45 protein-coding genes and 1 pseudogene (2 of these 46 cut by a window edge) are annotated in these 57671 nt (G+C 55.8%); 15 read left to right on the top strand and 31 right to left on the bottom strand.

Annotation, left to right across the window (positions count from 1 at the left end):
• The 3 genes from ACK6BI_RS07645 to ACK6BI_RS07635 form a co-directional block, all read right to left on the bottom strand.
• On the bottom strand, positions 1-1592 hold the 5' portion of the coding sequence (locus ACK6BI_RS07645; RefSeq protein WP_409316574.1) for a polysaccharide biosynthesis protein. The gene continues 403 nt to the left of window position 1, outside the view; only the first 1592 of its 1995 coding nucleotides appear in the window; its start codon is at positions 1590-1592; its stop codon lies off the left edge, out of view.
• A gap of 87 nt (positions 1593-1679) precedes the next feature.
• A complete protein-coding gene (locus ACK6BI_RS07640) occupies positions 1680-2708 on the bottom strand; it encodes an MraY family glycosyltransferase (RefSeq protein ID WP_409316685.1) in 1029 nt (342 codons plus the stop codon).
• 308 nt (positions 2709-3016) lie between these two features.
• Positions 3017-3970: an acyltransferase family protein gene (locus tag ACK6BI_RS07635; RefSeq protein WP_409316573.1), complete on the bottom strand. Its 954-nt coding sequence runs from the start codon at positions 3968-3970 to the stop codon at positions 3017-3019.
• 532 nt (positions 3971-4502) lie between these two features.
• Between ACK6BI_RS07635 and ACK6BI_RS07630 the strand changes: the two genes are divergently transcribed.
• The 9 genes from ACK6BI_RS07630 to rffA all read left to right on the top strand — a co-directional run bounded on the left by ACK6BI_RS07630 (position 4503) and on the right by rffA (position 12515).
• Positions 4503-6071 carry a hypothetical protein gene (locus tag ACK6BI_RS07630; protein WP_409316572.1) on the top strand — a complete coding sequence of 523 codons (1569 nt, stop codon included), beginning with the start codon at positions 4503-4505 and terminating at the stop codon, positions 6069-6071.
• Positions 6068-6763 (top strand): WbqC family protein, encoded by a 696-nt coding sequence (locus tag ACK6BI_RS07625; RefSeq protein ID WP_409316571.1) that lies wholly within the window; start codon positions 6068-6070, stop codon positions 6761-6763. Before ACK6BI_RS07630 ends, ACK6BI_RS07625 begins: the two co-directional genes overlap by 4 nt.
• Complete coding sequence (locus ACK6BI_RS07620) at positions 6760-7704, top strand: glycosyltransferase family 2 protein (RefSeq protein ID WP_409316570.1); 945 nt, start codon at positions 6760-6762, stop codon at positions 7702-7704. Before ACK6BI_RS07625 ends, ACK6BI_RS07620 begins: the two co-directional genes overlap by 4 nt.
• Positions 7697-8425 carry a class I SAM-dependent methyltransferase gene (locus ACK6BI_RS07615; RefSeq protein WP_409316569.1) on the top strand — a complete coding sequence of 243 codons (729 nt, stop codon included), beginning with the start codon at positions 7697-7699 and terminating at the stop codon, positions 8423-8425. Before ACK6BI_RS07620 ends, ACK6BI_RS07615 begins: the two co-directional genes overlap by 8 nt.
• Positions 8422-9279, top strand: a complete 858-nt coding sequence (locus tag ACK6BI_RS07610; RefSeq protein ID WP_409316568.1) for an NAD-dependent epimerase/dehydratase family protein — start codon at positions 8422-8424, stop codon at positions 9277-9279. The genes ACK6BI_RS07615 and ACK6BI_RS07610 overlap by 4 nt, the downstream gene beginning before the upstream one ends.
• A complete protein-coding gene (locus tag ACK6BI_RS07605; protein WP_409316567.1) occupies positions 9276-10250 on the top strand; it encodes an ATP-grasp domain-containing protein in 975 nt (324 codons plus the stop codon). The genes ACK6BI_RS07610 and ACK6BI_RS07605 overlap by 4 nt, the downstream gene beginning before the upstream one ends.
• Positions 10231-10920 carry a metallophosphoesterase family protein gene (locus ACK6BI_RS07600; protein WP_409316566.1) on the top strand — a complete coding sequence of 230 codons (690 nt, stop codon included), beginning with the start codon at positions 10231-10233 and terminating at the stop codon, positions 10918-10920. The genes ACK6BI_RS07605 and ACK6BI_RS07600 overlap by 20 nt, the downstream gene beginning before the upstream one ends.
• Positions 10920-11294: an EamA family transporter gene (locus tag ACK6BI_RS07595; RefSeq protein ID WP_409316565.1), complete on the top strand. Its 375-nt coding sequence runs from the start codon at positions 10920-10922 to the stop codon at positions 11292-11294. Before ACK6BI_RS07600 ends, ACK6BI_RS07595 begins: the two co-directional genes overlap by 1 nt.
• An 81-nt stretch (positions 11295-11375) precedes the next feature.
• Positions 11376-12515, top strand: coding sequence for a dTDP-4-amino-4,6-dideoxygalactose transaminase (gene rffA / locus ACK6BI_RS07590; RefSeq protein ID WP_409316564.1), 1140 nt, complete (start codon positions 11376-11378; stop codon positions 12513-12515).
• Between the two features lie 15 nt (positions 12516-12530).
• On the opposite strand, the pseudogene ACK6BI_RS07585 reads toward rffA, so the two are convergent.
• The 23 genes and pseudogenes from ACK6BI_RS07585 to mtnA form a co-directional block, all read right to left on the bottom strand.
• Positions 12531-12937 (bottom strand): annotated as a pseudogene (locus ACK6BI_RS07585) (IS3 family transposase); the annotation flags it as partial.
• A gap of 178 nt (positions 12938-13115) precedes the next feature.
• Positions 13116-14492, bottom strand: coding sequence for an FAD/NAD(P)-binding protein (locus ACK6BI_RS07580; protein ID WP_409316563.1), 1377 nt, complete (start codon positions 14490-14492; stop codon positions 13116-13118).
• On the bottom strand, positions 14489-15082 hold the full coding sequence (cysC, locus tag ACK6BI_RS07575; RefSeq protein ID WP_409316562.1) for an adenylyl-sulfate kinase: 594 nt from the start codon (positions 15080-15082) through the stop codon (positions 14489-14491). Before cysC ends, ACK6BI_RS07580 begins: the two co-directional genes overlap by 4 nt.
• Before the next feature lie 61 nt (positions 15083-15143).
• Entirely contained in the window at positions 15144-20084 is a 4941-nt protein-coding gene (locus ACK6BI_RS07570) for a glycoside hydrolase family 99-like domain-containing protein (RefSeq protein WP_409316561.1), read from the bottom strand.
• 4 nt (positions 20085-20088) lie between these two features.
• Entirely contained in the window at positions 20089-21456 is a 1368-nt protein-coding gene (locus ACK6BI_RS07565; protein ID WP_065257148.1) for an ABC transporter ATP-binding protein, read from the bottom strand.
• On the bottom strand, positions 21446-22264 hold the full coding sequence (locus tag ACK6BI_RS07560; RefSeq protein ID WP_065257149.1) for an ABC transporter permease: 819 nt from the start codon (positions 22262-22264) through the stop codon (positions 21446-21448). Before ACK6BI_RS07560 ends, ACK6BI_RS07565 begins: the two co-directional genes overlap by 11 nt.
• A gap of 117 nt (positions 22265-22381) precedes the next feature.
• Complete coding sequence (locus ACK6BI_RS07555) at positions 22382-23389, bottom strand: glycosyltransferase family 2 protein (protein ID WP_409316560.1); 1008 nt, start codon at positions 23387-23389, stop codon at positions 22382-22384.
• A 356-nt stretch (positions 23390-23745) separates the two neighbouring features.
• The gene (locus ACK6BI_RS07550; RefSeq protein ID WP_409316559.1) at positions 23746-24708 is read right to left on the bottom strand and encodes a UDP-glucose 4-epimerase family protein; all 963 of its coding nucleotides are present in this window, start codon (positions 24706-24708) and stop codon (positions 23746-23748) included.
• Positions 24705-25628: a glycosyltransferase gene (locus ACK6BI_RS07545; protein WP_409316558.1), complete on the bottom strand. Its 924-nt coding sequence runs from the start codon at positions 25626-25628 to the stop codon at positions 24705-24707. The genes ACK6BI_RS07550 and ACK6BI_RS07545 overlap by 4 nt, the downstream gene beginning before the upstream one ends.
• Positions 25629-25686: 58 nt before the next feature.
• On the bottom strand, positions 25687-26577 hold the full coding sequence (rfbA, locus tag ACK6BI_RS07540; protein WP_065257152.1) for a glucose-1-phosphate thymidylyltransferase RfbA: 891 nt from the start codon (positions 26575-26577) through the stop codon (positions 25687-25689).
• The gene (gene rfbD / locus ACK6BI_RS07535) at positions 26574-27467 is read right to left on the bottom strand and encodes a dTDP-4-dehydrorhamnose reductase (protein WP_409316557.1); all 894 of its coding nucleotides are present in this window, start codon (positions 27465-27467) and stop codon (positions 26574-26576) included. The genes rfbA and rfbD overlap by 4 nt, the downstream gene beginning before the upstream one ends.
• Positions 27464-28540 (bottom strand): dTDP-glucose 4,6-dehydratase, encoded by a 1077-nt coding sequence (gene rfbB, locus ACK6BI_RS07530; protein ID WP_409316556.1) that lies wholly within the window; start codon positions 28538-28540, stop codon positions 27464-27466. The genes rfbD and rfbB overlap by 4 nt, the downstream gene beginning before the upstream one ends.
• 228 nt (positions 28541-28768) lie before the next feature.
• Positions 28769-29008 (bottom strand): LapA family protein, encoded by a 240-nt coding sequence (locus tag ACK6BI_RS07525; RefSeq protein WP_409316555.1) that lies wholly within the window; start codon positions 29006-29008, stop codon positions 28769-28771.
• Between the two features lie 27 nt (positions 29009-29035).
• Positions 29036-29332 (bottom strand): integration host factor subunit beta, encoded by a 297-nt coding sequence (ihfB, locus tag ACK6BI_RS07520; RefSeq protein WP_007950920.1) that lies wholly within the window; start codon positions 29330-29332, stop codon positions 29036-29038.
• 140 nt (positions 29333-29472) lie between these two features.
• On the bottom strand, positions 29473-29751 hold the full coding sequence (locus ACK6BI_RS07515) for a hypothetical protein (RefSeq protein ID WP_409316554.1): 279 nt from the start codon (positions 29749-29751) through the stop codon (positions 29473-29475).
• A gap of 210 nt (positions 29752-29961) precedes the next feature.
• Positions 29962-31644 carry a 30S ribosomal protein S1 gene (gene rpsA, locus ACK6BI_RS07510; protein ID WP_409316553.1) on the bottom strand — a complete coding sequence of 561 codons (1683 nt, stop codon included), beginning with the start codon at positions 31642-31644 and terminating at the stop codon, positions 29962-29964.
• Positions 31645-31764: 120 nt separating this feature from the next.
• Positions 31765-32454 (bottom strand): (d)CMP kinase, encoded by a 690-nt coding sequence (gene cmk, locus ACK6BI_RS07505; RefSeq protein ID WP_065257158.1) that lies wholly within the window; start codon positions 32452-32454, stop codon positions 31765-31767.
• Positions 32451-34658 carry a bifunctional prephenate dehydrogenase/3-phosphoshikimate 1-carboxyvinyltransferase gene (locus ACK6BI_RS07500; protein ID WP_409316684.1) on the bottom strand — a complete coding sequence of 736 codons (2208 nt, stop codon included), beginning with the start codon at positions 34656-34658 and terminating at the stop codon, positions 32451-32453. Before ACK6BI_RS07500 ends, cmk begins: the two co-directional genes overlap by 4 nt.
• Positions 34659-34686: 28 nt before the next feature.
• The gene (gene hisC, locus ACK6BI_RS07495; RefSeq protein WP_409316552.1) at positions 34687-35799 is read right to left on the bottom strand and encodes a histidinol-phosphate transaminase; all 1113 of its coding nucleotides are present in this window, start codon (positions 35797-35799) and stop codon (positions 34687-34689) included.
• 12 nt (positions 35800-35811) lie between these two features.
• Positions 35812-36906, bottom strand: coding sequence for a prephenate dehydratase (pheA, locus tag ACK6BI_RS07490; RefSeq protein WP_065257160.1), 1095 nt, complete (start codon positions 36904-36906; stop codon positions 35812-35814).
• On the bottom strand, positions 36906-37991 hold the full coding sequence (gene serC, locus ACK6BI_RS07485) for a 3-phosphoserine/phosphohydroxythreonine transaminase (protein ID WP_409316551.1): 1086 nt from the start codon (positions 37989-37991) through the stop codon (positions 36906-36908). Before serC ends, pheA begins: the two co-directional genes overlap by 1 nt.
• 64 nt (positions 37992-38055) lie before the next feature.
• Positions 38056-40719 (bottom strand): DNA gyrase subunit A, encoded by a 2664-nt coding sequence (gene gyrA / locus ACK6BI_RS07480; RefSeq protein ID WP_409316550.1) that lies wholly within the window; start codon positions 40717-40719, stop codon positions 38056-38058.
• A 373-nt stretch (positions 40720-41092) separates the two neighbouring features.
• Positions 41093-42169, bottom strand: a complete 1077-nt coding sequence (gene mtnA, locus ACK6BI_RS07475; RefSeq protein ID WP_409316549.1) for an S-methyl-5-thioribose-1-phosphate isomerase — start codon at positions 42167-42169, stop codon at positions 41093-41095.
• A 108-nt stretch (positions 42170-42277) separates the two neighbouring features.
• On the opposite strand from mtnA, the gene ACK6BI_RS07470 reads away from it, so the two are divergent.
• The 5 genes from ACK6BI_RS07470 (at position 42278) to ACK6BI_RS07450 (ending at position 47156) form a co-directional block, all read left to right on the top strand.
• Positions 42278-43612 (top strand): TRZ/ATZ family hydrolase, encoded by a 1335-nt coding sequence (locus ACK6BI_RS07470; RefSeq protein ID WP_409316548.1) that lies wholly within the window; start codon positions 42278-42280, stop codon positions 43610-43612.
• Positions 43613-43670: 58 nt separating this feature from the next.
• Positions 43671-44369 (top strand): bifunctional 2-polyprenyl-6-hydroxyphenol methylase/3-demethylubiquinol 3-O-methyltransferase UbiG, encoded by a 699-nt coding sequence (gene ubiG, locus ACK6BI_RS07465; protein WP_409316547.1) that lies wholly within the window; start codon positions 43671-43673, stop codon positions 44367-44369.
• 4 nt (positions 44370-44373) lie between these two features.
• Entirely contained in the window at positions 44374-45045 is a 672-nt protein-coding gene (gene mupP / locus ACK6BI_RS07460; protein WP_409316546.1) for an N-acetylmuramic acid 6-phosphate phosphatase MupP, read from the top strand.
• A gap of 80 nt (positions 45046-45125) precedes the next feature.
• On the top strand, positions 45126-45866 hold the full coding sequence (locus tag ACK6BI_RS07455) for a YciK family oxidoreductase (protein ID WP_065257167.1): 741 nt from the start codon (positions 45126-45128) through the stop codon (positions 45864-45866).
• Positions 45867-46229: 363 nt separating this feature from the next.
• The gene (locus ACK6BI_RS07450; protein ID WP_409316545.1) at positions 46230-47156 is read left to right on the top strand and encodes a GGDEF domain-containing protein; all 927 of its coding nucleotides are present in this window, start codon (positions 46230-46232) and stop codon (positions 47154-47156) included.
• Positions 47157-47224: 68 nt separating this feature from the next.
• Here ACK6BI_RS07450 and ACK6BI_RS07445 read toward each other — a convergent pair whose 3' ends face one another.
• Both ACK6BI_RS07445 and ACK6BI_RS07440 read right to left on the bottom strand, forming a co-directional pair.
• Positions 47225-47986 carry a TenA family transcriptional regulator gene (locus ACK6BI_RS07445; RefSeq protein ID WP_409316544.1) on the bottom strand — a complete coding sequence of 254 codons (762 nt, stop codon included), beginning with the start codon at positions 47984-47986 and terminating at the stop codon, positions 47225-47227.
• A gap of 79 nt (positions 47987-48065) precedes the next feature.
• Positions 48066-50528: an EAL domain-containing protein gene (locus ACK6BI_RS07440; protein ID WP_409316683.1), complete on the bottom strand. Its 2463-nt coding sequence runs from the start codon at positions 50526-50528 to the stop codon at positions 48066-48068.
• Between the two features lie 208 nt (positions 50529-50736).
• Here ACK6BI_RS07440 and ACK6BI_RS07435 point away from each other — a divergent pair, with 208 nt between their 5' ends.
• Positions 50737-54882: a hypothetical protein gene (locus ACK6BI_RS07435; RefSeq protein WP_409316543.1), complete on the top strand. Its 4146-nt coding sequence runs from the start codon at positions 50737-50739 to the stop codon at positions 54880-54882.
• Here ACK6BI_RS07435 and ACK6BI_RS07430 read toward each other — a convergent pair whose 3' ends face one another.
• The 3 genes in view from ACK6BI_RS07430 to ACK6BI_RS07420 are tightly spaced (at most 35 nt apart) and all read right to left on the bottom strand, a layout consistent with a single transcriptional unit that may run on beyond the window.
• The gene (locus ACK6BI_RS07430; RefSeq protein ID WP_409316542.1) at positions 54883-56700 is read right to left on the bottom strand and encodes an ABC transporter ATP-binding protein; all 1818 of its coding nucleotides are present in this window, start codon (positions 56698-56700) and stop codon (positions 54883-54885) included.
• Complete coding sequence (locus ACK6BI_RS07425) at positions 56693-57295, bottom strand: DsbA family protein (RefSeq protein WP_409316682.1); 603 nt, start codon at positions 57293-57295, stop codon at positions 56693-56695. The genes ACK6BI_RS07430 and ACK6BI_RS07425 overlap by 8 nt, the downstream gene beginning before the upstream one ends.
• Before the next feature lie 35 nt (positions 57296-57330).
• A protein-coding gene (locus tag ACK6BI_RS07420; protein ID WP_409316541.1) for a rhodanese-related sulfurtransferase crosses the window boundary here: on the bottom strand, positions 57331-57671 show its 3' portion. Its footprint extends 601 nt past the window's final position; the window shows 341 of its 942 coding nt (coding positions 602-942); its start codon lies off the right edge, out of view; its stop codon occupies positions 57331-57333.

Here is a 57671-nt window from a genome sequence, read left to right as displayed (position 1 = left end):
CCCATAGAGCCCGCCTGAATCACCAGTTGGGCGGCTTCCGGGATTGTCATGAAGTAGCGGGTGATTTTCGGGTGTGTGACCGTCAGCGGACCGCCGGATTTGATCTGGCTGTGAAACAGCGGGATCACCGAGCCGGACGAGCCCAAGACATTGCCGAAACGGACCATGGTGAAGCGGGTTTTGTTGACGCGGGAGACGTTGGCCTTGTCGCCGAACAATACCGGTGCGACTTCACGACTCAAGGCCTGGAGCGTCAGCTCTGCCAACCGCTTGGTACTACCCATGACATTGGTCGGACGAACAGCCTTGTCAGTCGAGATCAACACGAAATTGGAAACGCCTGACTGCAACGCGGCTTGCGCGGTGTTGAGTGTACCGATCACGTTGTTCAGTACACCTTCAGCAATATTGTGCTCGACCATCGGCACATGCTTGTAGGCCGCTGCGTGATAAACGGTATCGACCTTCCAGGTTTTCATCACATCCAGCAGTTTGTCCTGATGGCGAATCGAGCCGAGAATCGGCAGCAATCGAACAGGGGTCGACTCACGACTGCCACGTTGTTCGAGCTCAGACAGAATGCTGTAGAGATTGAACTCGCTATGATCGAACAGCAGAAGGGTGGTCGGCCTCAACGAAAATATCTGCCTGCACAGTTCTGAACCGATGGATCCTCCTGCGCCGGTTACCATCACCGTTTTGCCCTTGATGCAGCGCTCAAGCAAATCCGGCTGAGCCGGCACTGCATCACGCCCCAACAGGTCGGCAATATCGACTTCTTGAATGTCTTCGACTTTTACCCGGCCACTGGCCAGGTCAGTAAAATTAGGAACGCTGCGAACGTGGAGCGGGAAACCTTCCAGCAGGTTAAGAATTTCCCGACGGCGGGCACGTGTCGAGGAAGGCAGCGCCAGAAGAATTTCCTGGGCCCCGGTCACGTCGATCATCTGTTGGATATGTTTGGGCTTATAGACCTGCAGGCCGGAAATGGAACGGTCAGAGATACCCGGATCATCGTCGATGAATGCCACGGGGCGCAGTACACGGCCCATGCGAAGTGCCGCGACCAACTGATTGCCCGCCACGCCGGCACCGTATACCGCCACCTTGGTCAGCCCGTCGTCACGACTGGTGAACGGCACGTGCTGGGCTGCGGTAAACCAGTCGCCCATGAAATACTGGCGCATGCACAGGCGCAGACCGCCGATAATGACAAGGCTGAGCCACCAATAGTTGAAAATGATGGAGCGGGGAACCACGGCCTCGTGGTTGCTGTACCAATAAACCACCAGCGCCAGGATCAGCGATGAAAGACTGACGGCCTTGACGATCGCGATCAGCGCATCGTTACCGAAGTAACGCATGACTGCACGGTACATTCCGAAACGGATGAAAAGCGGGATTGCAACGATCGGGGCACTGACGAACAACCAGAAATGTACTTTAAGCGGGTTGTACATATCGTCGATGCCGAGCCGGACGATGAACGCAAGCCAAAGAGAACCCCAGACCAGAAACACATCTGTGGCAACTTGAATCAGTCGTTTTTGCCTGCGTGGCAAACCTAACAAAAAGGCGCGTAATTTATCCATAAACCTCAACCGACCGGACTTGATCGCCCGTGAAACCCGACCTCATTGTACGGAATAATCCGAAACCGTACTGAATTTGTCCATCAATCACCGCACAACGTCTTTGCCCTCCAGCTCCCCGGCGTGAAACTTCACTGCCACCAGCAACAGCGGGATATAAGCGATCAAAACGCCCAACATCCCATCAAGCCCCAGATATACCACGCAGGATGCGATGGGAAGTAACCAAAGCAGGTTGATCAGCGCTGTGGCAACCGTTACCGGCAGATGTTGACCAAACTGACGCGATGCATACTGATAGGCATGACTTCTATGGGCTTCATAGACTCTGTCACCGCGGAGCAGACGTCTTAACAAGGTGAATGTGGCATCGACGATGAACACCCCGAGCAAGATCAGCCATACCCAAAGATAACGAGGATCGGCTGAAGCCGCCTGAAGCGACAGTATCCCCAGAATGATTCCCAAAAAGCCACTGCCCGCATCCCCCATGAAAATTTTCGCGGGTGGAAAGTTCCAGAACAAAAAACCCAGCACCGACATCGCTAGCAGCAACGGGCCCCAGATCAGTGCGTGATGACCGTCGAGCCAGTAAAACAGGCAGGCACTCAGACAGACGCTAATTGCCTCCACACTGGCGATTCCATCGATACCGTCCATGAAGTTGTACAGATTCAACAACCACACCAGATAAAACAGGGCTAGCACATTGCCCGCCCAGCTCAGGTCGAAGGTGAAACCCAATATTACGATCGGAGCAAGACCGCCGATCCAGACCAATATCCACACAGCCGCGGCAAAATGTCCGAGTAAACGCCAACGCGCAGCAATGTGACCGTGGTCGTCCATGAAACCGATCACCGCGACCAGCAAGCCGGCGCCAGTGGCGCCGAGAAAAAAGCTGAAGTCAATGAATCCGCCTGTTTTCACAGTCACTAGAGACAGCAGAAAGGTTACGACAATTGATACCCCTCCGCCTCTCGGTGTCGGCACCGTGTGGGAACTGCGGTGATTTGGCACATCGAGCATGCTGCTGGCCAATGCGTATCGGCGTAATATCGCTGTCAAAGCAAACGAAAGAGCGCAGATTGCTGGCACCAATAACCAGAAACTCATTTTCACATCACTCCCGAACACAATTTGATACGAGCAGCACACTCCATCATGAACCAGCGTCATCGACCTCCGTCATGAGTTTTTGTGCCCTGAGAGTCTCAATCTTGAAACCGCCACCGAAAATAGCAAGAACTACCGCAGGGCATGCAGGGTAACAGTCAGGTGAAAAACTATCTGTCCATAACCCTTGAAAAAAACTTGCTATAAAGAAGCTTGCAGCACTCAATAAAAAAACATGCGCCAAGACTATTTCGTCAGGTTGGCGCAACTGGCGAATCGCCTCAAGTTGATGTCTGCAGCATCTTTTTTCAAACTGCTGCTTGCGGTGAGTCGGCCCTAGCGAGCCCCTTGTTGCGAAGCGGTTTTAACTTGAGCGCAGGCTTCTCGACCAAGTACCAACTTGCGAGACATACCGCCAACAATGGTAAAGGAAGCCAAAGAGCCATTTCGGATGTAGTCGTTGCAATACCGTTCCTTATTAGATAGATAATTATGGGCATGTGGTAAATGTAGGCGCCATAACTGATATCAGGGAACCGAAACGGAGTTGCATTCAACCCAGCCATGCCGACCCATACGACGGCAAATGCCTGAAAGCCCACCGGACTCAATCGGACAAGCTGATCAAAATACGGGATCCGATAAGAAAAGATCACCGCAACGAGGAAAACCCATGGAATGAACGGATTTACCTTAAGCAATAACCTGCGATGCAAATAAGCCAGGTTTCCGATGAAAAAAGACGGCAGCAGAAACAGAATCATTTGTGTGTGTCCATCAAGGGTACGTCCCCAGTAGATAACTGCGAAAGAGCCGGCCAACAAAAGCCAGATGACTACACGATTCTTATAGGCACCCGCCATCCAAAGCAGCGCGAGACAAAGATAGGCGATTTCCTCCCACATCAGTGACCATAGAGGACCGTTAGCAACTCCGGGTAGCGTGTACAACCCACCGGTAATCCAGTTGAGAAATGAGTTGTAGACTGCAAAACCGTCAAACAGCACCCAGCATAGAATCAGCGAAACCGCGAGCGCAGGAAATAGACGAAGTGCGCGTTTGCGAATGAACACTCCCCAGGAACCGGACTCTTCATAACTTTTGAGTACCAAAAAACCACTAATGGCAAGAAATGCAGGGACGGCCATAATATATCCAGCCCAATTGAACGCGACATCCGTCATCGCCCAACCATGAACAAAGGCAACTTCTACAGCAAGCAATAAGCGAAGCAAGTCAAAATTCGGATATCTTATATTCATTGGCAAATATTTTTCCTGGAATCACTTTCTATATACGGCGCAGATTAAATCCAGATAATGGCTCAACCACTGTATTTGAACACATCAATGCATCCGACGGACTTCGATCTGCCGCATTCTTGCAAGCGGCCACAGCCACCAAACGATCAGACATCTTACCTGCGATCTCCCCGAACGTCGACTGAATCACCGTCATCCCGGGAGCATCACACGCCGAAGAGCCTTCGACCAGGACAAGCCATAAGACCCATCCGCGCCCTTCCACCCTTGGAATTCCACTATATGCATTCTATTCGTCGAAACTTTACGGCGATAAGGAAAAAGACTGCCTTGCAAGGTACAGCGCGAGCGCCTCCGGCGAGCTCCAGGCCTCCCCCTCCCTTACCAGCGAAACGGCCAATGACAGGCCATAGACCTGGCCTACTTTGGAATACGTTTTGTTTCTTAGAACAAGGCTACAAAGACCATAGGAAAAAGCTACAGTCGAAGACTCATACAGATTAAAATACGCATTTTTTGCGCAGAAACCTCAATGACGCTTGCATTGCCAATAAAAAATCGACCCGATCTGATCACTGAATTAGCATTATCCGCCCTGATCGTGCTCATTTTTTCTGTTTTTCAAGGAAATATCGGCTTCAATCTCTGGGATGAAGGATTCCTCTGGTACGGGGCTCAGCGCACCATGCTCGGGGAGGTTCCGCTACGGGACTTTATGGCATACGACCCTGGTCGGTATTACTGGTCCGCAGCAGTGATGAGCGCGGCAGGCAACAGCGGCATCATGGCCTTGCGCATTTCAATCGACTTTTTTCAGGTTCTTGGCACTTTCGCTGGCCTGGCCCTTATTTCACGTACTGCCACATCTTGCGACAAGCGCTCTTTAAGTTTTCTATTATTGTGCGGACTTGTTTTCACCGCCTGGATGTTTCCTCGACACAAGATTTTTGACCTGTCACTGTCAATTTTCTTGACCGGTGCGCTCTCGCTTCTCATTGAAAACCCCACAGGCCGACGCTACCTTCTAGCAGGATTCGTTACCGGCCTGGCAGCCTTCTTTGGAAGAAACCACGGCGTATATGGCGCCTTCGCCAGCCTGGGCGTCATGCTCTGGCTAAGAATAAGACCTGCAGGATCCAGCGGTTTTTTGCGTGGTGGCTTGTTGTGGTTGGCTGGCGTGACAGGCGGTTTTGCTCCTACGCTCTTGATGATGGCATTCACGCCAGGATTCAGCTCTGCGTTCTGGGAAAGCATTCGTTTATTGTTTGAAGTCAAAACAACGAATATCCCCCTTCCCGTCCCTTGGCCCTGGAACACAGATTACTCTTCACTTTCCTTCATCGAAGCAGGTCGCCAGTTTCTGATTGGCCTGCTTTTCGTTTGTATCCCGATCGCTGGATCGGCCTCGATTGTCTGGGCCTTTGTCCAGAAACTGCGGGGTAAGACGCTTCCTGCCCCCTACATCGCCGCTTCTTTCCTGGCGCTGCCTTATGCCCACTATGCCTACTCACGCGCCGATGTCAGCCACCTCGCGCAAGGACTCTTTCCCTTCCTGATAGGTTATCTGACAATCGCCTCGGCGCAATCGAAAAGACTCAAATGGGGCATGGGGCTTACTCTGGCAACGGCAAGCCTCTGGGTCATGTCCGGCTTCCAGCCAATGGGACAGTGCACAAAGGCAGGACAATGTGCGGAAGTCGAAATATCCGGAAGCACGCTTGCGGTCGATATCAATACCGCAAACGACATCCGTTTGCTCAGAGATGTGACCAAAAAATATGCTCCCGATGGACAGAACGTTCTCGTTGTCCCTTTCTGGCCTGGCGCTTACCCCTTGCTGGATCGAAAGTCCCCAATGTGGACGATATACGCACTATGGCCACGTACCATCGATTTCCAACAGCAGGAAATCGAAAAAATCAAAGAAAGCGCTCCTAAAGTTGCATTTATATTCAACCTCGCGCTGGATGGCAAAGAGGAGTTGCGCTTCAAGAATACGTACCCGCTTATTGAACAATACATCAGGAAAAATTTTGACCCCGTAGGAGACTCCCCGATCTCCGCCTACGAAATATACAAGGCAAAAGAGCCGAAGCCATGAAAAAAGTTGCTATTCTGCAATCAAATTATATCCCATGGAAGGGATACTTCGACATGATAGCAGCCGTTGATGAATTCATTATTTATGACGACATGCAGTACACCAAGCGCGACTGGAGAAATAGAAACCAGATCAAGACACCGCAAGGAGTTAAATGGCTAACGGTCCCTGTCCTGGTAAAAGGCAAGTATCACCAAAAAATTCGGGACACCGAAATTGATGGTAAAGAATGGGCCAAGACACATTGGGCTATGCTTTATCAAAACTATCGAAAGTCTCCACACTTCACTGAAATCGCAAACTTTCTGGAACCGCTTTATCTGGAAAGTGAATACAGCCACATATCACACTTAAACAGAAACTTTATCGAAGCCATATGCAAATACCTGCGGATCAAAACCAAAATAAGCAACTCTTGGGATTACCCGCTCACCGATGGAAAAACCGAACGACTGGCAAGCCTATGTGCGAGCGCTGGTGGTACAGAATACATTTCGGGGCCTTCGGCAAAAAATTATATAGATATAGATGTCTTTACCAGCATGGCAATACAACTCACTTGGTTTGACTACAACGGCTATCAAGATTACCCACAACTGTGGGGAGAGTTCACCCATGGCGTTACGATCCTTGATCTTCTGTTCAACTGTGGCAAGAACGCACACCGCTACATGAGGCATGTTGACGCATGAAACTTTCCATAGTATCTACCCTTTATCGCTCTGCGCCATTTTTGGAGGACTTCTATCAGCGCGTCAGCTCTGCTGCCCGCAAAACCGTGGGTGACGATTACGAAATAATCTTGGTTAACGATGGTTCTCCAGATCATTCGCTGCAAATCGCGCTGCAACTCCAAAATGTTGATAGCCATCTGCAGATAGTAGACCTTTCAAGGAATTTCGGACACCATGCTGCAATTGTTGCAGGGCTGGAAAACACCCGAGGCGAACACGTCTTTCTGATTGACTGCGATCTCGAAGAACAACCCGAATGGCTATCGCTATTTGTAGAAAAAATGCATGAAAGCAAGGCGGACGTTGTTTACGGAGTCCAGCTCAAAAGAGTTTCTTCACCTTTATCAAACTTTCTCGGTAAAGCGTTCTGGTCGTCATTGAATGTGATGTCAAATGTTCGCATCCCTCACAATCCGATGACCTGCCGGTTGATGACTCGACAATACGTCGATTCTCTTCTGAGCATAGGCGATCGTGTTCTCTATCTTGCCGGAGTCTTCGCCTGGGCGGGTTTTACCCAAGCGCCACTTCCGCTGACCAAGACACCGCGCCCGAAAGCGCATAAGTCGACGTACAACCTCTCCCGAAAGCTTCTGCAGGTTGCTGACTCTTTCTCATCTTTCAGTGTTGCGCCTCTTTCATTGATTTTCACTACGGGCCTGTTTATCTGGCTTGGCTCTGTCCTCTACGGAATCTACTTGCTGGTGCAGAAGCTGATAAACCCGGAAATGGTACTTTCTGGCTTTACCTCCGTGATGCTGTCTCTGTGGTTTCTGGGTGGCACGATCATTCTATTTATCGGAATACTGGGCCTTTACGTTGCAAAAATTTTCCACGAAGTAAAGCAGCGCCCGCTCTACATCGTTCGTGATATTCACAAAGGAATTCGTCATGACTAATCGCCTAGACAGTTATCTATCCGCCTACGGAAAAGGCTTCGGCTTTGAGTTCGACAACAATATAATGTTGAACTGGTACCCCGAACGAATCATGCGACTCTGCAACGGTTCCGAAAGCTTGCTGGAGCTTGGCATTGGTCACGGCTACACCACACACCGCTTTTCGCAATTCTTTTCGCAACATGTAGTGGTCGATGGTTCAGCCTCCGTTATCGAACAGTTTCACGAGCAGTTTCCCGACTGCACCGCTAAGGTCGTAGAGTCCTATTTCGAAAACTTTGAGCCCGGCCAGCAGTTCGACGTCATCGTTCTGGGCTTCATACTCGAACACGTCAGTGATCCCAAGGCGATACTCCAGCGCTTCAAACAATTTCTTAAACCGGACGGACGCTGCTTTGTCTCAGTCCCTAACGGCCAATCACTGCACCGCCGATTCGGGCATGCTGCCGGGTTGCTGGAAGACATGATGGCGCTAGGCAGTGGGGACCTCGAATTGGGTCACGAACGACTTTACTCCGTTGATAGCCTGACCCGTGAACTCGACGCCTGTGGCTACAGCATAGTGCGCAAAGAAGGTATATTTCTGAAACCAATGACAACAAAACAGCTTCTTTCACTACAGCTTGAGCCCAAGATTGTCCAAGCCATGTGCGAAGTTGGTGTCGAGTACCCCGAGCTCAGTTGCGGATTGCTGTTCGAAGTACGGGTGACCGCACCTTGAGAGTATTGATTGTCGGAAGCACATCGGTTATCGGTAGATCGCTCGCCGAGCTTCTCGTGTCGCAGGCAACGGCAGTCAAGTCCGCTGGTAGGCGCGAAGCGAACATTCCGCTGGATCTGAGTGCGTGGAATTTCCAAGTGAAAACTGACGAAGTGTTCGATGTCGTCATTCATATTGCCGCCGATTTCGGTGGCAATAATGACGCGGACTACGCTCGTGCCGAGATGGTAAATTCTGTGGGCACACTATCGGCATGCTCGCTGGCAAGCCAAGTACAGGCAAAACACTTCGTATTGATATCCTCAATATTCGCAACTTACTCACCCCAAGATCCTTATTACGGTATTTATTCCCTATCCAAGCGTCACAGTGAGGAGGTTGCGCAATTCTATTGCTCTGAACGTAAACTGGACCTGACGATACTTCGTCCATCTCAAGTCTACGACGATGCGGAACTCTGTCGCCCACATCAAGAATTCTTGTATCGAATCGCCGACAAGGCAGAAGCTGGAAAGCCGGTAGAGCTCTTCGGGTCACACGATGCTCGGCGAAACTATATTCACTTGTCGGATTTGATCGAATGCATAAATCGCGTCATTCATCAGCGACTCACTGGCGTTTTCACTTGTGCCAACCCTCAATCTGTCACACTGAGTGAAATGGCTCATGCCGCCTATCGTGCATTTGGCACCGCTCACTTGGGGCAAGTCGTTTTTTTAAAAGACCGACAAGATCTTCTGGATCTGCCCCCGCTCAATGAGTTCGAACTGTACTCCAAGATTCAGTTCCGGCCCGGAATTGGAATAGAAGAGGGTTATAAACGAATTCAACTACATAGGGAGATTCACTCGTGACGACTGTATTGGTTACCGGAGTCGGGGCAATCATAGGCTATGGATTACTTCGCTCGTTGAAGACCTCAGATCCAAAAGTACGCCTAGTGGGCACCGACATATTTGCCAACGCAGTTGGACAAGCATGGTGCGACGTATTCGAACAGGCCCCCCTCACGAAATCCGCCGGCTACCTCCAATGGCTGGGCGAAACCATCGAGAAACATAAGGTCGATCTAGTCATTCCCGGCATCGAACAGGATGTCTATCGACTGTCGGACGAGCGAGACTCCATCTCGACATTTGATTGCAAATTCGTTCTCAACAACCCGGAATTGATCAGTCTCTCACGCGATAAATGGGCAATGCATCAAGCATTACTGAATCTGGATGACCCCTCCAGAATTCCTAGCTACCTGACAGGAGAATTTGCGAGCCTCTCATCCCTGCTAGGAACCCCCTTCATTCTGAAACCCCGCAGTGGTTACGCTTCGAAAGGGCTGGTCAAAGTCAAAAGTGCAGAAGATTTCATATCAAATGCTGACACGCTGGGCGATCACTTGCTGGCGCAGCCCTTGATCGGCACCGATGATGACGAATATACCGTTGGCGTCTTTGGCAATGGTACGGGGAGCGTATGCGCTTCGATCAGCATGCAGCGATACCTTTCCAAAGATGGCTCAACAGCCAACGCCCGAATCGTTCATGATGACAGCTTGCTGAACACAGTTATTCGCTTGTGCACGCATTTCAATCCTGTTGGTCCGACAAACCTGCAGTTCCGACGGGACGGTCTCGAATGGAAACTGCTGGAAATAAATCCCAGAGTGTCCTCGACCAGCTCCATTCGTACTGCATTCGGGTTCAACGAAGCCGCCATGTGCGTCGACTTTTATCTGAATCGAAACGAACCTTCACAACCGACTATCAAGAGCGGTTTTGCAACTCGCTTCATAGAGGACTTAGTAATTTATGATCGGGATCATTTCTGATATTCACGGCAACCATGTTGCTCTGGAAGCGGTTCTCGCACGCTTGGATGCAATGGGTATATCGGAGATCATCTGCCTCGGTGATGTTGGCGGCTATTACTGTGAAATCAACGAATGTTGCGAAACACTTCAAAATCGAAAAATATGGACGTTGATGGGCAATCACGACTGGTACCTTGCCAAGAATGAAAGCTGCCCACGCTCCAATAGCGTCAACGTATGCCTGGACTATCAAAGAGGCATCATCAGCGATGCCAACCTGCAATGGCTTTCATCTCTAAAACCGCAGGCACTATATGGAAAACTGAGCATTGTCCATGGAGGATGGCTTGACCCGCTGGATGAGTACATGATCCCCGGAACAGAATACTTCTCTGGCATCGACGGGCATTTTTTCGCCTCTGGTCATACACATGTCCCTTGCATCTGGACAGGAGACAGCAAGAGCTATTGCAACCCTGGCTCTGTCGGCCAACCGCGTGACGGAGATCCCAAAGCTTCTTTTGCCGTGTTTGATGGAAACATGTTCACTCTTCATCGTACAGACTACGATATCGCAAGAATACAAGACAAAATGAAAAACGCCGGATTTACGCCTTACTTCTACGAAAACCTTGCAACTGGTTCCAGAATCGGCGGCAAAATAGACTCATTGAAGGGGCTGAGTTAATGACTCGCCTATTTGACTATTTTTATATTTTGGCCACTATCGGATTCACGGTTTATGGGCAATTGATCCTTAAATGGCGTATCAGCAAGTTTGGTCCTCTACCGGTCGAGTCATTCGAAAAACTAAAGTTCGTGATCTCGCTTCTTTTCGATCCTGCCATCTTTACTGGCTTTTCTGCAGCATTTCTGGCCTCGCTGACATGGATGGCCGCCATGACCAAATTTGACTTAAGTCATGCATATCCGTTCATGAGTCTCAACTTCGTAGTAGTGATTTTGCTGAGCGGCTGGTTATTGAGTGAACCTATCACGCTACAGAAAATACTCGGTGTCACCCTGATTGTACTCGGTACGGTTGTCGCCGCTAAAGGCTGATTCGATGCCGGACTTTATTGCAATCGATATGAAATTTCGCTCGGCTCTTCTTGATGACCAAGCGCATAAGGAGAAAAAACAATGAGTGATCGCATCCCGTTCAACCGACCTCATATGACGGGCAAAGAGCTTTATTACATTGCCGAAGCTCACTTCAATGGTCGGCTCGCGGGCGATGGCCCATTTACCAAACACTGTCATGGATGGCTGGAAGAGCGGACGGGCTGCCGTACGGCGCTACTGACGCACTCATGCACTGCCGCCTTGGAAATGTCGGCGCTACTGCTGGATATCAAACCCGGCGACGAAGTCATCATGCCATCGTACACCTTTGTTTCAACCGCCAACGCCTTCGTATTACGTGGTGGAGTCCCAGTATTCATCGACATCCGTGAAGACACACTCAATATGGATGAACGCTTGATCGAAGCCGCAATTACTCCTCGCACCCGCGCTATTGTTCCAGTGCACTACGCAGGCGTCGCCTGCGAGATGGACGCGATTATGGCAATTGCACGGCGACACGGCTTGACGGTCGTGGAGGACGCGGCTCAAGGTGTGATGGCGAGTTACAAGGGAAGATCCTTGGGTAGCATCGGAGACTTGGGGGCTTACAGCTTTCACGAAACAAAAAATGTAATTTCAGGCGAAGGTGGAGCACTGCTGGTCAATGATCCCCAGCTCTCGTTGCATGCGGAAATCATTCGTGAAAAGGGAACTGATCGCAGCCGCTTTTTTCGCGGCCAAGTGGATAAATATACCTGGCAAGAAATAGGCTCCTCCTTCCTTCCAGGTGAACTTATCGCTGCATTTTTATGGGCGCAGCTGGAAGAGGCTGATCGAATTACTCGAACGCGTCTGGACAGTTGGCAACGCTACCATGAACTCCTGGCCCCTCTGGAGGCGAAGGGTGCACTTCGCCGACCGATAATTCCGGCAGAATGCGACCACAATGCTCATATGTATTACGTTCTACTCGCACCTGAAATCGATCGCCAGACAGTGCTGGACGAATTGAAAAACAAAGATATCTGGTCGGTCTTCCATTATGTGCCACTGCACTCTTCCCCTGCAGGTCAACGCTTTGGCAGAGCGTGCGGAGAACTGGATGTAACCGACCGACAGTCAGAGAGACTGATACGACTACCCCTCTGGGTCGGACTTTCCGAATACCAACAGGATCTGGTGATAAACACCCTTTACCGAGCGATCAACCGCTGACCGACAGGACACGACAACGTGATAACCCACGATCTTTCGTGAAAAGGCATCCGTCACCAGGCTCAGATAAGCCACACCTTCCTGAGTGGATATATCGGTGATGTCAGCCACCCACACTTGCTCAGGGCTGCTTGGAACAATTTGCTCAGGGCTTACCTTGCGTAGGCCTGGATGGCGTCGAAAGCGATGATGGCTGTCATGTGGTAAGCGCATTTGCAGACCACCAGCAAATTCCTTTCGCAAGCAATCTCGACCTAATTGCGGCTCACGTCGAGGCTGACAATGCAGCTTTTGCTAAAACGAAATCAGCAACTTGCTGATCCAGAACAAACCGAGCAGCATCAGCGCGATTGCGCTTGTAGTAAGCCTGTCGGCTTATCCCCACGAACTGGCAAGCCCTGCTGATGCTCAGGTTTTGGATTCGTTTATGCCACAATTTAAAAGTCAGCATGTAGTCTCGCTGGCTACGCCTTTTTGCTGATTCCATTACTTCCTCCTGAAAACAGATCAGAAGGTGTAAACCTTATTCAGGACGGGACAACAGACGAAAAAAGGGGGGACTTATTTAGTCCCCCTTTTTTACATTGATTGACGAGCCCTTCAGCAGAATTGATCTACCAATCTCAGTGCCAACTGCTTGGCATGCTGTCGCAACTCAGGTACTGCCGTGGCCTCCCAGAAGTTGGCCTTAAGCATCGGTCCGACGTAATGCAGCCATGGCACGGCGTTGCCATCCTTTCCCTTTACCGTGAGCCACTGATCAACGTTCAAACCCAACCCCAACGAGTCCAGTTGAATCAATCCATCCTCTCTCAGCTGTGAAATCAGTTTGTCATCTACTCGACTCAGGTTCGTGTTCGACCCGGTGCAGTTAATGACTCGCGCCACCCTTATCTGCTTCAGTTGACCGTTGCCGCGTAGCTGAATATCGACGGCCACATCTTCGGAGCTCGTTACCACTTTCCGCACGCGACCGGCTAATGAATGGATCTGCCCCTTCAAAACAGCTTCTTCGAAGTGTTGATAAGCTGCGGGGGCCACACGATGTCGGTGAGTATCCCAATAAGGCTGAACATGGCGAAGGAATCGCCGGCGTTCAATATCCGTTAGCCTCCCCCACAGATCCGGTGTAATCGAGCGCATGGTCGCCAGCAAGTCTCTCCAATCCCCCCCCCTTGGTTGAACTTGAGAAATTTCCTGGCGAATCAATCTCATGTACCCGCGAACGGAGGGCGGTTCCTGCAACAGTTTTTCAGCGATGTCCCCGATCCCCGAGTAAGCAGAACGCTGCGTGCGATGAGGCAGAGGACGCAGCCCTCGTCGTGAAACCATATAGATGGGCCCGCTATGCCCTTTCTGTAACAAACTCAACGAAACATCCAACGCGGTAAGGCCCGAGCCTATCAGCAAGACCGGACCGTTTGCATCAGCCGACTCTGCCGAGGCAGAGTCCCATGGATCAGATTGATAGCGATTAAGTCCCAAGGATGCACTGAACCCCGGAGGATCCAACGGGGAAAAGTTCCCGAACGCCAGAACCACCTGATCGGCCCTTATGCATTGCCCGTCGAACATTTCGAGAACTGCGCCATCACCCTCAGGCCGCACGCTGCGAACCTCCGCAATAAGACGCTCGAGCACAACTCCGTCAGCACAGTGTTTTTCGGCATCATCCAGAACGGACGCCAGATATTCACCGTAGGTTGTACGGGGCACAAAGGAAGAGGCGGTATAGAGTGAATCCCGTCTATTGCAGAAACGCAGAAAATGATCGGGATCATCTACGTCCGCACTCATATTGCCGGCAGGAACATTCAACAAATGCAGTGAGCTGTTGGTGCCATAAGCCACCCCCCGCGCCATGGTCCCAGAGCGGTTGATGAGTACGACTCGGACATCGGAGGGGCTGCGACGCAAGAATTGTGCTGCCGTTACTGCACCGCTGAAACCCGCACCAATGATGACGAGGGTTTTCATTGATCAAACCTTTTATCCAGGTATTCCAGCACTCTTGCGATGGATTCGGACAGCTCTTCGGCAACGGTGTTGATGCGAATATCCGGATTGACCGGTGCCTCATAGGCAGAGTCGATCCCGGTGAAGTTCTTGATCTGACCCGCTCTTGCCTTGCTGTAGAGTCCTTTCGGATCGCGTCGCTCACACTCTTCCAGCGAGGTGTCGATAAACACTTCGACAAATGCTTCATTGCCGATGACGTCACGCGCCATGGCGCGATCACGATGAAACGGGGAAATGAACGCGGTGATCACGATCAACCCGGCGTCGATGAATAACTTCGACACTTCTGCAACACGTCGAATATTCTCGACCCGATCGGCATCGGTAAAACCTAGATCCTTGCACAAACCCATGCGCAAGTTGTCGCCATCTAGCAAAAATGTGTGCCGGGCCTTGGCCACGAGCGCTTGCTCCAGAGCATTGGCGATTGTCGACTTGCCTGAGCCACTCAAACCGGTCAGCCAGATAACGGCCGGTTTTTGCCCCTTTACCTGAGCTCTTGCCGACGCACTGATGGCGGTAGCGTGAAAAACCAGATCCTTGCTCATACGATTAACCTTATTTGAATCAGACTATAAGGCCCGCCAACAAGCTGGCGGGCCTTCAGCTCTAAGCGTGGGGCAACAGGCGATCCCGCAGGGCCTTGATGCGAGCCTCGCAGATCCGGTAAGACTCGCTAGCCAGCAAGTCCGCACGCTGTTGCTCATCAGTCAGCGCAAGCGTATGGGTATCGCAACCGATCCGGTGAATGTAATCACCGATAAAATCACAGGAACGCAGTGACGCCCAATCCGTCCCGTCGCGCGTGAACAACTGCATCGTCAGATAGTAGTCTTCCATGTACTTCATATCATCGAAGTAGGTCACGGCTTCCAGGTCGCACTTGTTCAGATCGAGCAGAAAACTGTGCAGCGGCGCGTGGTTATGCTCGATGAAATCACGGTAGTTATTACCGTAATCGTAAATCTTGTCACGCTTGACGATGCAACCAGTCGCCGAATCCACCATGGTGGAGTAGACACGTGCAAAGGTTGCATTCTTGCCACTGGACTTGATCTGTTCCAGTTGTGAACTGTAAGCCCACGGAAACAGCATGTCGTCATAATCAAGAAATGCTGCGTAACCATTGCCGACAGCCTTGAGCGCATCGTTCAACATCAACGAACGCAAATCCGGCGCTTGCTCCGTCGAGAAGTAACGGCGAATCACCGGAGCACAATGCTCATTCCACGGCAGTTGAGCGAGCTGCGCTTCAAGTACTGCGATTTCCTGGTCATCCATATCTTGAATAGCCAGAACAGGCAAAACCTGACTACTTGACTGAGCGATCAACGAAAGAAGTGCATTGATCAGCGATGCACGGTCACCACGACGGTGGTAACGCACGATGGTCGATACCGTGTCGAGCGATGATCCGTGGACGCCATTGTCCGGCAGCAGTCGGAAACATGAGGCCTCACAGCAGATCTTGTAGCCGATCGTCGGTGCACTCGGACGCAACTCCATGCAGGCAACCTGATCAGGCTCGATACTGAAGTTGACAGTATTTTCGCCCTGCACAAACGACGGATCGTTTCGCAGACTGGCCGACACGGAATACCCCTTGTGCCGCTTGGCCATTTTCAACAACGACTTGACGGCCGTTGCAGGAAACAGGCAAATATCGCTGAACTGCAACGTGAAGTCGCATTCGGCAGGCGCAAGCTCGGAGATCCTGACACCTTGCGCCTGCAATGCCTGGTGAAGCTCTGGATTTTCGAAAGAAACCGAGCAAGCTTTGAACGCATCTGAAACGGCTAGGCATTTCAGGAATTTGCGGCACGACTCAGGCTCAGCCTCCAGGCGTGCCACTGCTTCAGGTGTCAGCACCACATTCAGCTTCAAATCTGCTGGCAGGACACAGTCGACGGTCGCCGAAAACGACTGGCCGGACAACGCACGTCCGATGGAGTTGAGGTAGCCGTAACCAAAGCGGGTATCGGGCTCAAGGTGCGCCCCCTCAGCCCATTCGTTCCAGGCGTTTACCACTACGTAGCGGCGATCTTCCGGCAGGTTCCGCTCGGAGTAATCCACCAGAAACTCCATCCAGCTCTGGAATTTTTCCGTAGTGAAGTGGTTAAGCACGTACGCTCTGTTACCGTAACGAGCAGTGTTATCCCAAGTTGGAACCAGCGACCGGAACAGCGTGAAATCCTTGCCCAGATCCTGCCCCATGTAGTGGTCGGCAACTTCAGGGTAGTTAATAATGTTGCCTTCCAGAGGCCAGTACGGACGCAACTGGCTGCGAGTGTCCTGTACCGCATCGGCAGTCCAGTCATGCAGTACCCGCTCGACGGCAGAGTCCATGCCATGGTCTTGCGGATTTGTCGCACCGCGCGTCAGCGTCGCCACCACGTATGGCGCCTTGAGGCCCTCGCGCTCACACTCTTCGCGCCAGACAGCCAGGTACTCATCGATATGCTCGATCGAGGACGGTCGATACACGTGTAGCATCGGACGGCCATCTACTTTGATATAGCGTTCGTCTTTGAAGAATGGGATGAGATAGCGAATAAAGCCACGAGCGTCTTCTTTCGAATAGACCTGCCCCAGCAAAATTTCCGCCTCGTTGCCATCCCATCGGCGAGTCCAATTCTCGTTCGCCCAGCAGAAACAGAACGGCATATCAATCTGCGGATTATCCAGCAGCATTTGTGCCGGTTTCTCGAGGATCATTCTGCCGGTGAACCAGTAATGATAGAAAATCAGGCCATGAACACCTGACTTCTGCATCATTTCGGCTTGCTGCTGCAACTTGGCCGGGCCGTCCAGATGGTAGTAACCAATGTCCTCGTGCGGAACATGTTGCTGGTAGTGCTCGTGGAACAATGGATTGGCAGAGCGAACCTTATACCACTCGGTAAATCCGGTGCCGTGCCATTCATCATTCTCGGGTGTAGGGTGAAATTGCGGCAGGTAATACGCCAGCACCTTGATGGTGTCGTGCTTGATGCTCGCAGAGTAATCAACCTGTGGCTCGTAATACTCACGAGGCTCATGGGAAATCTGTGGCGCCTCCAGCTGATAGTTACGCCCGTCGCTGTTCGTCGTGCTCACCAGCAACAGACGCTCCAGCGAACGGCTCAGCAGATCACCTGCGACAACGTCGCCCTGACTCGTGAAACTCTCGAATTTCAATGGAAGGTGCAAGAAGTCCTGGATCGTGCCGACGCGTGCCCAGAACAATCCGGCGCGCGGGAATTGCACGCCCGGAAATGCCTTCGCATCGACCGCGCTGAATTTTTCCAGAGCCGCGGCAATCACGTTTCCGGCATCACTCCAGCCAGCCTGACGGTAGATGGCAGCTTCAACTCGGTTATCGGCGGGATACACCACTTTGGCATCGCCACCGAGCAACTGAAGAATTTGTCCGACGTAGGCAGGCGAACCACACAGCAGATCCACACGCTCCTTGTAGCCCGAACCGTCCATGTTATCGACACCATCGGCCTCATCATGGAAGTGCGCTACAACGTCGTATTCACTCAGAAGAGCGCCGAACTGGACGATCAGCGCAGCAAATGCTCCAACTTGCGCGGGCACGGTTTCAACCACCAACCTGCGTAACAGAGGTACAGCACTGCGCAGCGCCTTGTCGTCGAACTTCGAGCCATTACCCATGATGCGGGAAATGAACAAATCGAACTCGACAGGAATATTTTTCAGGTCGTTCAGCCAATTTCCTGATAGCTGCTCGCTGCTTAAGTGAAGATGAACGGCAACCATACCAGGCGTCACTTGCGGGACGTCTGACAGATAAGGATCCAGATAGTAAGGCACGACCTTCAGTACTTCGTATTCGGTCAAAACTGCATCGCCAAGCGGACTGGAGACTTGTTTCAACGCCAGCCGCTTCTGACTGAGCTTGAGCTTGCGAACTGCAATAGCCAATGCATGACGCAGACCGCCACGGCGAGCTTCGCGGACAAAGCGGCTGAGCAGCTGCGGCTGTTGCGCAACCAGATTCAACAGTTGTATGGCAAGGCGATGGCGACCGACCTTGCGGGACAGATGATAATTACGACCTTTGGTGTCGTAAATCGACCGCCCTTCATAGTACCCGTACCGCAAGTAGTGGATCAGCGGATTGATACGACGCAACCGCACGTCCGGATAGCTGTCGAGATAGGCCTTGGTGGAGAATCCTGCCGACGGGTCACGCCCCTCACGCCAGCCCTGCTCCAGATAGTGCTGCAATGGATCGACGCCTGCCGCCCGAACATCTTCATAAGTAGTGAGGTAATAGTCGGCGTTGAATAACTCACTATGGACTGGTTCATCACCTCGGAAGCGAATCCCGAATCGATCGGCAACATACGAGACAAGAGACTTGAGCAAAAAACGCCCGGAACCATAACGACGCAGATCAGCCTCAAGCATTTGAACCAACTCTTCCGTGTCGGAAAGGCTCGCCTGGGAAACGCCATATTCGGCTTCAAGCCAGCGTCGGTGACCGTCGATCAACGAATAATTCGACTCCAGTTCGTCAAACCGGGCCTCAAGCTTGCTGTAATCGGAAGCCAGTGCGCCGTGATCGATAACAAGCGTAGCGTGATCGGCAGCAAGCGAAGTGTGTTCAGCTTCGAGGCTTTTGAAGGCGTGTTCCTTCTGAGTCAGTTTCCCACTCAGTTCAGCGTTGTCCAGATCAAAACGACGCATGAGTCGATAGGCAGGCAAACGCTCGTTCATCGCCTCGCAGAGACTGTTGACAGTGCTGAGAACCGTTTGGTCATCTGCACGCTCATCACGCGAGAGCTCCAGAAGCAGGAGACTGAGTTTCAAGACATCGGCCGGTACAGCGGAATCTTTTTTTAGCTCGTCCAGCGAAAAGCTGTTGTGCTGCAGCGACTGCTGGAGAAAGTTGCTCTGATAGTCCCGGAACTCGGGGCCCTGCGGGTCAAACGGCAACCCCAGCGACTCAGACATGCGTCGCAGCTGCTTCTCGGGTTCCTGAAGCATCAACTCGTAATTCACAAAAACGCGCGATGCGCCCTGGCTGTATTTCAAACTGAACAGCATATGCTCAAGCCAGAGAAAGTAGCCTTTCTCAACTTCAAACTCGTTCCGCTTGACCAACGAATGCGCAACATTTATCGGATTACGGAAAGCAATGACATAGCTGACCTGCAGACCCAACTCGGCAAAGATCTCCTGCCAGAATGGCAGCAGTCGGGACATTCGCGGGTCTTTTACGCCGAAACACTTTATCTCACTTAGCTTTTCGCGCAGATGCTCTATTGCACGTGCTTTGTGGCTCTGCGCGACCGGCGAGTCCAGCTCTTCCCGGCGGATAGGAAGCAGACTGTCCCAGCTGTGTCCCAGATCAGCCAGCAACTCTTCGTTGTAAGCAGTGATGGTTGCGTCTTCAAAAAAGCCTTTTTCGTTATTGCCCGACTCGGCAGGCAACAGGTTATCGCCCAGATCGACACCAAGGACTTTCAAACCACGCGTAATGGCACTCGTACCGCTCCGGTGCATGCCCAAAACTACGACTATTTGTTTATGATCCATAAGATTAATTATGCTCAACACTTGAAATGGTAAAAGCTGGGATACATTTGAAATCGACTGTTCCGGTTGCTGTGATCGCAGTCTCCGGCAGAACGCGAAACAGGCAGGCATCGATCAAACGATGCAGATAGGTTTCCCCCTCCCCTACGGCACCGACTACCCCTGAATTGAGGAAATACGTTCCGGGGTTCAAGTTGCACTCGAACTTGAATTCAACATCGACTTCAGCGTCGGCCGCCACGTAGTCGATGGCGTCCTGAGTGCTGGCCGCGCTGGCTGCCCCACCGATCTCGATACCGGCAAGCGTTTTGATCATCATGCCAAAGCGAACCGCCACAGCCCCCGTCGAAAAAGCTACGCGATAGGTATAACGGTAGCTGTCACCGCGCTTGAGGCAGTTAACCTGTTTACCGGCCGCATTGAGGATGCGCGGTTCGCTGATCAGAACACCGTGAGATTCGTAGGACATCACACTTTTGGAAACGATATGAGGATCGAAGTACTCCTCAAGTCCGTTGTCCTTCGCCTGTGACGCCTCGACTGCCACCTCGGTGCGCTTGGCCTCCCGCTGGAGTTCAAGGCGCTCGAGTACACCGGTCTTGATCGATTCGCGGATTTCCGCAACTTTGTCCGCAGGCGCATACAGCAGCTTCTGGTACTGGCCGACAATGACCTTGGGCACACCTTCGGCGAGCTTCTCTCCCTTATCCAGCAGAATCGCCCGCGTACACAGTTCGATGACGGCGCTCCCGGAATGCGACACAAACAGAATGGTCGCGCCACTGGCCTTGATCGCCTCGATCCGCGCGAAGCATTTACGCTGGAACAATTCATCGCCGACTGACAGCGCTTCATCGACAATCAGAATTTGTGGGTCAACATTGATCGCCACGGCAAAAGCCAGGCGTACCATCATGCCACTGGAGTAGGTCTTGACCGGCTGATCGATGAATTCGCCGATTTCCGCAAAGGCTTCGATCTCGGCAAAACGGGCTTCAGTCTCGTCTCGTGTAAGGCCAAGTACGGCAGCATTCATGTACACGTTTTCGCGACCACTGAATTCAGGGTTGAATCCGGAACCCAGCTCCAGCAAGGCTGCGACACGACCGTGAGTCATGATGTCGCCGTGTGTCTGATTGAGCGTGCCGCAAATCATCTGCAAAAGTGTCGATTTACCACTACCGTTTCGTCCGAGGATACCAACGGTCTCGCCTCGGTCGATGGTGAACGAAACACCCTGCAGGGCCCAGAACTCACGAAAGTATTGCTTGCGTCCGCGTGCGAACATCTGCATCAGCCGATCTCTCGGCTTGTCGTAAATATGGAAACACTTACTCAGGTTGTTGACGGCAATGGCGGTATTAGAGGACATCGGCGAACCCTTTACGCGTTTTTTGGAACCACGCAAATCCTAGCCAAAAGACAAGAGCTGCAGCGATATAGTAGAAACCCAGGTGAATCAGACTCGGCAGTTCGCCCCTGAAGAGCAGAGCCCGGGTATCTTCAATCGCCGGGGTCAGGGGGTTCAAAAAGAGCAGATGCCGGTATTCTTCAGGCAGCGCCGTAATCGGATAAAAAATCGGTGAAAGAAACATCAGGACGGAAGTGCAGACACCGATGATTTGACTGACATCTCGCAGGTACACGCCCATTGAGGCGAGAAACCAAACTAGGCCGACAACAAAAATGATCAGAGGAGCCAGAAATACCGGGAGCAACAGAATGGTGTACTGAAGCTTTCCGAAAAAAATCAGATAAGCAATCAGCCAGACACTGAGGCTGACGAGAAAGTGAAACATAGCCGCGCCCAGCGTAACCCATGGAAGTATTTCCAGCGGGAACACCACTTTCTTCACGTAGTTGACGTTGCCAATAATCAGCCCTGGGGCTCTGTTTATACACTCGGAAAACAGATTGAAAACGATCAGCCCCGCAAACAACATGAGCGCAAACTCGGTTTTCGAGCTGCTATCGACGCTCCATCGGGCTTTGAATACGACGCTGAATACGAATGTGTAAATCACCAGCATCACAATCGGATTGAACAGTGACCACAGCATGCCCATGATCGACCCGCGATAACGCCCAACGATCTCCCGCTGCACCAGCGCCCGGATGAGACCTTTGTTGCGCCAGATGCTATTGAGCATCTCCTTTGGTGAAGCAGAAAAGTTCAGCATTGTCTCAAAACCTCAATAAATCCGAGGGGGTTTAAATTCCTCAGCAAACTCTCTCGTCTTGCAATCACTTGAATTACCACAACACTCTTCCTGAAAGGGGCCAAGTCCGACTGCGTATCAGATTCCATTGAATACCGCCGCCAAAAGCAGCCCAAGGTTGCCCCATAAGGATTGCCGGTAGACACCAGATTGCCGTAACCAGATGATCCGGGCCAATCCGCGAGAACTTCGTGCCCGCTGAAAAAGATCCAGCCTCATCCGGCTTTCTTCATTCAACTGGAATCTGGTCGACTCCAGCGCCGCAATATTCTTTTGATTCCACCCACGGAAACGACCGCGGAACTGCATCCGTACTCTATTCAATTGCGCCATCAGGCCCGATGTAGAGCCGATGAGGTTTGCTTCGTGCTGCCTGTAGAGGATGGTTGGACAAACGTCGTAAGTGACTCGCCCTCCAGCACCTGAAACGAGGAGATACGCCCACCAGTCATGCGAAACGATGTCCAGACTGGGGCCTGCCTGCAAGAACAGCTTACGGGCAGCCTGATTGAAGACCATTGTGTTGCCCCCCCCCACGCTTTGCACTAGCGCATTGGCAAATCCGACGGGACGCTCAAACAGAGGAGACAAACCCATGGGTGCCCCCTCCTCATCGATCAATTCGGTCCTGCCACAATAAAGAGCCGGCTCCTGTGGAGGGGTGCCCTGAAGCTCGCACAAGGCGCGCTCCAGCTTGTTTTCTTGCCAGATATCATCCTGATCGGCCCAGGCATAGAAATCGGACTCGATGGATTGGTCACAGGTCAGCGAAAGGAAGTTGGCGGCGTATCCACGTCCCGGTCCCTGGCGAATCGACAGTTTGCCTTCTCCCCAGCGCTCGGCGTATTCGCGTAATAATTCCAGGGTAGAGTCGTCAGAACCATCATCTGACACCACGACAAACCAGTGGGGATAGCTTTGGCGCACAATGGAGTCCAATTGCTGTGCCAAAAAACGTTCGCCATTGAAGGTGCACAACAGAACGGCAACACGTCCGGAAGGACCACCGGGCTCCTGCTGAAGCCGGTCGACAATGCGGTGATCCGGACTGCTGTTTTGAACATCCGGGAAAAGAGGAGCTACCACCGAGCACTCCGTTGCTTAAAGGAGAAAATTTCACCTGTGCCGATTCGTTCAACACGAGCGAGCATTCGACGGGCAACGAGAACGCCATCGGAACGGCTCATGCGCCATTTCCAGCTGCGCAAAATTTGCAATTATAACGACGAAACATTGTCATTTGATAGCCCAGTGACATTATCGCCTTGCAAACGCTGGAAGCAGGACCGTCAGCCCCGACGAGACATGGATAATGTGAATATTACAGATGAGCGCCGCCGTGGCGGCGCGTAGGGTATCAAGCCGCCATGGTTAGAAAAAGGGTGGCAGTTTGCCAATGTCGAAGTAGCAGGCAAAGGTCATCAACGGTCAAACACCTCCACTCAAGTACGCTGCCGCGAGTGATACTGGAACGCGGTTCGCTTGAACGCATCATCGACGCCAATGACAGGCGACCATCCCAACCTATCGATGGTTTTACTGATATCGACCTGCAATGACCCACACAATCGCTGCGCGAGATCAGCACGACCGATCAGCGATGCGCCCGTCTTCAATACCCAGGAAGGAATCGACAGCAAGCGAGGCTTTACACCCAGGGCACTCGCCATGCGCCTGAGCAATTGAGTGGTGGACAAGTCTTCTCCATCACTGACCAGAAAGGTGTTTCCCGCCGCCTCTGGATGACTGATACAGACATTGAGCAAATCCACCAGATTCTCAAGCGCAACAAGGCTGCGATGGTTATGTATCGCCCCAAGCGGTAGCGGAGTACCACGCTCAAGCCAGCGCATCATGCTCAGGAAATTGGCCCCGACACCGGGGCCGTAGACCAATGGCGGCCGGATGACGACAACCTCCATATCCGTTTCGACGCTGATTGCTCGCAAGGCGTCCTCTGCTTCGCATTTTGATAGGCCGTAAGGATCGAGCGGCGCCGGCACATCGTCCGCCTTGAAGGCAACTCCCGGGAGCGTCATTTCACCATTGACCTTGATCGAACTGACGAAAATGAATCTTTTAACGCCCGCTTCAGCTGCACTGCGAGCCAAACGAACAGTCCCTTCGACATTGATTTTGCGAAACCGCTCAAGAGCCCCCTCTGCCGACTCATACATCACATGCACTCGCGCAGCGCAATGAACAACCACATCAATGCCAGCCAGAGGAGGCAGCAGGGCCCTGTCCCCCATGTCAAATGCCACAACCCGGCATAGACCACTCAACCTCGTTTCACCGCGCACAGCAGCAACAGGACTGAATACCTTGTCGCGCAGCAGTCGAAACACGAGCGCCTCTCCGACAAACCCGGTCGCGCCAGTCACCAAAACTTGAGTACCGATCATTTAGCCTTGCTTCCAACCAGCGCCGTAGCCCAACAGATGCAAAAGAAAAACAGCTTGTCTCGTGTTCTGCGCCGACAGTCTCTTGCACTGAACGAGAGCTTTATCAACTGCGAGCGCCCCAAAGGCAGCCAAGGCTCGACAAATGAATGGTGCTCAAGCCCCACCAGCCGAACGATCTGCCTGACCTGAGAAAACCACCACCCGTCATGAATGGTCTTGTAGCGCATGATCAGAGAACCGATGCCGGCGTTCGCCCCTACCTGATTACTTGCATGCTGGCGATAATCCATGGAAGGACGCGCGTCGATGAACCAGCGAAATCCACGACTACGTGCGAAAGAGTAAAAATACCAATCGTGGAGACTGACATTTTGCAAGTCGCTCCAACTGCCCAGCATGGCGGTCTTGAGTGGATGCATCAGCTCACGAGTGAAGACGTATGTACATCCCGGCCCAGCGGCCTCGAACAGGAAATCCCAGGAGGTCTGGGGCTGAGCCTTGTCCAGCAGTTGCGTGCGACCATCCGGCCAGAACGCGACAACATTGCTGGAGTAGGCATCCACGCCTCGCGCCTGAATTTTGCCGATCGCCCTTTCGAGCTTGTCCTGATACCAGACGTCATCCTGATCGGAGAACGCGATGTAGTCGTATTCTTCGAGGGATACATCACGGATCAATCTGAAAAAGTTGCGCGCGGCACCACCGAACGCACCGGCACCAGGGAGCACATGAACACCCTGGTGCCTGGCCGCAAAGGCCAAGCACCAGGCTTCTGTACCATCAGTCGAGGGATCCACACTGATATAAACGCTCAGGTGTACACCGGATTGCCGAAGAATCGAATCGAGTTGCTCTTCGATCCACTGCATTCCATTGAAGGCCGCCAGCAAAACCGCAACCTTGGGATGTTTTACTGGCATAGCTTTCCTGCTTGCACCGATTTTGACTTTCTCACTCGAAAACGTTTTGTTATTCGAATCAGTGAGAAGGCGAGTCCAGCAACTTCTGCAGGTATTGACCGTAGCCGGTCTTCTTCAAGGCATCAGCTTGCTCAGCCAGCTGATCGGCGGTGATCCAGTCATTGTGGTACGCAATTTCTTCCAGGCAGGCCACTTTCAAACCCTGACGTTGCTCAATGGTATGAACGAAGTGACTGGCTTCAAGCAAAGAGTCGTGAGTACCTGTATCCAGCCAGGCAAAGCCGCGACCGAGCATCTCGACATTCAGCGATTTTTGCTCCAGGTAGGCGCGGTTCACATCAGTGATTTCCAGCTCTCCGCGCTCGGAAGGCTTGATGTTCTTTGCGATCTCCACGACTTGATTGTCATAGAAATAAAGACCTGTAACCGCATAGCTGGATTTTGGTTTCAGTGGCTTCTCTTCAATACTCAACGCGCGACCGGACGCATCAAATTCCACAACACCAAAACGCTCGGGATCAGAGACGTGATAACCGAATACAGTCGCGCCGTGCTGTTGAGAGTTGGCCGAACGCAAATTGTCAGAGAAGTGCTGACCATAAAAGATGTTATCGCCCAGGATCAGACAGCAAGGATCCTCTCCGATGAACTCCTCACCAATGATGAAGGCCTGCGCCAGACCATCCGGGCTCGGCTGCTCGGCGTAAGTCAGCTTGATTCCGTAAAGGCTGCCATCGCCCAACAGTTTGCGGAAGCAAGGCAAATCTTCCGGGGTTGAAATAATCAAAATTTCACGCATGCCGGCAAGCATCAGCACTGACAGCGGATAAAAGATCATCGGCTTGTCGTAGATCGGCAGCATCTGCTTGGAAACTCCAAGGGTCAACGGGTGCAGGCGCGTACCCGAGCCACCGGCGAGAATGATGCCTTTACGATTTGTCGTGGTCATTTATTAAGAACTTCCCTAAGCATTCGGGTGACACCACTTTGCCAATCCGGCAAGTGTAGAGAAAAATTGTCGCGCAGCTTCCGAGTATTCAAACGTGAATTCAGAGGCCGACGCGCGGGTGTCGGATATGCAGCCGTATCGATCGGACTGATCGCAGTCACAGCAAGCTGCTCGCCATTGTCCCGGGCAAACGCGATGACGTGGCTTGCATAGCCGTGCCACGATACTTCACCACTCGCCGCGAGGTGATACACACCCGCCAGCTCCGGCCGCCGTAGTACCTCGCGAATCGCGATTGCCGTAACGTCGGCGATCAGGTCAGCACCTGTCGGCGCCCCGATCTGATCGGCAATCACACTAAGCGTTTCTCGATCTTTTGCCAGTCGAAGCATGGTCTTGGCGAAGTTATTGCCGCGAGCACCATAGACCCAACTGGTTCGGAAGATCAGATGCTTGCAGCCCGACGCAGCGATTGCCTGCTCACCGGCTAGCTTGCTTACACCGTAATGATTGACCGGTGCGACCGCATCGGTCTCCTGCCATGACGCCGAACCCTCACCACTGAACACGTAATCGGTTGAGTAATGAATCAGCCAGGCATCCAGCAAAGCCGCCTCTTCAGCCATGACTAGACTGGCATGGCCGTTGACGCGATCAGCCAGTTCGACTTCGGATTCGGCCTTGTCGACTGCAGTGTAGGCAGCTGCATTGACAATGACATCAGGCTTGAGCGTGCGGATTGTCGCACGCAAGGCGTCCAGATCCGACAAGTCACCACACAAGCCATCGACTGCATGACGATCCAGCGCGACCAACTCACCAAGTGGCGAGAGGGAGCGTTGCAGCTCCCACCCTACCTGACCATTTTTTCCCAGTAAGAGAATTTTCATGCTTGGTTCGAGCGATCTGCGTAGTTCTGGTCGATCCACTGCTGGTAGCTTCCGCTTTTGACGTGAGCGACCCATTCAGTGTTACTCAGGTACCACTCGACAGTCTTGCGAATGCCGGTTTCAAAGGTTTCTTCCGGAGTCCAGCCCAGCTCGCGCTGGATCTTGCTGGCGTCGATGGCATAACGCTGATCATGACCTGGGCGATCCTGAACGTAAGTGATCAGGCTAGCATGCGGGCGATGCGCAGAGTCGGGACGCAATTCGTCGAGAAGAGCACACAGGGTGTTCACGACTTCAATATTCTGTTTTTCGTTGTGACCGCCAATGTTATAAGTCTCGCCAATGACGCCTTCGGTCACGACCTTGTAAAGCGCACGCGCGTGATCTTCGACATAAAGCCAGTCACGGACCTGATTTCCTTTGCCATAGACCGGCAACGGCTTGCCTTCCAGCGCATTGAGAATGATCAGCGGGATCAACTTTTCAGGGAAGTGGCAAGGACCATAGTTATTCGAACAGTTGGTGACAAGCGTCGGCAAACCATAAGTACGAGCCCAGGCACGGACCAGATGGTCGGAGCTGGCCTTGCTTGCCGAATAAGGCGAACTTGGCTGATAGGGAGTCGTTTCAGTGAAGAGATCTTCCGGACCTTCGAGGTCGCCGTAAACTTCGTCCGTCGAGATATGGTGAAAGCGGAAAGCGGCCTTGCGCGCATCATCCAGCGCAGTCCAATAATGGCGTGCCGCTTCCAACAGCGTGTAAGTACCAATGATATTGGTCTGAATGAACTCGGAAGGACCCGAGATGGAGCGATCGACGTGAGACTCTGCGGCCAGATGCATGATCGCATCCGGTTGGTGCTCACGCAGGACACGGTCGATCTGCTCACGATCGCAGATATCGACGCGCTCGAACGTGTAACGCGAGTTTCCGCTGACTTCGGCCAACGACTCAAGATTACCGGCATACGTCAGCTTGTCGACGTTTACCACTGCGTCGGTAGTGTTGGAGATGATATGACGGATAACAGCTGAGCCGATAAACCCGGCGCCGCCGGTTACTAGAATTTTCACGCGAAACCATACCCTTGAGTTGCTGACAGGGCTACCAACCGAGCACTGTCTAATCCATAAACGCAAAAGCCACCAATTCAGCCATGGGCTTCTGACAGAGCCAGTCTGCGCCGATGTGGGAATATGCCACTATCGGACAAGCGCAGCATTTTACAGCTTAATGAACGTTTTACTAATGGATATAGACAAGCTGTGCCTGTTTAGGTCGCCTTTCCTTCCATGCCGCAATCAGACAAGAGGCTTGCGTGAAGCTCTGGACGAGCGTCCCAGAAACCAGCCAAAAAACGGCCCGATCAGCATCCCCACCAGCAATGCACCAACCGTAATCACTGATACCGGAAGCTGTGGCCCCGCCCAGCCAAGAAACAACAGGGAGACCGATTGCTGATTTTCGAGAACGAACGCGAGGATCGCCAACACAAGCAATAGAATTAAAATGGAAAGAAAAATGCGCTTGAGATTACTCATAAGCAACTCCTTGCGTAGCGGTGACCGTCAAGCCCCCTCCTCCTCTTCTTCATTCACGCGATCACGCAGTTCCTTGCCCGGCTTGAAATGCGGCACAAACTTGCCGTCAAGACTGACCGACTGTCCGGTCTTCGGATTGCGACCAACCCGCGGCGCACGATAGTGCAAGGAAAAGCTGCCAAAACCACGGATCTCGATGCGATCACCCGTAGCGAGACATTGGGACATTTGCTCAAGCATGGTCTTGATGGCCAACTCTACATCCTTGGATGAAAGCAGCCCTTGATGGGTGACAATTCGTTCGATCAACTCCGACTTCGTCATATTTTTCCCTTCTTTTTCAAGCAGCTAGATCAGCGCTTGAAAGGTTTTAGCACGCCCGGAAGATTTTGAACAGCCCAGGGCTTGACATATCTTTCCTTGCATCGAAATGCCCATTTTCAGGGCATCATGCCCCCCCCCACTCACCGACAGATCACCAGCATGGTACGAGTGACGTAACCCGCAGGATTGAAGCCGAAGGGAAACAAATCCTCATCCTTGGCATCATCCGAACGCGTGACCACCTTGTAACCTGCCCCCTTGCATTCTTTCGCCGCACGCTTTTGACACTTCTCCCAGCCCGACCCCAAACCCGAGCAATCAACCTCGATGCCGCTGACGCCGCGCACCGCATGTGTCTTGGCGCTGGTAGTACAGCCCGCCAGCATCAGTATGCCCAACAAGACTATAAACTTGTTCATTCACTTCCTTATGCCGGGCCATACGCCCGACTACTGCGATCTTCAGACTAAGCCTAGACGCGAATAGACGATTGATCCGATTAAAGAAACAGACCGCCTGACAAAGGGAATGGTTTCACCAAGAGCGCGCACAGCATGACGCCTCGTCAAATCGCAGGCACAAAAAAGGGCGACCGAAGTCGCCCTTTTTCTTGCATGGTCAGACAGAACTTAGTTCTGCTTGGCCATTGCTTGCTTCAGCAGAGCTGCCATGGTGGTGTCAGCTGGAGCTTCCTGAGCCGCGTTCAGGCTCTGGATAGCTTCTTTCTCTTCAGCATCGTCTTTCGACTTGATGGAGAGGCTGATCTGACGGCTCTTACGATCAACGCTGATGATCTTGGCTTCTACTTCCTGGCCTTCTTTCAGAGCGTTGCGCGCGTCTTCAACGCGGTCACGGCTGATTTCGGAGGCTTTCAGAGTCGCTTCGATATCGTCGGCCAGAACGATGATGGCGCCTTTGGCGTCAACTTCTTTCACAGTACCTTTGACGATTGCGCCTTTGTCGTTAACCGAGACGTACTCGGAGAACGGATCGCTTTCCAGTTGCTTGATACCCAGGGAGATACGCTCGCGCTCCGGGTCAACCGACAGGATAACGGTGTCCAGCTCGTCGCCCTTCTTGTAACGACGCACGGCTTCTTCGCCGGTTTCGTTCCAGGAGATGTCGGACAGGTGAACCAGACCGTCGATGCCGCCGTCCAGACCAATGAAGATACCGAAATCGGTGATCGACTTGATGGTGCCGGAGATCTTGTCGCCCTTGTTGAACTGGCCAGAGAAGTCTTCCCATGGGTTCGACTTGCACTGCTTGATGCCCAGGGAGATACGACGACGCTCTTCGTCGATGTCCAGAACCATGACTTCCACTTCGTCGCCGACTTGTACGACTTTCGAAGGGTGGATGTTCTTGTTGGTCCAGTCCATTTCCGAAACGTGTACCAGACCTTCAACGCCTTCTTCCAGCTCAGCGAAGCAGCCGTAGTCGGTCAGGTTGGTTACACGAGCGGTAACGCGAGTGCTCTCTGGGTAACGGGCTTTGATAGCAACCCATGGATCTTCGCCCAGTTGCTTCAGGCCCAGGGAAACACGATTGCGCTCGCGATCGTATTTCAGAACCTTGACGTCGATCTCGTCGCCAACATTGACGATTTCGGAAGGATGCTTGATGCGCTTCCACGCCATGTCGGTGATGTGCAGCAGGCCGTCCACGCCACCCAGGTCGACGAATGCGCCGTAGTCGGTGAGGTTTTTGACGATACCTTTGACTTGCTGGCCTTCCTGCAGGGATTCCAGCAGAGCTTCACGCTCGGCGGAGTTCTCGGCTTCCAGGACGCTGCGACGGGAAACGACAACGTTGTTGCGCTTCTGGTCCAGCTTGATGACCTTGAATTCCAGCTCTTTGCCTTCCAGGTGCGTGGTGTCGCGCACTGGACGGACGTCAACCAGGGAACCTGGCAGGAACGCACGGATGCCGTTAACGTCGACAGTGAAGCCGCCCTTAACCTTACCGTTGATAACGCCCTTGACCACTTCCTCGGCTGCGAAGGCTGCTTCCAGAACAATCCAGCATTCAGCGCGCTTGGCTTTTTCACGGGACAGCTTGGTTTCACCAAAACCGTCTTCAACCGAGTCCAGAGCAACGTGAACTTCGTCACCGACATTTACAGTCAGCTCGCCAGCATCGTTGTAGAACTGCTCAAGCGGGATGAGCGCTTCAGACTTCAGGCCTGCGTGAACGGTGACCCAACCATTTTTGTGGTCGATATCAACGATAACGCCGGTGATGATGGAGCCTGTCTGAAGGTTCAGAGTCTTCAGGCTTTCTTCAAAGAGTTCCGCAAAGCTTTCGCTCATTTTAATTCCTGTTGATTAGGGCGAAAAATACGCCCATCTCCACATCCCAGACGATGCGGGTCAGTTTCAATTAAAGGAAGCCACCGCAGGACTATGACTGGTCCCCTGCGACCTTCCTGGTCACCCGGCGATATCGCGAATGGCGATCTCGCTCATGATGCGTTCAAGCACCTGATCGATGGACAACTCCGTGGAATCCAGCTGTATCGCGTCGGCCGCCGGCTTGAGCGGGGCCACTGCTCGCTGGGTATCGCGCTCATCGCGCGCACGGATCTCATCTAGCAGACTCGACAGACTAACACCCTCGACCTTGCCCTTCAACTGCAAATATCGACGGCGCGCACGCTCCTCGGCACTCGCAGTCAGAAATATCTTCAAGGGTGCATTCGGAAAAACCACCGTCCCCATGTCACGCCCGTCAGCCACCAGACCCGGCGCTTCCTGGAATTCGCGCTGACGCTGCAGCAGGGCTTCGCGCACCGCCGGCAATGCGGCGACTTGAGAAGCACCCGAACCGACACTTTCGGTGCGAATGACATCACTGACTTCGTCACCTTCAAGAATGATGCGCTGCAACTGACCTTCCGTCGCCGCAATGAATTGCACATCCAGATTGGCAGCGAGCTTTTTCAGCAATTCCTCATTGGTCAGGTCAACACCATGGTTGTGCGCAGCAAACGCCAACAGGCGATACAGCGCACCGGAATCCAGCAGGTTCCAGCCCAGACGCCTGGCCAGAATGCCGGCTACGGTGCCTTTGCCCGAGCCGCTTGGCCCATCGATGGTAATGACCGGAGCAATGTTGTTCACGACTGAGCCTCTTGCGCCACACGAATGCCGACCTGCGCGCACAGCGCCAGGAAGTTCGGGAACGATGTCGCGACGTTGGCGCAATCATGAATACGGATCGGCGCAGCGGCGCGCAACGAGGCCACGCTGAAAGCCATCGCGATACGGTGATCGCCATGACCATGCACTTCGCCGCCGCCGATCTGGCCGCCGTCGATGATGATGCCGTCCGGGGTCGGCTCGCACTTGACACCCAGCGCCAGCAAACCGTCCGCCATGACCTGAATACGATCCGACTCCTTGACCCGCAGCTCTTCGGCACCGGTCAGCACAGTGCGCCCTTCGGCACATGCGGCCGCCACGAACAGCACCGGGAACTCGTCGATGGCCAGAGGAACCAGCGCCTCCGGAATCTCGATACCCTTGAGTTTAGCTGCTCGTACGCGCAAGTCGGCAACCGGCTCACCACCCACTTCACGCTGGTTTTCCAGGGTGATGTCAGCGCCCATCAGACGCAGAATGTCGATCACACCAGTACGGGTCGGGTTGATGCCGACGTGTTCGAGCACCAGTTCGGACCCTTCGGCGATCGACGCCGCCACCAGGAAGAACGCCGACGACGAGATATCGCCCGGTACTTCGATGTGGGTTGCGGTCAGCTTGCCGCCGGACTCGACCGATGCCGTTGCACCGTTGACGCTGACCGGATAGCCAAAGCCGCGCAGCATGCGCTCGGTATGGTCACGAGTCGGAGCCGGCTCGGTGACAGTGGTTTTGCCTTCGGCATACAGACCCGCCAGCAGCAGGCAGGATTTCACCTGGGCACTGGCCATCGGCATGGTGTAGGTCAGGCCTTTGAGTTTGTGACCGCCACGAATGGTCATCGGTGGACGGCCGTCGGCAGCAGTCTCGATCACGGCGCCCATCTCTCGCAGAGGGTTGGCCACACGATTCATCGGCCGCTTGGACAGCGAAGCATCACCGGTCAGTGTACTGTCGAAGTCCTGCGCGGCCAGCAGGCCGGACAGCAGGCGCATCGAAGTGCCGGAGTTGCCCAGATAGATCGGTCCCGGAGCAGGCTTGAGGCCATGCAGGCCGACACCGTAAATGGTCACGCGGCCATGATGCGGCCCCTCGATGACCACGCCCATGTCACGGAACGCCTGCAAGGTCGCCAGAGCGTCTTCGCCCTCAAGGAAGCCTTCGACTTCGGTGACACCTTCAGCCAGGGAGCCGAGCATGATCGAACGGTGGGAAATCGATTTGTCACCCGGTACGCGAATCCGACCGGACAGGCGGCCACCAGGTTGAGCCAGGAAGATCAGATCGTTGGAATTCATAGCGTCCACATAGGCCCTGCGGGCCAGGATTTTACTGAAATGCTCGCGGGCAACCCGGGCGCGCGTGAAGACGCCCAACAATTGATGCCCATCCCCTGCATCGACCGCGTCGCGCAAGGCGTCGAGGTCGCTGCGAAATGTATCGAGTGTGCGCAGGACAGCCTCACGGTTGGCGAGAAAGATGTCATGCCACATGACCGGGTCGCTTCCGGCGATTCTTGTGAAATCGCGAAAACCGCCCGCAGCGTAACGGAAGATCTCCAGATTTTCATTGCGCTTGGCCAATGAATCGACCAGACCGAAGGCCAGCAAGTGCGGCAGATGACTGGTCGCGGCCAGCACCTCGTCGTGACGCCCGACCTGCATGTGCTCGACATCGGCACCCAGCTCTCGCCACAGACGATCAACCACCGCCAGGGCAGCCGGATCGGTCTGCTCCAGCGGGGTGAGAATCACCTTGTGACGACGGAACAGCTCGGCATTGGAGGCTTCCACCCCGCTCTGCTCGGAACCGGCAATCGGATGCCCCGGCACGAATCGCGCCGGCATGCCGCCAAACGCCTCGGTCGCTGCGCGCACCACATTGCCCTTGGCACTGCCGACATCCGTCAGAATTGCCTGCCCCAGTTCCATGCCAGCCAGACGGGCCAGCACTTTTTCCATGGCCAGGATCGGCACCGCCAACTGGATCACGTCCGCGCCCTGGCAAGCCGTCACCAGATCGTCTTCACAGCGATCCACCACACCCAACTCAACCGCCAGCTTGCGCGATTGCGGGTCGAGATCGACCCCGACCACTTCGCGGCATAAACCGCTTTCACGCAAGCCTTTGGCAAACGAACCACCGATCAACCCCAGACCGACCACCACCAGGCGCCCGATCATAGGTGCAGCAGATTGCAGCGCAGTGACATCACCCACGAGCCAGAACCTTGCGCAGCGCTTCAAGGAAGCGGCTGTTTTCCGCCGGCAGACCAATGGTCACTCGCAGATGGTTCGGCATGCCGTAGTTGGCCACCGGACGCACGATCACGCCTTCGCGCAGCAGGCCCTGAAAGACCGGCGCCGCCACCTGGCCGAGATCGACGCAGATAAAGTTGCCTTTGGACGGAATCCAGCTCAGACCCAGCTCGCGAAAACCCGCTTCCAGCTGTTGCATGCCGGACTCGTTGAGCTGACGGCTCTGCGCCAAATATTCCTCATCCTTCAACGCCGCACAGGCAGCAGCCAGCGCGAGACTGTTGACGTTGAACGGCTGACGTACGCGGTTCAGCACATCCGCCACCACGGGTGTGGACAAACCGTAGCCAACGCGCAGCGCCGCCAGACCGTAGGCCTTGGAGAAGGTGCGCGAGACCAGCAGGTTCGGGTAAGCCGCGAGGAAATCCAGGCCATCCGGCAGATCGCTGCCTTCGGCGTATTCGATGTAGGCCTCATCCAGCACCACCAGCACGTGCGCCGGCACGTCCTGCAGGAACTCGTCCAGCGCCTCGGCGCCGAACCAGGTGCCCGTCGGGTTGTTCGGGTTGGCGATGAACACGACGCGCGTGCTGGCGTCGATGGCCGCCAGCATCGCCGGCAGGTCATGCCCCCACTCCCTGGCCGGAACAACCTTGGCCTGAGCGCCGACCGCCTGAGTGGCGATCGGATAGACCGCGAACGCGTGCTCGCTGAATACCGCATTCAGGCCCGGTGCCAGGTAGGCCCGCGCCACCAGCTCGAGAATGTCGTTGGAGCCGTTGCCCAGGGTCACCTGGTTCAGCTCCACGCGGCACTGCTCGGCCAGCAGGGATTTCAGTGCAAAGCCATTGCCGTCGGGATAGCGAGTCAGTTCGTCCAGCGCCTCGCGGATCGCGGCCAGCGCTTTCGGGCTGGCGCCCAACGGGTTTTCGTTGCTCGCCAGTTTGACAATGCTCGCCGGATCCAGATCCAGCTCGCGCGCCAGCTCGTCCACGGGCTTGCCCGGAACGTATGGCGAAAGTTGTTGCACGCCCGGCTGCGCCAGAGCGAGGAAGTTGCCACTCATTGCTACCACCCCTTAAAGAACCGCTTTCGGGTAGGAACCCAGCACCTTGAGTGCTACTGCTTCCTGACTGATCTTTTCCAGTACACCTTTGATCAGCGGATCACGGTGATGACCGACGAAGTCGATGAAGAACACGTAGGTCCATTTACCACTGCGCGACGGACGGGTTTCGATCCGGGTCAGGTCGATTCCGTTGTCATGGAACGGCACCAGCAGTTCGTGGAGCGCGCCAGGCTTGTTGCTCATGGACACGATGATCGAGGTCTTGTCGTCACCGGTCGGCGGCACTTCCTGGTTACCGATCATCAGGAAGCGCGTGGAGTTGTCCGGACGGTCCTCGATCTTCTCGGCCAGGCGCGTCAGGCCATACAGACCGGCCGCCATGTCACCGGCGATCGCCGCCGAGTTCCACTCGCCCTTGACCCGCTTGGCCGCTTCGGCGTTGCTGGACACCGCCACACGCTCGACGTTCGGGTAATGGGCGTCCAGCCATTTGCGGCACTGGGCCAGCGACTGGGCGTGAGAATAGATGCGGCTGATGCTGTCGGTCTTGGTGTTTTCGCCCACCAGCAGGTGATGGTGAATCCGCAGCTCGACTTCGCCGCAGATCACCATGTCGTGCTCGAGGAAGCTGTCGAGAGTGTGGTTGACCGCGCCCTCGGTGGAGTTCTCCACCGGCACCACGCCGAAATTCACCGCGCCTGCCGCCACTTCGCGGAACACTTCGTCGATCGCCGCCATCGGCTTGCTGATCACGGCGTGACCGAAGTGCTTCATGGCCGCCGCCTGGGTGAAGGTACCTTCCGGGCCGAGATAAGCCACTTTCAGCGGATTTTCGAGGGCCAGGCACGAAGACATGATTTCGCGGAACAAGCGCGCCATCTCTTCGTTGCCGAGCGGCCCCTTGTTGCGTTCCATCACGCGCTTGAGAACCTGCGCCTCGCGCTCCGGACGATAGAACACCGGCTGCTCACCTTCGGCCAGGCTGGCCATCTTGACCCGGGCGACTTCTTCGGCGCAGCGCGCGCGATCACTGATCAGCTCGAGGATCTTTTCATCGAGGTTGTCGATGCGCACACGCAGCGCCTTGAGCTCCTGTTCGGACATCAGGCGTGCTCCTTCTCGAATTCAGCCATGTAGGCTACCAGGGCTTCGACAGCGTCCAGACCCAGTGCGTTGTAGATCGAGGCGCGCATGCCGCCCACCGAACGATGACCCTTGAGGTTGAGCAGGCCTCGAGCATCGGCGCCGGCCAGGAAGGCCTTGTCCAGACGTTCGTCAGCCAGTCTGAACGGCACGTTCATCCAGGAACGGGCGTTGACGCTGATCGGGTTGGTGTAGAAATCGCTGCTGTCGATGAAGCCGTACAGGCGATCTTTCTTCGCCTGGTTGCGCAGCTCCATCGCAGCGACGCCGCCCTGCTCCTTCAGCCATTCGAAAACCAGGCCGGAGAGGTACCAGGAATAGGTCGCCGGGGTGTTGTACATCGAACCGTTGTCGGCCGAGATCTTGTAGTCGAGCATGGTCGGGCAACTGCTGCGGGCACGACCCAGCAGATCTTCACGGACGATCACGACCACCAGACCGCTCGGACCGATGTTCTTTTGCGCGCCGGCGTAGATCAGGCCGTACTGCGACACATCGATCGGGCGCGAGAGAATATCGGAGGACATGTCGACCACCAGCGGAACGTCACCGGTCTCGGGAACCCAGTCGAACTGCAGGCCGCCGATGGTTTCGTTGGACGCATAGTGCAGATAGGCCGCACCCGGGGTCAGCTGCCACTCGTTCTGACCAGGAATGGCCAAGTAATCGTAAGGCTTGGCGCTGGCGGCAACGTTGATGGTGCCGAAGCGACGCGCTTCCTCGATGGCCTTCTTCGACCAGATGCCGGTTTCGACATAGTCGGCAGTGCCGTTCTCGGGCAGCAGGTTCAGCGGAATCTCGGCGAACTGCTGGCTCGCGCCGCCCTGCAGGAACAGCACTTTGTAGTTGGAGGGGATGGACAGCAAGTCACGCAGGTCCTGTTCGGCCTTCTCGGCGATGGCCACGTAGTCGTCGCTACGATGGCTCATTTCCATGACCGACAGACCCTTGCCGTGCCAGTCGAGCATCTCGGACTGGGCACGCAACAGGACAGCTTCAGGCAGCGCAGCGGGACCTGCGCAGAAGTTAAAGGCTCGTTTGCTCACATCCACTCTCGCTTTGCAATCACGGTAGCGGACAGAGCAAACACTCTGCCCTGCTACGATTGGGTTAGTCTTGCGACTCTTCTTCGTCTGCGGCGTCCGCCTGCAGGTTGTCGACCGCATCGTCCGGTTCGGCGCCGGTCACGCCTTCTTCCAGCTCGACACCCTCTTCACCTTCAAGCTCGTCACCTTCGACTTCCGACGGCTCCTGGACTCGCTCCAGGCCGACCAGGGTTTCATCCTTGGCCAGTTTGATCAGGGTCACGCCCTGGGTGTTGCGCCCCAGGCTCGAGACTTCGTCGACACGGGTACGCACCAGCGTACCCTGGTCGGAAATCAGCATGATTTCCTCGCCATCGAGCACCTGAACCGCGCCGACCAGACGACCGTTACGCTCGTTGCTGACCATGGCGATCACGCCCTGGCCGCCACGCTTGTACTCGGGGAACTCGGTGATCGCGGTGCGCTTGCCGTAACCACGCTCGGAAGCAGTGAGAATCTGGCTGCCTTCTTCCGGGATCAGCATCGAAATCAGCTTCTGACCTTCCGGCAGACGCATGCCGCGCACACCGCGGGCGGTACGGCCCATGGCGCGAACGTCGGATTCCTTGAAACGGGTCACCTTGCCGCCGTCGGAGAACAGCATCACTTCGCGCTCGCCATCGGTGATGGCAGCAGAAATCAGCACGTCGCCTTCATCCAGCTCCAGCGCGATCAGACCGACGCTGCGCTGACGACTGAAGGATTCCAGCGGCGTCTTCTTCACGGTGCCGTTGGCAGTCGCCATGAAGATGTAGTGGCCTTCGGTGTATTCCTCGACCGGCAGCATGGTGGTGATGTACTCGCCATCATCCAGCGGCAGCAGGTTGACCAGCGGACGACCACGGGCGGCGCGGGACGCTTCCGGAATTTCGTAGGTCTTGAGCCAGTACACCTTGCCCTTGCTGGAAAACAGCAGCAGCGTGGTGTGACTGTTGGCAACCAGCAGGTGAGCGATGTAGTCCTCATCCTTCACGCCGGTCGCCGACTTGCCTTTACCGCCACGACGCTGGGCCTGGTACGCGGCCAGCGGCTGGGTCTTGGCATAACCACCGTGGGAAATGGTCACGACACGCTCTTCTTCCGGGATCATGTCGCCCAGGGTCAGGTCGAGACGGGCATCGAGGATCTCGGTACGACGCACGTCGCCGTATTCGGCGCGGATCACTTCCAGCTCTTCGCGAATCACTTCCATCAGGCGCGTGGCGCTGTTGAGGATGCGGATCAGCTCGCCGATCTGGTTGAGGATCTCTTGATACTCGGCCAGCAGCTTTTCGTGCTCCAGACCGGTCAGGCGGTGCAGACGCAGTTCCAGAATGGCTTGTGCCTGTTCCGGCGACAGGAAGTACTTGCCGTCGCGCAGACCATATTGAGGATCGAGGTTTTCCGGACGGCACGAATCGGCCCCGGCGCGCTCGACCATGGTCATCACCGCACTGGATTCCCACGGCGTGCTGACCAGCGCTTCCTTGGCTTCCGACGGGGTCGGCGAAGCCTTGATCAGAGCGATGACCGGGTCGATGTTCGACAGGGCAACGGCCTGACCTTCGAGGATGTGACCACGCTCGCGGGCCTTTCGCAGTTCGAACACGGTGCGGCGGGTAACGACTTCGCGACGGTGACGGACGAAGGCTTCCAACAGATCCTTGAGGTTCAGGATCCGCGGACGGCCATCGATCAGCGCAACGATGTTGATGCCGAATACCGATTGCAGCTGGGTCTGCGCGTAGAGGTTGTTGAGGATCACCTCAGGCACTTCGCCGCGACGCAATTCGATCACCACGCGCATACCGTCCTTGTCGGACTCGTCGCGCAGTTCGGTGATGCCTTCGAGTTTCTTCTCTTTCACCAGCTCGGCGATCTTCTCGATCAGACGCGCCTTGTTCAGCTGATAAGGCAGTTCGGTGATGACGATCTGCTGACGGCCACCGACCTTGTCGATGTCCTCGATGATCGAACGGGCACGCATGTAAATGCGGCCACGACCGGTGCGATAGGCTTCGATGATGCCGGCGCGACCGTTGATGATCCCCGCCGTCGGGAAGTCCGGACCGGGGATGTGCTGCATCAGCTCGTCGACGGTCAGCTCGGGATTGTCGATCAGCGCCAGGCAACCGTCGATGACTTCACCGAGGTTGTGTGGCGGAATGTTGGTCGCCATACCGACGGCGATACCGCTGGAACCATTGACCAACAGGTTCGGCACGCGGGTCGGCATGACTGCCGGGATCAGTTCGGTGCCGTCGTAGTTCGGCACCCAGTCCACGGTTTCCTTGTGCAGGTCGGCCAGCAGCTCGTGCGCCAGCTTGGTCATGCGCACTTCGGTGTATCGCATGGCCGCGGCGTTGTCGCCGTCCACCGAACCGAAGTTGCCCTGACCGTCCACCAGCAGGTAGCGCAGCGAGAATGGCTGGGCCATGCGGACGATGGTGTCGTACACCGCGGTATCACCGTGCGGGTGATACTTACCGATCACGTCACCGACGACACGGGCAGACTTCTTGTACGGCTTGTTGAAGTCGTTGCCCAGCTCGCTCATCGCGAACAGTACGCGACGGTGCACAGGCTTCAAGCCATCACGCGCATCCGGCAGTGCACGGCCGACGATCACGCTCATCGCGTAGTCGAGATAGGACTGTTTCAGCTCGTCTTCGATATTGACCGGGAGGATTTCTTTGGCCAGTTCGCCCATGAGAAGCCTGATTCCTTTTTCTGGTGAAACTTCGTCATATCCATATGGGATGAACGAAGCTCGTCGGGGCCGGCCGAGTGCCATGCCGCGACTTACGACAAATCAACAAGTTGAACCATGGATTTGCGCAGTGAAGACAACCCCGCGGGGCTGCCTCGGAAAACGCCGGATGTTATCACAACAGCCGCCACGCACCTATCCCCCAGATGCGCATGGAGCATAGTTAGATGACCGATGACAGGCTTGAAGGGGACGAGAGAGGCTCTGAGCTTCTTTGAATGCTGAAATCGGGTTGGGTTTGGGGATGTTTATTGACTTCAAGCGCCGCTTCGCGAGCAGGCTCGCGAAGGGGACAACCCGGATATCAAGCCAATCAATGCAAGCGCTTGCGGCACATCAATTGGGCCATTTTCGCGGTATCCGGGCGCTCGACGATGCCTTTCTCGGTAACGATCGCGTCGATCAGGTCTGCCGGGGTCACGTCGAACACCGGGTTGAACGCCTCGACATCCGCCCCGACACGTTTGCCGCCGACTTCCAGCAGCTCGGCGCCATCGCGTTCCTCGATCGGAATGTCATCACCGCTGGCCAGATTCATGTCGATGGTCGAACTCGGCGCCACCACCATGAAGCGCACGCCATGGTGCATGGCGTTGACCGCCAGTTGATAGGTACCGATCTTGTTCGCCACGTCGCCATTGGCGGTAATCCGGTCCGCACCGACGATCACCCAGGTCACGCCTTTGGTTTTCATGATATGCGCGGCGGCGGAATCGGCATTGAGGGTCACCGGAATGCCTTCGTTGGCCAGCTCCCACGCCGTCAGACGCGAGCCTTGCAGCCACGGACGGGTTTCGTCGGCATAAACGCGCTCCACCATGCCTTCGATGAATGCGGCGCGAATCACGCCGAGCGCCGTACCGAAACCGCCGGTCGCCAGGGCGCCGGTGTTGCAATGCGTGAGAATCGCCTGGGCATTGCCCTGATGCTTGCGGATCAGGTCGACGCCGAGCTGCGCCATGGTCAGGTTGGCTTCGCGATCGCTTTCATGAATAGCAATGGCTTCAGCCTCGAGCGCCACCAGCGGATCGGTGTTGTCTTTCAGGCGATCCAGCCGGTCGTGCATGCGGTTCAATGCCCAGAACAGGTTGACCGCCGTCGGGCGGGAATCGGCCAACAGCATGAAATCCTCTTCCAGCGCGGCATACCAGTCGCCACCTTCGGCGATCCGGGCATGGGCCGCCAGCACGATGCCGTAGGCGGCACTGATACCAATGGCTGGCGCACCGCGCACCACCATCGAGCGAATCGCTTCGGCCACGCCGGCGGCGCTGGTGTAGGCGATCCAGTTTTCCTCGAACGGCAAAACGCGCTGATCCAGCAGGTAGAGCGCGCCATCTCGCCAATCGATGGCTTTCACTTTCTCCGCAGCCAACAGTCGATCGCGCATCCCTCACCCCGCACTCATGAACAAAAGCCGCCGATTATAGCGATCCCCCCGCGAAGACGCTCGGGTATACTTCGCCATCCTTTACAAAAGCACTGGAACCGACCCTCGATGCCGAAACCTGCCATTGCGCTCGACTTATTATTGCTGCCGACCTGGCTGGTCCCCGTCGAACCGGCAGGCGTAGTGCTCAAAGAGCATGGCCTGGGCATCCGCGACGGTCGCATCGTGTTCATCGGCCCGCGCGCCGAAGCCTTGAAGTGCAATGCCTCCGAAACCCGCGAACTGCCGGACGTATTGCTCGCACCCGGCCTGATCAACGCCCATGGACACGCGGCCATGACCCTGTTTCGCGGTCTGGCCGACGATCTGCCGCTGATGACCTGGCTGGAAAACCACATCTGGCCGGCCGAAGGCAAATGGGTCGATGAAGCCTTCGTGCGTGACGGTACCGACCTGGCCATCGCCGAGCAGATAAAAGGCGGTATCACCTGTTTCTCGGACATGTACTTCTTCCCGAAGGTTGCCTCTGAGCGCGTCCACAACAGCGGAATCCGCGCACAGATCGCCATTCCGATCCTCGATTTCCCGATCCCGGGCGCGGCCAGCGCCGATGAAGCCATTCGTCAGGGCGTCGAGCTGTTCGGCGACCTGAAGCATCACGATCGCATCAAGATCACCTTCGGCCCTCATGCACCCTACACCGTGGGCGACGAGAACCTGGAAAAAATCCGCGTGATCGCCGAAGAGCTGGACGCCTCGATCCACATGCATGTCCACGAAACCGCCTTCGAAGTGCAGCAAGCGCTCGAACAGCGCGGCGAACGGCCACTGGCCCGCCTCGACCGTCTGGGCCTGCTCGGCCCGCGCTTCCAGGCCGTGCACATGACACAGATCAGCGATGAGGACCTGGCGTTGCTGGTAGAAAGCAACACCAGCGTGATCCATTGTCCGGAGTCGAACCTGAAACTGGCCAGCGGCTTCTGCCCGGTGGAGCGCCTGTGGCAGGCCGGGGTCAACGTCGCGGTCGGGACCGATGGCGCGGCCAGCAACAATGACCTCGACCTGCTGGGCGAAACCCGCACCGCAGCATTGCTGGCCAAGGCTGTCGCCGGCTCGGCCACAGCGCTCGATGCCCATCGGGCGCTGCGCATGGCCACGCTGAACGGTGCGCGGGCCTTGGGAATCGAAGCCGAAACCGGCTCCCTGGAACTCGGCAAGGCCGCGGACATGGTCGCGTTCGACCTTTCCGGGCTGGCCCAGCAACCAGTCTATGACCCGGTCTCGCAACTTGTTTACGCCACTGGGCGGGACTGCGTGAAACACCTGTGGGTCGCCGGCAAGCAGTTGCTCGATGACCGCCGCCTGACGCGCCTGGACGAACAGCAGCTCGGCGAAACCGCCCGGGCCTGGGGCCGGCGCATCAGCGGCCACACCGAATCGTAACAACCCCGGGACAAACGCCGGGGTTACAGCCTTTTTCAAGTTTTTCGAGGATTGAATCATGAGCAACGTCGACCACGCCGAAATCGCCAAATTCGAAGCACTGGCCCATCGCTGGTGGGATCGTGAAAGCGAGTTCAAACCGCTGCACGACATCAACCCGCTGCGGGTCAACTGGATTGATGAGCGCGTCAATCTGGCCGGCAAGAAGGTCCTCGACGTCGGTTGCGGAGGCGGCATCCTCAGCGAAGCCATGGCCCAGCGCGGCGCAACCGTGACCGGCATCGACATGGGCGAAGCGCCGCTGGCGGTCGCACAGCTGCATCAGCTGGAATCCGGCGTGAACGTCGAATACCGACAAATCACCGCCGAAGCCCTGGCAGAGGAAATGCCCGAGCAGTTCGACGTGGTCACCTGCCTGGAAATGCTCGAACACGTACCGGATCCATCCTCGGTGATCCGCTCCTGCTTCCGTATGGTCAAGCCCGGCGGCCAGGTGTTCTTCTCCACCATCAACCGCAACCCGAAGGCCTACCTGTTCGCCATCGTCGGCGCCGAATACATCATGAAGCTGCTGCCGCGCGGCACCCATGACTTCAAGAAATTCATCCGCCCGTCCGAGCTGGGCGCCTGGAGCCGCATGGCCGGCCTGACCGTAAAGGACATCATCGGTCTGACCTACAACCCGCTGACCAAGCACTACAAGCTGTCGGCGGACGTTGACGTCAACTACATGATCCAGACCCTGCGCGAGGAATAAGCCGATGGCCATCAGAGCAGTCCTTTTCGACATGGACGGCACTCTGCTCGACACCGCGCCGGACTTCATCGCCATTTGCCAGGCGATGCGCGCGGATCGCGGCTTGCCGCCCATGAACGACAAACACATCCGCGACGAAATCTCCGGCGGCGCCAGAGCCATGGTTGCGGTGACCTTTTCGATGGACCCGGAATCACCGGGCTTCGAGCCATTGCGCCTCGAATTCCTCGAACGCTACCTCGCCGGTTGCGCGGTTCACAGCAAGCTGTTCGACGGCATGGCCGAACTGCTGGCTGACATCGAGAAAACCAATCTGGTCTGGGGCGTGGTCACCAACAAGCCGCTGCGCTTCGCCGAGCCGATCATGCAGCAACTGGGGCTGGCCGAGCGCTCGTCTTTACTGATCTGCCCGGATCATGTCAAGAACAGCAAACCGGACCCCGAAATGCTGAACCTTGCCTGCAAGATGCTTGATCTGGACCCGTCGACCGTACTGTTTATCGGCGATGATCTGCGCGATATCGAGGCCGGCCGTGACGCCGGCACCCGGACTGTCGCCGTGACTTACGGCTATATCCATCCGGACGACAACCCGCGGCATTGGGGCGCGGACGTGGTGGTGGATCACCCGCTGGAGTTGCGCAAGGTACTGGATAACGCACTCTGCAGTTGCTGACCCGCAATGCAGAGCGGTCATGGCCGCATTCCCGGGCAATGCACGGGAATGACCGGAAGTTAACGGATTAGAGGTTTTTTATGTTTGATTACACCGCTCGCCCCGAATTGCTCAAGGATCGGGTGATTCTGGTCACCGGCGCCGGCCGCGGCATCGGCGCCGCTGCAGCGAAAACCTACGCAGCCCACGGCGCAACCGTGCTGTTGCTGGGCAAGACCGAAGCCAATCTGACCCAGGTCTATGACGAGATCGAAGCAGCCGGACATCCGCAGCCTGCCGTGATCCCGTTCAACCTCGAAACCGCCCTGCCCCATCAATACGATGAGCTGGCGGCGATGATCGAAACCGAATTCGGCCACCTCGACGGCCTGCTGCACAATGCTTCGATCATTGGTCCACGCACGCCGATCGAGCAATTGTCCGGTGAAAACTTCATGCGCGTCATGCAAGTCAACGTCAACGCGATGTTCATGCTGACCAGCACCCTGCTGCCACTGCTCAAACTGTCGCAGGATGCCTCGGTGGTGTTCACCTCCAGCAGCGTTGGCCGCAAGGGCCGCGCTTACTGGGGTGCCTATGGCGTGTCGAAGTTCGCCACCGAAGGCCTGATGCAGACGCTGGCCGACGAAGTCGACGGCGTGGCGCCGGTACGCTCCAACAGCATCAACCCGGGCGGTACCCGCACCAGCATGCGCGCCCAGGCATACCCGGGGGAAAATCCGCTGAACAACCCGACTCCGGAAGAGATCATGCCGGTCTATCTGTACCTGATGGGCCCCGACAGCGCGGGCATCAATGGCCAGGCGTTCAACGCCCAGTAATGCCATACGTCGCTTTTGTGGCCGTGGCGGGTTCCCGTCACGGCATACATTTGCCGCTTTGCGCAGGCCGTTTTCAGTCAAATAACCATCGCCCCTTCCAGCATCCCGATTACAACTCTTTGATTCACAAAGGCTTTGATAAATCCTGAACTGAATGACACGACTTTCGCTCTACATTCCCTCAAAGCACGCCGGTTGAAGGCACTCGGGCAAGGCCTGATTTCGATAGCTGACTAATTGTCATCGGGCAGACTAAACTTACCCCAAATGTCCTACGGGACTGATGGATCAGTATGACGCGCCGCCCATAGCCGCTCTCACCCAGCCTGTAAGACAGACTTACTGCTTAGGGGCTCACGCCATATGAAATCACCTACCCAGACCACTGCAATTGACTTCGACAGTGCCAAATTGCAACGCCTGGGCTTCGGTCAGCTGCCTCCGCTGTTGCAGCGACCTGTCAGCCTGTCGCAATTGCGCCAGCAAATGAGCCTGCAACTGCAAACCAGCCTCGAACCTCAACGTATCCTCGGTCTGTTCTTCCGTGAAGTTCAGCGTCTGGTGCCGCTGGACGCCATGACCTACGTGCACAATGGCAGCGACTTGCGCCTGGAGTTTGGTGCTCGCGGCCACCACTCCGTCAGTTACAGCCTCAGCCACGAAGGCGAGCATATGGGTGAGCTGGTGTTCCGCCGCAATCAACGGTTCAGTGAGCACGAACTGGGCAATTTCGAATCGCTCCTGTCGTCCCTGCTGTATCCGATGCGCAACGCTCTGCTCTATCGCGTCGCCACGCAAACGGCCCTGCGCGATCCGCTGACCGGCACCGGTAACCGCATCGCCATGGAGCAGACCCTGCAACGGGAGATCGAGATGTCCCGGCGTCATCTGCAGCCCTTGTCGTTGCTGATGCTCGATATCGACCACTTCAAGCAGATCAATGACCATCATGGTCACAGCGCCGGCGATGAGGTGCTCAAAGCCGTTGCGGCATCGATCAAAGACCAGTTGCGCAACGTCGACATGGTGTTCCGTTACGGCGGGGAAGAGTTTCTGATTCTGTTGTCCAACACCGGTCGCGAAGCCGCAGCGATGGTCGGCGAGCGTCTGCGTTATGCAACGCAGGCTCAGGACTATTATGCCGACGGCCAATTGATCGAGCTGACCGTGAGCCTCGGCTGCGCCACCCTGCTGCCGGGCGAATCGGCCGACAGTCTGCTGCGTCGCGCCGACAGCGCGTTGTATGTGGCCAAGCGTGAAGGGCGCAACCGCCTGACAATGGCCGGCTAGAAAAACCGTTCGACAGACAAAAAAACGGGAGTCCATGGGACTCCCGTTTTGTATGGGTGTTGCCGAAACTAGCTTTCGACCAGAGCCCGCCGCTCGCGACCGGCCATCACCCGCTCCGCCAGCTCCAGTTGCATGCAGCGTTCGAGGAACAGGTACATGTAGTCATAGCTCTTGCAGATGGCCTGGCGCAGCTCCGTCTGCAGTGCCCGACTCGGGTTCGTCCCCGCCAGGGTGCAGATGATTTCCAACGCCTCCCAGGGATGAGCATCATCATACTGGGCGTGCATCTTCAGCCACTTCATCGCCCGCTTGCGGTCTTCTTCCGGGAACGCGGCGGCGTATACACCGGTCGAGCAGACCAGCGCCGACCACTCCCCGGTCGCGCCTTCGATTGCATAGTTGGTGGCGGCGATGGCGACGATCAGCGAATCCGCCGAACTGGTGTGCCAGCACCAGTGACTCAGGGCATGCAGTTCCGGCGGTACCTGCTGAGCCTGCAGGTCTTCCAGGCTTACACCGTGGGCACGACTCCAGTTCAGCCAGTAGTCGGCATGGTTGAGTTCGACGCGGATGTTGCGCATCAGCCAGCGCCGCGCCATGTCTTCCCCGGGGTGGCGGGCGAATTTGGTCTTGGTGAGATTCTGCGCCATGTACAGCGCAAATTGCTCAACCACGGGCCAGCCCCCGATCAGGTACTGACGCATGGTTCTGGCGCTGAGCTTGTTATCACGCATGCGCAGGTAAAGTTCATGTTCGACAACCCGGCGTTTGCTCTCGCTGCAGTCCTGGATCAACTGTTGTGCCCAGGCAGGATAACTTGCAGCTTCCATGAGTGGTCCGGTTCGGTTGAATGTGTCGATCACTGTTCGGCTCCTTTTGATTTGTGATTGTAAGGATCGGCGAGAGATTTCAACGGAACGTGCCAGGCGCCTTGAACAACAGCGGCTGCGGTCTGGCGGGCCGACTTTGCAGACTGTCACAGTTAAACAATTGCGGGCGTTCGATGACATAACCCTGAGCGTAATCCACACCAATTTCAAGCAATGCCTGCTCGATCTGCGCTGTTTCTACAAACTCGGCAATTGTCTGCTTACCCATGACATGCCCGATGTGATTGATCACTTCGACCATGGCGCGGTTAATCGGGTCGTCCAGCATATCCTTTACGAAACTCCCGTCGATCTTCAGGAAGTCTACAGGCAAATGTTTCAGATAAGCGAATGAAGACATTCCGGCGCAAAAATCATCAAGCGAGAAATAACAACCCAAGCCTTTGAGTTCATTGATAAATCGGATCGCACTACCTAAATTTGCAATGGCGCTGGTTTCTGTAATTTCAAAACAAATCATTTCAGGCGGAACGCCATAGTTATCAAATTGCTCTCGAAGAAAGTGCAAGAAGGCGTCATCTCCGATAGTAATGCCTGAAAGATTAATCGCACACATTGCCAAAGGTTGTTCGCACTTGTCGTTAATACATTGAGCAATGACCCTGAATACATTCTGCACGACCCAGCGATCCAGCGATGTCATCAAACCGTAGCGCTCGGCCGCCGGTATGAAACTGTCCGGAAGTATCATCCGCCCCGCTTCATCGTGCAGACGCAGGAGGATCTCGATGTGCCCGCCGGTACCGCCGACAGCCGAGCCCAGCGGGGCGATTTCCTGGGCATAGAGACAAAAGCGGTTTTCCTCCAGAGCCATGTGCAGACGTTGCACCCAGGCCATCTCGCCAAAGCGCAAAGACAGTTCCGAATCGTCGGCATGGTAGACCTGCACCCGGTTGCGGCCTTTTTCCTTGGCCATGTAGCAGGCCATGTCGGCCGCCCGCAGCGAGGCTTCCAACGTGGTCGGAGTCTGGGCGACATGCACCAGACCAATACTGACGGTGGTCAGGAACGGCCGCCCTTTCCAGACGAAATGCAGGTTCTGCACCGTCTGACGCAGCCCTTCGGCGATTTTCTCGGCCGCTTCCGGCGCACAGTTTTCCAGCAGGATGCCGAACTCGTCGCCTCCCAGCCGAGCCAGCGTGTCCCCTTCCCGCAGACCTGACTGCAGCAAGGCGCAGATATGACGCAGCAACTCGTCACCTGCGGCATGTCCGCAGGTATCGTTGACCAGCTTGAACTGATCCAGATCGAGGAACATCAGCGCATGTCGGCCGGGCTGCCGGGCAAGATTGTGCAAGGCCTGTTCGAGGCGATATTCAAATTCGCGGCGGTTGGCCAGGCCGGTCAGCGCATCATGGGTCGCCTGCCACGACAGATTGGCGATGTATTGCCGCTCCTGGGTCATGTCATGCAGTACCAACACCGTACCGCTGACCTTGTCGGCATTGCGGATCGGTGCTCCCACCAGTGTCACCGATACGGTGCTCCCATCCAGACGCTGAATCAGTTTGGAATGTTCGCTGCCGCCAATGAGTCGACCGCTGAGAATATGCTCGATCAGGGTCTGCCCTTCGGTCTGCGCATTGTCGTCCAGAAGATTGAACAGCGCCGCCAATGGCAGCCCGGCCGCCTGCTCGGCTTTCCAGTGCGTCAAGGCTTCGGCGGCAGGGTTCATGTATTCGATGGCGCCGCTGACATCGGTAGTGATCACCCCGTCGCCAATCGACTGCAAGGTGATGTGGGCCCGGTCCTTTTCCAGTTGCAGGGCCTCGGCAAAGGCATGCCGCTGCTTGAGCAGTTTGCGGGTTCGCAGCAGCGCCAGCACGATCAGGCCCAACGCCGTGGCGAAGTTGGTGAACAGCAGCAGGCGCAGTATGACCCGTGAGCCTTCGCCCAGGGCATCGCTGAAGGCCTTTGCCGCCGGTGTCACGCCATCGTTTATCGCAAAGATCCGGTCCTTCCAGCGCCGGATATCCGCATCGGTGGCGGCGTCGGCGGTGATACGCCGATGCATCTCCTGCGCCACGTCGTCGAGCTCCACCAGATAGGCGTCGCCCAGCGTCCAGCGGTCAATGGCGGTTTCCAGATAACTGAAATGACGGAAATTGAGGTACAACCAGATCAGGCTGGAGACGTCGTCCGGATGGTTGCCGCCCTTGAGAATGCCCTCGCGAGCCGCCTGCAGATCGGGCGGCTGTCGGTCCAGCGCGAGACGCAACTGGTGGCCGCCCTGAGGCACGGCAATTGCGCCCTGATATTTGAGATAGATCGCCTCGTCACGACTGTCGGCATACAGATTGAGGTAATAGATGGCGTCCTTCTGGCCCTTGGACCAGAGGCTCTCGCCCGCCACATAGCCCCGAACGGCTGACAGGACATAAAGACTCACGCCCCCCAGCAACGCCTGAAACAGCACGACGGCAATAAATGGCCAGACGATGCCCAGCAACCGAGGCGTTCCGAGAGTCCGCTTTTGCTTCATGGTATTCCTTGCATGAGCACTGCTTGATCGTCCATCTCTTTGCGAGCATCTCCCCAAGACTAGGAGGCCTTGCCGGTTCCGGCAAGCGGCGGATCGGCCTCTGTGCAGCACAACCGTGAGGTGTAGATATATAACGCCGGCAAAGGGCTGCGGATCGTTTTACTGCGCACTCCCGTATCCGTAACTGGAACCTGCACAGGAATGCGACATGACAGACATGACGACCGACTCAACCACAACATCCAACGCCAGAGAACTTCGTGCCCGGCAGGCACTGGGGCTGGCCAGCGGCCCGGATATCGAAAACCTCATACCACCCGATGCGAGGGACAAAAAGCGCTTCAAAGCCTTGCAACGCTCGGCGCCCGATACCATGTCATCCATGACACTGGAGATGTTCAAGGCAAAGATCGTCAATGTGCAAATCATCGACACCGTCAATGGTTTCATGTCCGGCAGCCCCATGCTGATCCGCCGCCTGGGATCCGATGTACTGTTTGCACCTTCAGCCGAGGAAGTTCGCGCAACACCTTCTGTGTTTCTTGAACAAATCCTGAACTCCGCCCCCGCACAAGAGCTGGCCAATCGATTACTGACGAAACTCAAGTGGTATGGCGCACTTGCCGGCGAGCAGACTTCGGTCGCCGTACGCAACCAGTTGTTGTGCAAGGCCATATGCCTTTACCTGCATGCCCCGTCACTGGACGAGTCTCGACTCGCCGGGTTCGATTGGCAGGATCCGGCGCATCAGGGCAAAAACTATCAGACCCTACGCGACGATTTCGCCCGACACCTGCTACACACCAAAAGAGTCGCCACCACCAATGAATCGATAGTGCTGGCTCGTCTTTATCAAATGCAGCTGTCGAAAGACTTTCAGGTCGTAGATGTTCCGCCCGATCTGCGCTACAAAAGTTCGGTGGTTTGGGTCAATTTCATGCACGGCGTGTTGCTGGCTGATGAGTTCGGCCTTGATCGAGCGCAGCCGCTTTCCTTTCAACAACTTGTCAATTTACCGCTGGAACGCAGCATCAATGCTTCGACCGAAGAAATTGAGACCATTACGCGACTGAGAATCGGCCCGACACTCGATTGGGCAGTGTGCCAGGGCATCGTCCAGGCAAAAGCAGCATCCGATTACAGCGACGAGGAAATCAAGAAAGCACTGGCAGCGCTTGAAAGCCAGAATGAAAGCCTAAACAAAGCGATACAGTCTCTCGAACTTCGTCCGCCGGAAAGAATGCAGATGGCCAGACAGGTCCTGTTTAATTTGTTCAGAAGTCATTCTTTCACTCGACAGGGCTACACGTTGCTGGACGCTAAATCTTCCTACAGCGGCTTCAAATCCACACCTGACTTGAGACTTAGAGGCTACGAGTTTCTGGATCTCTATGCAGACGGGCAACTTGATGGCGGGAAGAGGTGGATCGTGTCCATGTTCGATGGCGTGACGCGCTCTACCACAGCTCTCAGACTTGATGAACAGCGAATTCTGCGCGCAGAGCGGGAGAATGAATGGGGCGGTTTTGACCGGGCTGAAGAAGGCGCTTACAAAAGTTGGGCAGGCAAGTTTCTGCCGGACATCAATGCTCGATTTGAGACCGCGTTCAGCAGCCACCTCGCGACCCTCAGATCGGCTTACCAGACCTTGATTCTGAGTCTGTTGAGCACCCTGCCACTGGCCGAACGCCGAATGATCGAGAGAGGCGCCATCAACTTGCTCGGCCTCCGCCATAAAGCCCGAAACGATGACAGGTTCGAACCTGTCAGGGCGAGAAAAGGGTTTGTCCTGCAAGTCACCAACGGCGATGACATCGCTTACTACGAACTCATTCCCAGTGCCGGGGTCATTCGCCGCCGGACCGGACTGCGATTTTCATACATCGGGGGCGAACGCACCGAGTTCCCCTTGCATGCCTCGATTCCCGGGCAAACCTATGACCCGGAAAGGGATCTGGCCACCAGCCTGCTGCTCGACTGGGCGGCTCATCTGCACGGCAAGCCTCCTGAAGAGCAGCAGTATTTCATAGGGTTCCTCGACTCGAAAGGCAAACTGCCTGGGGTTACAGCCTCCCTCGACAACTCCATCCCTCCAACCTCTCGGCTTGAAACACTGGCCGAATTCATCGCCCGGACATACCTCTACGTCGATGAAGAGCATTTGCGTATCCAGGCTCGTGGCGAGACCGTTTTCGATGTCACCCGTGCGAAATCCGAGCAGCGGCTGAACACCTTCAAGGCCATCGTCAAAGGATTCGTACCGTTCTGGGGCAGTATCGAAGACCTCCTTTCGGACGATACGACTCAAAAAGCCATGGGCGCAGGTGGCTTCCTGCTGGATCTCGCTTCATTTCTTTTCCCCGTCGGGAAATTCATTTCGGGAACGGTACGGTTGATCCGTGTCGCGAACACAGCCTCTCGCATGGCCGTCAAAGCGAGCCTGCCTTCCTTTGCGACGCTGACTCGCAAACTCCTGACCGCTACGGTGAGCAATCTGAACCCGTTGAGCGGCATTCCAACGTTGCTGAAGTCGACTGTCAGCGGTGTTCGCCGAGGGCTGCTTGGGATGGGTCGTCTGACTGTGGGTGGGATAAACAAGCTTACGGGTCATGCTGAAAGCTACCGACTGGTCCACAACTTGCCCCAGCACATCAATCCAGGACAATGGAAACCATTGACCGATGCTGATCGACTGGCAACCGTCAAAGGGGTCGATGACGTACCGGTGCGAAATACGAGCCTGACCGACCCCGGACGGTTCCACCTCATCGACCCGGCAACGTCCTTGCCCTATGGCCCGCGACTGTCCAGCCATCGGAACAACTTCAGTCAAGGTCGCTCAACGTTCACGACCCTTGCACAGACTGACTCCCATGTCCTCGCCGAGGTGCCTGAACACACCCACCTTCGGGAAATCCTTGAAGTCGATGGCCGTACTACGATGCTGATCGATGACATCCCCTACAGGCTGGACGGCCATCAGTTGCGTCGCGCTGATCTGATCGATGAAAAATCGATGTTCAAATCCATTCCTTGCCGGATGCGGCGTGCGCCGGGCAGCGATGTATGCGCGACGAGTTATGTCACGCGAACACCTGCGCCGACTCCGCCGCTGAACAGTCAGGACACGGACAAAGGGTGGGCGCAATGGTTCGGCGATACGATTTATACGCCAGCCATTCGATCGCAGCCGTTGCTGACAAGCGCCGTCAGTACCTACAAGCAGCTCAATGCCTCTTTGGAGTTTCAAAAGGGAATCTATGCACGCATCAAGGTTCGCCTGCCCTACAACGACCCCAAGAAATTCGACACGCTCGAAGTGGGGGCGATCATTGTTCCCGCAAAGGACGACTCGAAACACTACGTGTTCACTCGACTCGGCGCCGGAGATTTCTATGTCACCGAGCGCCTGCCGGGGCAGGTTTTTGCCGACCCTCTGGTTTTGCGCAAGGCCAACCCCTCACCGGGAAACCTGGATGATGAACTGAAGACGGTCTACATCGGCTCGCTCAATGCCAACAACACGGCACGGATCCACACCGTTCCAGAGATAGAACGCGCCCTCAGAACCATGGATGAAATCGCTATTCCGCTAGGCACTCCTGCCAACCCGCCAGCCGGCATGAAATGGTTGAAAGTGGACACCAGTTCCGGTGAGGCGCTGATGTTCGACCATCGAACGCGAATGATCGTCGCTCGGAACACCGAAGGTGCCGCGAGCTGGACACGGAGTACAGACGCTCCAGAGGCTTTGCGACAGCGAACGGCGGAAATTTTCGACATCCTGTTTCTATCACCGACGATCAAACCACCAGAGACCAACGCGTCGCTGCGTATCGAAGCCACGATGCAAAAACTGCAACACCTGCTGAGCCGATTCGAACGTACAAAGAATGCTCGCAACATTGCCTATGCCGAAGTCACCACCGCACAAGGCGTGCGAGAAGTTTATGTCAGCATTTCCGGTGCTCAGGGCACTACCAGACACCTGCCGCTGTTCCGGCACCTGGGCGCCAATCATGTAAAAATCGGTGACACGACTTACATCAACATCGACTACAGCCTTGCAGTGGGCAAGACAAACCTGGAATTGACGGATGGGGGGCGCCTGGCAGCGGTACCGCTGACTATCAAGAACATCGATACCTACACACCGACGTTGGCAGCCCGACCGACGTCTCTGGACAGCGAAAGCAAGTTGATACGCGTGATTCGCGATAAATACCCCGACCCACAGGAGCTGAAGTCAGTGGACGTCGCTACCACGATGCCCCCATGCGGGTCGTGCTCACTCGTCATGAAAGAATTCGGTCACCGAGGCGAAGCTGGCGCGCTGCAAGTGCTCTGGAATTAACTACATCCGCTGCAAATGCCCATACAGCTTGGCATACAACCCACCATCGGCAATCAGTTGCTGATGGTCGCCATCCTCGGCCACCTGCCCGCCGTCGAACACCAGCACCCGGTCCGCCTGTTTCACCGCTGACAGGCGGTGGGCAATGATCAGTGTGGTGCGACCATGGAGGAACTGCGCCATGGCCTGATGCAAGTTGTATTCGGTGGCGGCGTCGAGGGCCGAGGTGGCTTCGTCGAGGATCACCACTTTCGGCTGGGCGAGGATCATCCGCGCAATCGCCAGCCTTTGTCGCTGACCACCGGACAGGCGCACCCCGGAACGACCGACGATGCTGTCCAGTCCGTCCGGCAGCGCACGGATGGCAGGTTCGAGCTGGGCGATTTCCAGTGCCTGCCAGCAGGCCTCGTCGCTGCGGGTGCGACCCATGGTCAGGTTGGCGCGCACGGTATCGTTGAACAGAGCCGGGTGTTGCAGCACGACTGCGACGTTTTCCCGGACCGTTTCCAGACCGATCTGCTGCTGAGTCGATCCGCCGAAACGGATGGTACCGGCCAGAGGCGTGTACAGACCCAGCAGCAATTGCACGAGGGTGCTCTTGCCGCCGCCGCTGGCGCCGACGATCGCCACTTTCTCCCCCGGCGCGATGGACAGGTTCATCTGATCCAGCACCAGCTCATCGCCATAACCAAAGCTCAGGCCCTGCACTTCGATGCCGACCGTCTCGCGGCCCTTGAACGGGTCGACGCCGCCCGGATACTGCGGCTCGTTGGCACGGGCCAGCAGTTCGTTGATCCGCGACAGCGCACCGCCCGCTGCGTAATAGGCGTATTGCAGGTTCAGCAGTTGTTCGACCGGGCCGATCATGAACCACAGATAGCTGAATACCGCGAGCATCTGGCCGATGGACAGGTCGGAGAACAGCACCGTGAGCATCGCCGCCGCGCGGAAAATATCGATGCCGAACTGGAACAGCAGGCCACTGGCGCGGTTCGAGGCATCGGTCTTCCACTGCGAATTGACTGCGTAATTGCGCACTTCCTGGGCCCGCAGACCGAGACGCCCGAGAAAGTAGCCCTGACGATTGCCTGCCCGCACTTCCTGAATCGAATCGAGGGTTTCGCTCAAGGCCTGGGTGAAACGCGAGGTGCTGTCATTTTCCAGTTTCTTCAGGTGCTTGACCCGCTTGCCCAGTTGCACGGTGGCGTAGATCACCAATGGGTTGAACAGCAGGATCAGCAGCGCCAGTTTCCAGTGCATCCACATCAGGATGCTGGCAGTGCCGACCAGGGTCAGCATCGCCACCAGGAAACGACTGAGGGTTTCGCCGACAAACTTGTCGAGGGTATCGAGATCGGTCACCAGGTGCGTGGTCACCGTGCCGCTGCCCAGGCTTTCGTATTCGCCAAGGGAGATGCGCTTGAGTCTTTCGATCAGGCGCACGCGAATGCGATAGACGATGTCCTTGGCCAGCCGCGCAAACAGCCGGGCCTGCAACACGCCAAAACACAGGGCGCTGCAACGCAGGGTCAGGGTCACCAGCAGCATCAGGCCGATGTAGCCTGCCGCCTGCTGCCACGGGGTCGACAGCACATGGTTCATGACCTTCAGCGCTGCATCGCCACGACCGAGCAGGACTTCGTCCACCAGCAACGGCAACAGTAGCGGAATCGGCACGCTGCACAGCGTCGCCAGTACGGCAACGCCGTTGGCGATCCACAGGGATTTTTTGTGATGAAGTGCCAGACGCCGGACTTCTGCCCAGCTCAGCCGGTCGACACGCTTGACGGCTGGCGTGTCATCGGCGGGGTCAGACACAGGCGGCGCGCTCCAGCCATCGGCCGAGTAACGGTGACAACTCACTGAGCGGCTGGTAGCCGTTGGTCAGCAACGCGAGTTGGCCATTGCGTTCGGCGAGCAGGGTCGGGAATCCGGCAATGCCCAGATCCTGAACCCAGTTGAAGTCGGCCAATGTGGCCTCGTGCTGCTCGGCACGATCGAACAACGCAGCGAATTCGATGCGCGGCACGCCGGCCTGTTCCGCCAGTTCCACCAGCACGCTGGCGCGGGTGACATCACGGCCTTCGGCGTAGAACGCGTGCTGGATCAGGCCCAGCAGTTTCCATGCGCAATCCGGCGCAAGACTGCGCGCAGTGACGATGGCCCGACAGGCAGGTTCGGTGTCGTAGACAAAACCGTCCGGCAGCGCGCCTTCGAACTTGAACGGTTGGCCGGTGGCCTCGGTGACCGCCTGCCAGTGTTCAAGAATGTAGCGCCGGGTCGTCGGCTCCAGCGCCGCGCCACTGCCGGTGCGCAAACCGCCGACCACCAGGTGCAGTTCCACGCCGGCGGCCTGCGCCTGCTCCACCAATGCCTTGGCGACCGGGGCGAATCCCCAGCACCAGGAACACATCGGATCCATTACGTAGAGCAGGCGTGCAGACATGATCAAGCCTCAGTGGATGCTTGCTTATAGTTGTAGCCGATCGGGTGCGGCATGTTGCGTGCCTTGGCCAGTTCGATCTGTTTTTGACGGTCGATGGCGCTGCGGCGGGTCTTCTCGCTCAGGGTGTTCCAGCAGTGCGGGCAACTGATACCGGGCACGTAATGCTCGGAAGCGCGATCCTCGACGCTGACCGGGGTACGGCAGGCATGACACTGATCGTAGTCGCCTTCGCTCAGGTCGTGGCGCACGGTCACACGGTTGTCGAACACGAAGCAGTCGCCCTGCCATTTGGTCTCTTCCTGCGGCACCTCTTCGAGGTACTTCAGGATACCGCCCTTGAGGT

The organism is Pseudomonas sp. KCJK9016 (assembly GCF_046231795.1).
Classification (GTDB): Bacteria; Pseudomonadota; Gammaproteobacteria; order Pseudomonadales; family Pseudomonadaceae; genus Aquipseudomonas; species Aquipseudomonas bananamidigenes.
Note: the sequence above shows the minus strand (reverse complement) of the source record. Positions and strands in the feature narration are given on the sequence as shown.

Coding starts and splice junctions, on each gene's coding strand:
- ACK6BI_RS07640 (WP_409316685.1), bottom strand. CDS start 2,708: ATGAGTTTCTGGTTATTGGTGCCAGCAATCTGCGCTCTTTCGTTTGCT.
- ACK6BI_RS07635 (WP_409316573.1), bottom strand. CDS start 3,970: ATGAATATAAGATATCCGAATTTTGACTTGCTTCGCTTATTGCTTGCT.
- ACK6BI_RS07630 (WP_409316572.1), top strand. CDS start 4,503: ATGACGCTTGCATTGCCAATAAAAAATCGACCCGATCTGATCACTGAA.
- ACK6BI_RS07625 (WP_409316571.1), top strand. CDS start 6,068: ATGAAAAAAGTTGCTATTCTGCAATCAAATTATATCCCATGGAAGGGA.
- ACK6BI_RS07620 (WP_409316570.1), top strand. CDS start 6,760: ATGAAACTTTCCATAGTATCTACCCTTTATCGCTCTGCGCCATTTTTG.
- ACK6BI_RS07615 (WP_409316569.1), top strand. CDS start 7,697: ATGACTAATCGCCTAGACAGTTATCTATCCGCCTACGGAAAAGGCTTC.
- ACK6BI_RS07600 (WP_409316566.1), top strand. CDS start 10,231: ATGATCGGGATCATTTCTGATATTCACGGCAACCATGTTGCTCTGGAA.
- ACK6BI_RS07595 (WP_409316565.1), top strand. CDS start 10,920: ATGACTCGCCTATTTGACTATTTTTATATTTTGGCCACTATCGGATTC.
- rffA (WP_409316564.1), top strand. CDS start 11,376: ATGAGTGATCGCATCCCGTTCAACCGACCTCATATGACGGGCAAAGAG.
- ACK6BI_RS07580 (WP_409316563.1), bottom strand. CDS start 14,492: ATGAAAACCCTCGTCATCATTGGTGCGGGTTTCAGCGGTGCAGTAACG.
- cysC (WP_409316562.1), bottom strand. CDS start 15,082: ATGAGCAAGGATCTGGTTTTTCACGCTACCGCCATCAGTGCGTCGGCA.
- ACK6BI_RS07570 (WP_409316561.1), bottom strand. CDS start 20,084: ATGGATCATAAACAAATAGTCGTAGTTTTGGGCATGCACCGGAGCGGT.
- ACK6BI_RS07565 (WP_065257148.1), bottom strand. CDS start 21,456: ATGTCCTCTAATACCGCCATTGCCGTCAACAACCTGAGTAAGTGTTTC.
- ACK6BI_RS07560 (WP_065257149.1), bottom strand. CDS start 22,264: ATGCTGAACTTTTCTGCTTCACCAAAGGAGATGCTCAATAGCATCTGG.
- ACK6BI_RS07550 (WP_409316559.1), bottom strand. CDS start 24,708: ATGATCGGTACTCAAGTTTTGGTGACTGGCGCGACCGGGTTTGTCGGA.
- ACK6BI_RS07545 (WP_409316558.1), bottom strand. CDS start 25,628: ATGCCAGTAAAACATCCCAAGGTTGCGGTTTTGCTGGCGGCCTTCAAT.
- rfbA (WP_065257152.1), bottom strand. CDS start 26,577: ATGACCACGACAAATCGTAAAGGCATCATTCTCGCCGGTGGCTCGGGT.
- rfbD (WP_409316557.1), bottom strand. CDS start 27,467: ATGAAAATTCTCTTACTGGGAAAAAATGGTCAGGTAGGGTGGGAGCTG.
- ACK6BI_RS07525 (WP_409316555.1), bottom strand. CDS start 29,008: ATGAGTAATCTCAAGCGCATTTTTCTTTCCATTTTAATTCTATTGCTT.
- ihfB (WP_007950920.1), bottom strand. CDS start 29,332: ATGACGAAGTCGGAGTTGATCGAACGAATTGTCACCCATCAAGGGCTG.
- ACK6BI_RS07515 (WP_409316554.1), bottom strand. CDS start 29,751: ATGAACAAGTTTATAGTCTTGTTGGGCATACTGATGCTGGCGGGCTGT.
- rpsA (WP_409316553.1), bottom strand. CDS start 31,644: ATGAGCGAAAGCTTTGCGGAACTCTTTGAAGAAAGCCTGAAGACTCTG.
- ACK6BI_RS07500 (WP_409316684.1), bottom strand. CDS start 34,658: ATGATCGGGCGCCTGGTGGTGGTCGGTCTGGGGTTGATCGGTGGTTCG.
- hisC (WP_409316552.1), bottom strand. CDS start 35,799: ATGAGTGGCAACTTCCTCGCTCTGGCGCAGCCGGGCGTGCAACAACTT.
- pheA (WP_065257160.1), bottom strand. CDS start 36,906: ATGTCCGAACAGGAGCTCAAGGCGCTGCGTGTGCGCATCGACAACCTC.
- gyrA (WP_409316550.1), bottom strand. CDS start 40,719: ATGGGCGAACTGGCCAAAGAAATCCTCCCGGTCAATATCGAAGACGAG.
- mtnA (WP_409316549.1), bottom strand. CDS start 42,169: ATGCGCGATCGACTGTTGGCTGCGGAGAAAGTGAAAGCCATCGATTGG.
- ACK6BI_RS07470 (WP_409316548.1), top strand. CDS start 42,278: ATGCCGAAACCTGCCATTGCGCTCGACTTATTATTGCTGCCGACCTGG.
- ubiG (WP_409316547.1), top strand. CDS start 43,671: ATGAGCAACGTCGACCACGCCGAAATCGCCAAATTCGAAGCACTGGCC.
- mupP (WP_409316546.1), top strand. CDS start 44,374: ATGGCCATCAGAGCAGTCCTTTTCGACATGGACGGCACTCTGCTCGAC.
- ACK6BI_RS07455 (WP_065257167.1), top strand. CDS start 45,126: ATGTTTGATTACACCGCTCGCCCCGAATTGCTCAAGGATCGGGTGATT.
- ACK6BI_RS07450 (WP_409316545.1), top strand. CDS start 46,230: ATGAAATCACCTACCCAGACCACTGCAATTGACTTCGACAGTGCCAAA.
- ACK6BI_RS07445 (WP_409316544.1), bottom strand. CDS start 47,986: ATGGAAGCTGCAAGTTATCCTGCCTGGGCACAACAGTTGATCCAGGAC.
- ACK6BI_RS07440 (WP_409316683.1), bottom strand. CDS start 50,528: ATGAAGCAAAAGCGGACTCTCGGAACGCCTCGGTTGCTGGGCATCGTC.
- ACK6BI_RS07435 (WP_409316543.1), top strand. CDS start 50,737: ATGACAGACATGACGACCGACTCAACCACAACATCCAACGCCAGAGAA.
- ACK6BI_RS07425 (WP_409316682.1), bottom strand. CDS start 57,295: ATGTGTTCCTGGTGCTGGGGATTCGCCCCGGTCGCCAAGGCATTGGTG.